The organism is Burkholderia sp. PAMC 28687, assembly GCF_001577465.1.
Classification (GTDB): domain Bacteria; phylum Pseudomonadota; class Gammaproteobacteria; order Burkholderiales; family Burkholderiaceae; genus Caballeronia.
In genome coordinates this window covers 571,110-628,780 of record NZ_CP014507.1, presented here as the reverse complement: position 1 = coordinate 628,780, position 57,671 = coordinate 571,110, and the positions used below count along the sequence as shown (strand labels likewise).

Sequence of the window (57,671 nt, the reverse complement as noted above, 5' to 3'; positions counted from 1 at the left end):
CGCGGCGCGGGCGTGGCTGTGTGGCGCCAGATCGAACAGATCCTTTCGGCGGAAATTACAGCGAAGAGTTTTGGCGAAGAAGGCCGCCTGCCGAGCGAAGCAGAACTTGCGCGGCGTTTCGACGTCAACCGCCATACGGTACGCCGCGCCATGCTGCGTCTTGCGGCGACGGGACTGGTCAGTGTCGAACAGGGACGTGGCACGTTCGTGCAGCCCGGTGCCATCGATTATCAGATTGGACGGCGCACGCGTTTTACCGAGAACCTGCGCCGCCACAATCAGCCGTCGGCGGGCGTGGTGTTGTCGAGCGAGAAGGTCAAGGCCGATCCGGTTGCGGCCAAGGCGCTCGGCATCCGCGCCGGCACGCTGGTCTACGAGATCGAGACGCGCCATGACTCCGAGGACGTACCGCTGACCTACGCGCGAAGCTGGTATCCGGCAATGCGGTTCGCCGATTTTCCGGCGGTGCTCGCGGGCAGGCCCGGCGTCAGCGCGGCGCTGGCCGAATTCGGCGTGACCGATTACACGCGCAAATGGAGCCGCATTGGTTGCATCTTGCCGAGTTCCGAAGTTGCGCGCCGTCTGCAGATCAACCGGCAGCAACCCGTCATGTGGGTCGAAAGCGTCGATGTTGACGAGGCCGGCGTGCCCATCAAATATGGCATCACGCACTTCGCGGCGGACCGCGTGCAATTGCTGGTGGAGGATGGCGTATGAGCGCGTGGACACCCGATGCACGTATCGCGCTTTACTACGCACCGCCAGCCGCATCCGCATGGTGGCATGCCGGCAGCGAATGGCTTGGCCGGGATGCTGAAACCGGCGAGTCCATGGAACCGCCTGTCGTTCCCGCGCTGGGCCAGCCGGTTGCGTCGCTCACCGTCGCACCGCGCCGATACGGCTGGCATGGCACTTTTGTGCCGCCGTTTCATATCGCCGAGGGTTACAACACGGAGCACGTCGTCCTGGCCGCAAAGGAATGGGCAAAGCGAATCGCGCCTTTCGAAGTCCCGCTGCAAGCTGCCGATCTCGGCCGCTTCGTTGCGCTTCGCGCGGCGCAATCGGAGCATGACGGAGCCATCCGCGACATCGCCGCAAGCGCCTTGCATGCCCTTGCCTCGCTGCGCGCACGGCCATCGCCGGAAGACACCGAAAAGCGGCTCGCGCCCCATCTCACTCCCCGGCAGCGCGCGTTGCTGCTCGAATGGGGCTACCCCTATGTGCTCGATGAATTCCGTTTTCACATGACGCTTTCCGATTCCATCGACTCCGAAGCGCAACGCACCGCGATCAGGACGCTCTGGCAAGCACGCAGCGAAGCGCTTGGACCACTTCCCTTCCATGGCGCGGCGCTCTTCGTTCAGGCGCATCGCGATGCGCCCTTCTCCCTTTGGCAGCGTCTGCCTTTCGGCGATGCAGGAGCGCGCGCATGAGCGCCGATCGGGGCAGACTGATCTACGTGATGGGACCATCGGGCGCGGGCAAGGATTCGCTGCTCGGTTTCGTTCGCGAACGGATCGGTTCGCAGGTGATGTTTGCGCACCGATACATCACGCGGCCTGTTTCGGACGGCGAGAATCACGTTGCGCTCACGCACGACGAATTCGCCGCGCGTCTGGCAAGCGGCGTATTCTCGATGCACTGGGAAAGCCTTGGGCTGCACTACGGCATCGGCGTTGAAATCGACGCATGGCTCGCGCGTGGTCTGGTTGTAGTCGTGAACGGTTCGCGTCAGCATGCGCCTGCAGCGCTCGAACGATATCCGCATACGCAATTCGTCCATATTCACGCGAATCCGACGGTTCTCGCCGCGCGTCTGGAACGGCGAGGCCGTGAAGATTCCAGGCAGATGGAAGCACGTCTCGCGCGACGCCCGGCGCTTGCGTTGCCGCAGGAAGCGCGGGTGACGACTATCGACAACTCGGGTCTGCTCGCCGATGCCGGACAACAACTGCTGGCTGCGATCAATCAGCCGCTGAAACTGGCCTGATGATGAAAAAGGCCGGTACGAACTTCGTACCGGCCTTTATTCCCGACGTCCTGAAATTTCAGATCACACGCTCACGCAGCCAGGCCGACCCGAGATCGATCAAGCTCACGATCACAATAACCATCAGCAACACTGCCGCGGTTTGCGCATAGTTGAACGAGCGAATGGCTTCGTACAGCACCACGCCAATCCCGCCTGCACCGACCATGCCCACGACCATCGCCGAACGCACATTCGATTCGAACCGGTACAACGCAAACGATATCCATAGCGGCATGACCTGCGGCAGCACGCCGTAGAGCACTTCGTCGAGACTGCTTGCGCCGGTGGCACGCACACCTTCGGCAGGCCGTGCATCGATCGCCTCGACGGCTTCGGCAAACAGCTTGGCCAGTACGCCCGTGGTATGCACCCAAAGCGCGAGCACGCCCGCGAACGGCCCGAGTCCGACTGCCACTATAAACAGCATCGCGAAGACCATCTCGTTGATCGCGCGGCATGCATCCATCACGCGGCGCACGGGTTGCGCGACCCACACCGGCGCAATGTTATAGGCCGACAACAACCCGCACGGCACCGCGAATATCAGCGACAACGCCGTGCCCCACACCGCGACAGCAAGCGTCACGATCATCTCGTGAACATAGGTGCGCCAGTCGTGAAAGTCCGGCGGGAAAAAGTCGCGGCCGAACTGCACCATGTTGCCCGGGTCAGCGAAGAGATCGAGCGGACGCATGTCGGCGCTACGCCACGACAGCCCGAGGACGGCCACGAACGCAATCCACCCGAACATCGATAACCAGCTCCGCTTGGGTACGTGCAGATCGGGCTTGATGGCTTGCGGGCGTGGCCCGGCGCCGTCGAAGGAATACGCGTCGACGGGATGCTTCACTTCGCGGCCACCGTATCGAGCTGCGCGAGCTTCTCATCCAGCGCGGCGATCTTCGCTTTCTTGTCTTCGTCGGACAGATGCGCGTCGTTCTGGATTTGCTCCTTCTTCTGGAACAGGGCCATCTGACGGATCGGGATCAGTTGGGCATCGGTGGAGTCGGTGAAGCCCGACAAACCCGTGATGCCTTCCATGATCGCCTTCTCGCGCGGATCGGTCTGCGCGTAGTGGTCGAAGAAATTGCGCAGCTTGTCCTTCGTGGCTTGCGGCAGATCGCGGCGCCATACGATCGGGTCCGACGGAATCAGCGGCGACTTCCATAAGATGCGCACGCGCTGCAGCAACTCGGGATGTTGTTGCCGCAAGGTCTCAACCATGTCGGTATTGTTCGTCGCGACATCCACGCGGTTGTTCACCACGGCCAGCATGTTTGCCTCATGGCTTGACGGCAGCACGCTCTTGAAGTCGTTGCGCACCGAGACGCCGTTTTTCGCGAACAGGTAATAAGAGGGCACGAGCGTGCCGGATGTCGAGTTCGGATCACCGAAACCGAGGTTGATGTCGTGGGTATTCTTCAGCACCTGGTCGACGGTCTTCCACTTGCTATTCACATTCGTGATGAGCAACGAGTAGTACCCCGCCTCCCCGCTCTTGTACTTCACCTTGGCGAACACTTCGCCGTTGCCGCGATCCACCGCTTCGATTGCGGACGCGTTGCCGAAATAACCGATCTGCACCTTATTGAAACGCATGCCTTCGATAATGCCGGCATAGTCCGTCGCGAAGAATGGCTTCACTTCGAGGCCGGTCTGCTTGTTGAGATCGTCGATCAGCGGTTGCCAGCGCTGCCTGAGCGCGGATGAATTATCGGTCGAGATGATGCCGAAGTTGATCGTCTCGGCAAGCGCTGCCTGCGAGACGAGACATGCAGCGAGCATCGCGCCGGCCAGAAGGAAACGGGCTGATTTCATCGAATGGGTCCAGGTTTGGAAAAAAACAAAAGTTGTCGGGTCAGGAGCTCGCGGCCGATGCAAATGCCGCGGATCGTGCGGATGCACCTTCTGGACGCGCTGTCGCGCGCTCCGTTTGTCGAACCGGCTCGCGCTGGGCGGCGTCGGTTTCGGTGTCGGCATCGGTCAGTAATTCTTCCGCTGCTGCGCCATACAGTTCGCGCAACAAGGCGGGGGTCAGGCTCGCGGACGGACCGTCGTACACCACGCAGCCGTTGCGCAGCGCGACCGTTCTTGCGCAGTACTTCATTGCGATATCGATCTGATGGAGCGACACGACTACCGTCAGGCCATGGTCTTCGTTGAGCGACTGAAGCAACTCCATCACGCGGCGGGAGGACTCGGGATCGAGCGATGCGATGGGTTCATCGGCAAGGACGATGCGGGCCCGCTGAACCAGCGCGCGTGCGAGCGCAGCGCGTTGCTGCTGGCCACCGGACAAGGTGCTGGCGCGCTCGTTGATGTGGTCTCCAATGCCCATTGCGGAAAGCGATGCCATTGCAAGCTCGTGCTCGTTGCGCGGAAACCGGCCGATCAAACGCCGCCACAGCACCACGCGCGACAACGCCCCAATCAGTACATTGGTGCGCACGGTGAGACGCCCGACGAGATTGAATTGCTGGAACACGAATGCGACGTCGCGACGAATCCTGCGGACTTCGCGCGCCACCTTGCCATTCTCCTGAATCGGGCGCCCGAGCAGCGTCACATGCGACGGTGCGGGGTCGGAAGCCGTGAATCCCGCAATGTGCCGCAGCAACGTGGACTTGCCTGAACCGGATGCGCCGATCAGCGCAACCATTTCGCCCTCGACCACTTTCAGGTCAATGGAGTCGAGTGCCTTGCGGCCATTGTTGAACGTCTTGCACAAACGTTCGATCCGGATTGCATCCATGATGTCCTCACTATGACGCCGGAGAATTGCAGCGTCGTAGGGATTCTAGGAAGGCAACATGACGACGCGGTGACGCTTGCAAGTCGTCTAGATGAATACACAACCGAGGCAGAAGAACACGGTCGGCAGCGCACTGGACTTCAATGTTTATTAAAAAAATCTGAATTCGGTCGCGGAGGGAAATCGGTCACACTGACGCTCGGCAAGCGTTTTGATATCTGGATAGCTCAACATTTATCTTGAGCCGGCCGGCGTGTCGTAAGACAATCACGTTTCGTCTGATGAAATTTTGAACCTGAATTCCCCGATTCGGGGATTCATAAATTCGGCCTGGACACAGCAGCAACAGTAACAACAGAGCCGACAGCCTTCACTTGCGTGAATGAGACTGCCACAAAACGATCCGACGACATGCTTACATCTCTCCTTCCGCCGCCGGTTACGCCTGCGGTACGCCTGAGTTTTCATCGACGTTCGATGGAGCTGCAGAAGCCGCTTTCCACGGTCACCATGGCGTTCACCGTCGTAGCCTTCGTGATCTTCGTGATCGCGCGCGCACACGTGACGGGCCTCGAATTGCCACTCTGGCCACGCCTGATGTGCGCGCTAGCGTTGTCGCTACTCGTAGCCGCCATTCCCCGTGCGACCTCCACTTTCGTGTTCGGCCTGATAGGCGCAGCGTATGTCGTCGTGCTGCAGATCGGCGTGATGATCAACGTGACGGGCGTCGAGCAGCCGCTTTACTGGATGCTGCCCGCCGGCATGGTCGTGCCCATCTGCGCTGCGCCGCTGTGGCTCACGCCGCGGCATTTCGTGCTCGGCACGATCGCGTTCTATATAGCGGGCATCCCGTTCGTGTTTTCCGTACCATTCACGCACGACGACTGGGTGCTGTGCGCGATGTGGGTCGCTATCGGCATTCCAACCGCGACCACGTTCCACTTCGGCTTCTATTGGTTCCGGCTCAATCACTTCCTGCTGGAAGAGAAGCTCATTGCGCTCGCCGCCACCGATCCCCTCACGCAATTGCTCAACCGCCGCGCGTTCCTCGAACAAGCCGGGCAGATGCTGAGCGCGCCACGCAGCGGCGATGAGATCGTCAGCGCGATCTTCCTGGACGTCGACCGTTTCAAGTCACTCAACGATCAATACGGCCACGCACGCGGCGACGATGCCCTGCTGCAGGTCACGCAGGTCATCAAAGGGGCGATACCCCCCGAGGCAATCGCCGGCCGGCTGGGCGGCGAGGAATTCGCGGTACTGGTTCCAACCGCTGGAACGCATCAGGCCACCGAGCTTGCGGACTCCTTACGCATCCGCATCGCAGGAATCCTGCGGCCCGATGGTTTCCTGACGGCGAGTTTTGGCGTGGCCCATCGGCGTGGCCATGAGACCGCTATCGCGCTTCTTGACCGCGCGGATGAAGCGTTGTTGCGTGCAAAACATGCAGGCCGCAATCGTGTGTTCGTGGAGCGGGTGAGCAGCGTTGCGCGCGTGCGGGCGACCGCCATTGACGAAAATATCGATGCACAAGCAGATGCAACTCCCGGCGCCGATTCCGTCAGGCACTGGGGACCGTTCGAACTTTCCACGCACTTCCAGCCGCTCTACAGTCTGTCGCACCAGAAGCAAGTGGGTTTCGAAGTGCTGTTGCGCGGACGCGATCACGAGGGCCAGCCGGTCCAGCCCGAATTGTTGTTCGCACCGCAATCGAACCCCGATGTCATCGAGCTCGATTCGCTCACGCATCATCTGCACTTCAACAATGCCCGCAAGCGCTTGCCGCAGGACACGTGGCTGTTCCTGAACGTCGCGCCATCCACGTTCATTCAACCTGGCTACGAGCAGACGCTTGCGAACATGGCGAGCGCAGCGGGGCTCAATCCGGGCAGCATCGTACTCGAGATACTGGAGTCGGAAGGCGTGAGCGCGGAAGAGCTGGCGCTGGCCGCGTGGCGGTATCGTGGATGCGGATTTTTGATTGCCGTCGATGACTTCGGCACCGGCCATTCGAACCTCGACCGCCTGCTGCGCATCCAGCCCGACTTCGTGAAGCTCGACGGAGAACTGATCCGCGCGAAGAGCCGTGCGTCGGACCAGCCGTTGTTATCGACCATTGTGTCGCTGCTGCATCGCGCGGATATGCTCGTGGTTGTCGAAGGAATCGAGACGACCGAGGAGCTCGTGCTTGCGGTCGAATCCAACGTCGACTTCGCACAGGGATTCTTGCTGGGCAGGCCGAGTGCGAACATACCGGCGGCGGACGCGGTGATGCGGCGCATCGATCATGCGTTCGATGTGATCGCCGAAGGGCGGACCGCGCGCGCGAGCCGGTTTGAAGCGCAACTGTCGCCTTACCTTGCGATGGTGAGAGCCGCGGCGGCGGCGTTATCGGACGGTGCGCAAGTCCATGAAGCCATCGCGCCGATGACCGCCTTCGCGCTCTGCCGGCGCTGCTTCGTGCTCGATCAGACGGGCCGGATCGTGGGACAGGAGTTTGTGGGACAGGCCGGCCCCGGCGGTGATTTCAGGCTCGGCCCGCTGCGCTCGACGCAATCAGCGCGCTGGGATCATCGGCCGTATTACTGGAAGGCGGTAGCGAACATGGGGACGGCAGTGTTCTGCCAGCCGTATCTGTCGCTCACCAGCGGACGCGCTTCGGTCGGCGTGACAATGGCCGTGCAGCGCGACGGCGAGGTGATGGTCGTTGGCAGCGAACTCGACTGGACGTCGCCGCATCTCGCGTGGCCGGCGGGGGAATGATGGCCGCCGGGCTACTTGTGGCACAGCGGCCGCCGCGTTTAGACAATAGCCATACAGTGGTCTGACAAAGGTTATTGCTGCCGTCTGTCCAATTCCTTCGGCCACTTCGAAACGAAGCAAAGAAAAGCGATTTTCACGCCGCGGTGTGCAAATATCCCGGCGCATGCACATCGCCCGTCGACCTGAACAACGCCACCGCATCGTTGAACTGCTGGCTCTGCTCTTCGAGCGGCACGGCCGTTGCCGCGGGGCTGTATTCTCCGTGTATCGTGACGGGAATGAGCTATCGACGGCTTGGATGATGGCCGCCCGCCTTACCGGGATTTACCCGCAGACCACATGGTTACGGCCACCAGCGGCTTCGGCGCGCGTGTTATTTCAGCGCGATCGCTGTTTTTGAATGCATGGATGCAATGACCGACTCGACCGCCAAGCGCTTTTCCGACCCTGAAATTGCAGGGGTTTATCGCGCAATCCACGAACGCCGCGACATGCGGCATTTCACGGATGCCCCCGTCGCGCCCGAACTGATGGCGCGACTGATCGATGCCGCGCATCACGCCCCGAGCGTCGGTTTCATGCAGCCCTGGCGCTTCGTGCGCGTGATCGATCGCGACGTACGCCTCGCGTTGCACGACATCGTGGAGACGGAGCGCCGCGCAACGGCCATGGCGCTCAACGAACGCAGCGATGAATTCATGCGGCTCAAGGTCCAGGGCATTCTGGATTGCGGCGAGGTGCTGGTCGGCGGCTTGATGGAAGACCGCGAGCGGCATATCTTCGGCCGCCGCACCCTTCCCGAAATGGACCTTGCGTCAGTGGCGTGCGCGATCCAGAACATGTGGCTCGCGGCACGCGCGGAGGGGATCGGACTGGGGTGGGTATCGCTGTTCGATGTCGCGGCGGTTCAACGTCTGCTGCATATGCCCGCCGATGCAAAGCCGGTTGCCATTCTCTGCATTGGCCACGTGGAACACTTCTACGATGAACCGATGCTGCAAGCCGAGGGCTGGGCGAAACGCGTGCCGGCAGCACACTGTGTGGAAGAAAACCGCTGGCCTGATGCGGCCTGCGAAGCCCCGGGCCAGCCGGTAATCGACTGAGCACGGGCTGGCAGTTGCCTGTTTAATGCATCTTTTGCAGCGGCAAGTAAGCCATTCAAGGCTTGTCACGGACTCCCCGTGGCAACGGCTGTAAGTCGCACGTCGCTATAAAGCCCTTTTCCTTGCCCGACATCAAGCTCGCGATGTAATATGACGTCTGATAACGTATGAGCATGTTGCATATTAAGGTGTTCAACTCAGGCCGCAATTCGAGCAATTACGCAAGAGGAAGCCCCGTCATGACAGCGCCCGCACAGACCCCGCTCTACACGCCCTATCAGCCGCTCCCCAACACGTTTCGCCAGTCCGTCCTGAAACAGGAAAAACAGATCGGCTGCTGGGCGTCGCTCGGCAGCCCGATCACGACCGAGTTGCTGGGCGTGCTGGGCTTCGACTGGATCCTGCTCGACGCCGAGCACGCGCCCAACGACGTCCTAACGCTCATTCCGCAGCTCATGGCGCTCAAGGACAGCCGCAGCGCGCCGGTCGTGCGACCGCCGGCCAATGAGAGCGTGGTCATCAAACGGCTGCTCGACAGCGGCTTCTTCAACTTCCTGATTCCGTTTGTAGACAGCGCGGCGGACGCCGCCCGCGCCGTCGCCGCGACCCGTTATCCGCCGCAGGGTATTCGCGGGGTATCGGTAGGACACCGCGGCAATAAATACGGCACCGTGCCCGATTACCTCACCACGGCCAACGACAACATCTGCGTCATCGTGCAGATCGAGAGCCGCAAGGCGGTCGAATCGATCGATGAAATCCTTGCAGTCGAAGGTGTGGACGCCGTGTTTCTCGGGCCATCGGATCTGGCGGCATCGTACGGACATCTTGGCGACGCGAATCATCCGGACGTGCAGAAAGCCATTGCGCATGTCTTCGATCGCGCCCGCGCAGCCGGCAAGGCGAGCGGAACGCTTGCACCCGTGCAGGCCGAAGCCGAACGTTATCTCGCGATGGGCTGCCAGGTGATCGCCGTGTGCGCGGACATGGGCTTGCTGCGCAACGCGGCACAAGCCGTGCAGAAACATTTCATGCAGAAGTAAAGTGACAGTGACATCTGCAAACCCGCATTTTTTTGGAGGATGACATGCAAAAAGCTGGTTTTATCGGACTCGGGATCATGGGTAAGCCCATGGCTGAAAATCTCGTCAAGAACGGCGTTGCGCTGGCAGCGTTCACGCGCAGCGGCGTGCCAGCCGAGCTGACGCAAGCTGGTGCTGTCGCCTGCGACAACCCCGCAGCGGTCGCCGCGCAAGCCGATGTGATCTTCGTGATGGTGCCGGATACGCCCGATGTCGAGCGCGTCCTGTTCGGCGAGAACGGCGTGGTCGCGGCCTTGCGCCCGGGCCAGATCGTGGTCGATATGAGTTCCATCTCGCCCATCGCTACACGCGAATTCGCAGCCAAGGTTCGCGAGCGCGGCGCCGAGTATCTGGACGCGCCGGTGTCGGGGGGCGAGGTGGGCGCGAAGGCGGCGTCGCTGACGATCATGGTAGGTGGGTCGCAAGCCACGTTCGATACCGTCAAACCGCTCTTCGACATGATGGGCAAGAACATCTCGTTGATCGGCGAGGTGGGTGCAGGTCAGGTCTGCAAGCTCGCAAACCAGGTGATCGTGGCGGCGACTATCGAAGCGGTGGGTGAAGCCCTGCTGCTGGCATCGAAGGCGGGGGTGGATGCAGAAAAAGTGCGCAAGGCGTTGATGGGGGGATTTGCATCGTCACGCATTCTGGAAGTGCACGGCGAGCGCATGACCAAGCGCACGTTCAATCCGGGCTTTCGCATTGAACTGCATCAGAAGGACTTGAACCTGGCATTGTCGACGGCGCAATCGCTGGGTGTATCGCTGCCGAATACGGCGACCTGCCAGGCGCTTTTCAACGCATGCGCGGCGCATGGCGGGAAGGCCTGGGATCACTCGGGCATGGTTCGCGCGCTCGAGTATCTCGCCGATCACGAGATCGGCCAGGGCACCGCCAACTGAATCTTCAGCGCATGAAAAAGGGCATCGCGAGGTAAAACGCGACGCCCTTTTTGCTTCTTTCCCGCTTAACCCTTCGTCACGCTCGCCGGCAAATCGCGGCCGTGATACTTCTTGTAGATCGTATTGAGGTTGCCGTTCTTCTGGTTCGTGCTGACCCAGTTGTTGACCCAGTCTTTCAGCTTCGGCTCGTCCTTGTTCATCGCAATACCCAGGTCGAAATCCTTTTGCGCGAACTTCAGTTCGAGGTTGCGGCTCGGCGCGCGCTTGACCATCTCGCTCAAGTTAGAAGGCGTGCTGGAGAATATATCGACCTGTCCCGTCACGACCGACGTGATCAGCGTTGCATCGTCTTCATAACGCTGGATCTGTGCGCCCTTCGCTTGTTGCGTGGTGAGCGTATCGTTGACCGTTGCACGCGTCAGGCCGATGGTCTTGCCGTCCAGATCAGCGTAGTTCTTCACGTTCTGGCTCTTGGTGCCACCCACGATGATCGTGATGACCGCGTAAGGAATCGAAAAGTCCACGACCTTTGCGCGCTCGGGCGTGATCGACAAGTCGGCAATCACCAGGTCCGCGCGCTTCGCCTGCAAGGTCGGCACGCGTGCAGCGTTCGTGATCTGCACGAGTTCGAGCTTCACGCCCAGGTCTTTCGCAAGCGCGGCAGCGGTGTCCACGTCGGAGCCGGCGGGCTGCAGGTTGGCATCGGCGAAACTGAACAGCGGCGTGCCCATCGCGATGGCGACGCGAATCTTGCCGGCCTTCTTGATGTCGTCGAGCTGGTCCGCCATGGCGCTGTGCGCTACGCCTGCGAGCAACAAGGCGGCCACGCAGCCACGCAACATGAACTTGGTTGTTTTCAAAGCAGTCTCCATTTTTATGGTCGGTTCAAAAGGTGTTTAATGCTTGAGGCTAAAGGCCGTTGTTCAGGAACGTACGCAACTCGGGCGTCTTGGGTGCATCGAGCATTTCGCCGCCGCCCACCTCCCAGACCTTGCCCTGATGCATATAGATGATGCGATCAGCCACGCGCTTCGCGAACGCCATCTCGTGCGTGACGAGCAGCATGGTCATGCCGCCCTTCGCAAGATCCTCCATCACGCGCAGCACCTCGCCGGTCAGTTGCGGATCGAGCGCGGACGTCACTTCGTCGAACAGCATGACCTTCGGCGACATTGCAAGCGAGCGCGCGATTGCAACACGCTGCTGCTGACCACCCGAAAGCTGTTCCGGATACGCATCGGCTTTCTGACCCAGGCCCACTTGTTCGAGCACGGACATTGCAACGCGGCGCGCTTCGTCGCGGCTCATCTTCTTCACGTGGCGCAGCGCCAGCATGATGTTTTCTTCAACAGTCAGATGCGCGAAGAGGTTGTAGCTCTGGAACACGATACCCACTTCACGGCGCAACTGATGCAGGTCGACCTTGGGGTCATCGACACGAATCCCGCACACTTCAATGGTGCCGCGATCGATCGTTTCCAGCCTGTCGATACACCTGAGCGCCGTGCTCTTTCCCGACCCGCTCGCGCCGATCACGGCGATCATCTCGCCCTTCTCCACTTCCATTGAAACGCCCTTGAGCACCTGGTTCGAGCCGAAGCTCTTATAGACGTCCCCGAGCTTAACGATTGCCGACATTGAGCTTTTTCTCCATCGATTGACTCCAGCGCGAGAGCGGATAACACAGCGCGAAATAGAAGACCCCGACCAGCCCGAATACGAGGAACGGCTGAAAGATCGAGTTATTGATGATCTGGCCGGCACGCGTCAGTTCGACGAAACCGATCACCGATGCAAGCGATGTCATCTTGATGACCTGCACCAGGAAACCGACCGTAGGAGGCAATGCAAGACGCAGCGCCTGCGGAATGATCACGAGGCGCAGGGTCTGCCAGCGCGTGAGCGACAGGCACTCGGCGGCTTCCCATTGCGGTTTTGGCATGGCGTCGATACACCCGCGCCAGATGTCCCCGAGATACGCGCTCGTGTAAACCATCAGCGCAAAGCCGGCCGCGACCAGCGCAGGCACTTCAAAGCCGTACACCGAAAACCCGAAGTAGACGATGAACAGCAGGATCAGCAGCGGAATGCCCTGAATCGCCTCGATATACACCATCGCCGGACGGCTCAGCCAGCGGCGCTTCGAGATGCGCGCGAGCATCACGCCAAAGCCGCCGATGCTGCCCAGCACGAACGCAAGCGCGGACAACGCGAGGGTCCACCAGATCGAATGTACCAAATAGAACAAATGTGCCGAAGTGAAGCCGCCGCTCATGCTGCACCTCCGGGAATCACGGTATCGATGCGGCCTTGATCGGGCGCCGGCTTCCCTGCTCGCTCGGCGGCCTTGCGCATGACCCGCTTGCGCTTGAACGCGACCTCGCCCACGGCCCACGCCGCAAGCTTGATCAAGAGCGACAACGCCAGATAAAGCAGTGCCACCACAATGTACGTCTCGAGCGAACGGAAGGTATCGGACTGGACGGTGTTCGCGGTCGCTGTCAGTTCTTCAGCCGAAATTTGCGACGCGATCGCAGACGCTTGCATCATCAGCAGAAACTGGCTGGTAAGCGCCGGATAAACCTTTTCGATGGACGGCTGTAGCATCACATGCCAGCCGATCCGCCAGCGCGACAACCCGAGGCATTCCGCCGCTTCGAGCTGGCCGCGCGGCACCGATTCAAGCCCTGCGCGAATGATCTCGGCCGCATAAGCGCCGATGTTGATGATCATCGCGAGCGCGGCTGCAGTGAACGTCGGCATGCGCACGCCGAAACTCGCGAGCCCGAAATACAGCAGGAAGACTTGTACGAGAAAGGGCGTGTTGCGCACGGCCTCGATATAAATCGAGCACACATGCGACAGAGGCCGGTTCGTGCCGCGCTTGGCGAACGCGACGAGCGTGCCGACAATCACGCCGAAAAATACCGCTACCGTTGTCATCTTCAGAGTGAGCCAGGCGCCTTTGAGGAACACCGGCCAGTAGGGAAGCAACGGACTGAAATCGAGATGGAAGTTCATCGCAGCAATGTCTTTGGTTAGTACGGACGCGGGCTTTGGCACGCTGCTCGCGCCCGCTTGCACTCTTCGCTTTGTTGCGCCAAGCGTATTTCAAAATCTTCGTACTGCCACAACACCCGGGCCCGCCGTTTTATTCAAACGGTCCGGTAGTGGTGAACGCCCCGCCCTGCAGCATTGCCACGGCGCTCCCGGGTGCGGGAGCTGGCTGCGCTTCGACCTTGGCGCGGAAGGGTTCCGACGAGTCCTGCGGCACGAACCCTAGCTTCTCGGCATAGCGGTTATCCCACCATGTGACCCTGTTGTCGGACATCCCATATACGACGGTGTGACCCACGTCCGGGGTGAGCAGGCTCCGTTGCAGCAGGTCGAGCAAGTCGTCGTAGCTGAGCCAGCTCGCCATCATGCGGCGGTCCTTCGGTTCCGGAAACGCCGATCCAATTCGAATGCTCACCGTCTCGATGCCATAGCGGTCGAAGTAGAACTGCGCCACGTCCTCGCCGAATGACTTCGACAAACCGTAGTAACCATCGGGGCGGCGCAGCGCGTGCGCATCGATCTTCTCGTCCTGCCGATAAAACCCCGTGACATGATTCGAGCTGGCGAAAATGATGCGCTTCACGCCGTGCTTGCGCGCCGCTTCGTAAAGGTTGTAGACGCCCTTGATATTGGCTTCGAGTACTTCCTCGAAGGGTCTTTCCACTGAGACCCCACCGAGGTGAATCACGGCGTCGCAGCCATCGACGAGTGCATCGACGGCTTGCTTGTCCGCCAGATCGCACGCGATGACCTCTTCGTTGGACGCGGCTTCGGACGGCAGCGCGGCCGCGAGATCCGAGACCCTGATGGTTTCTGCGAATGCCGCCACACGCGGGCGAATGACCTTGCCGACACCGCCGGCAGCGCCGGTCAGCAGCAGACGATCAAAAGGACGAATGTTGTCTTGGTTGGCCATGTGAGCCTGTCTCCATTAGCGCGGCTGAGCGGAGCTTGAAGAACTCCTGTTGCAATTGAATCAGCCGCCTCAATCATATTTCATTGTACGTTGTCATATGACTCCAGCGTGCATATAATCACTCGCATCCGTATTTGTCAACGATTCGAGAACATTATCCCAATCGAGGTGGCCGTGCTCAGATCGCCCAATGCACTGTTCGAACCATCGGGGCAGCCAGCCGCGCGACGAAGTCTGACAACTGAACTCGTCGATGCAATCCGTTTGCAGATCGAATCCGCCGAGTTGCGCGTGGGCGACAGGCTTTCGACCGAAGCGGAAATGGTCCAGCGTTTCAACGTGAGCCGAACGGTCGTGCGTGAGGCTTTATCCAAGTTGCAGGCTGCGGGGTTAGTAGAAACCCGACATGGCATTGGCACCTTCGTATGCGAAGCGCAGTCGCGCTCCCTCTTCCGGCTCGATCCCGAGGACTTGGCGGGTTCCATCGACGCCCTCGCCGTTCTTGAACTCCGGATCAGCCTGGAGACCGAAAGCGCGGGACTCGCTGCTGCGCGCCGCGATAAAAGCCAGATCGCCGAGATGCGGCGAGCGTTGGTCGAGTTCGAGCACAACGTGGGCAAAGCGACCGAGACCATTTCGCCCGATATCCGGTTTCATCTCGCGATTGCGAACGCTACGGGCAATCGCTATTTCGTGGAAATCCTGAAGCACCTCGGCATGCACATGATCCCGCGCACGCGGATCACACGAACGCAAATTCCGCCCGTGCAGTACGCCGAATACCTGACGCGCGTGAACCGCGAGCACGAGCAGATTTGCGATGCAATAGAACGTGGCGATGCCGATTCGGCGCGTACCGCGATGCGCCTTCACCTGATCAACAGCCGCGAGCGTTTGCGCCGCGCGAAAGAAAATAGCTGATGACGCTCAGCGTTTGAGCGGCGGCGCGACCGACGCACGATGCGTGACCGTCACAGGAAACTCGCGATAGATCGGGTACTCGGTGCCGTAGCATTCGTTCAGCAGCCACCGGACGGCGTTTTGCGTGAGGTCGGCCGTTGGAATATGTACTGATGTCAAACCCGGCGCAGAAAATGCGGCCGAGTAGTCATCGTCGTAACCCACTACGGACACATCGCGCGGCACCGAAATGCCCGCTTGCTGAAGGCACGACAATGCGCCGATCGCCATGGTGTCGTTGGCGCAGAACAAACCCGTGAAACGCTTCGTTGACGCGATCAGCAACCGCGCCGATTCATATCCGCCTTCAGGCGAGAAGTCGGACTCGATCATCTGCACGTCGCCTCGCTCGATGCCGCTGCGCGCCAGCTCTTCGAAAAATCCGGCTAGACGTGCCTGGTTATCGAAGGCCATGAACGGGCCTGAAATGACCGCTATTTCCTTGTGCCTGGCTTCGACCAGCGTCTTCGCCGCCAGCGTCCCGCCGCGATGATGATCCGGACAAAACGACGCTTCCGGCATCTGCGCAAAGTTGCGATTGAGAAACACCATCTTCGGATGCATGCGATGCAGCTTGACGAGGTCATCGTCATGCAGATCGTGACTCGTCACCACCACGCCGTCGCAATCGCGGCCGATCAGGAACTGCACGGCATCGACTGCCTGGTCGCGCGGGGAATCATCGCCGTAGCCTGTTGCCACGACCACATGCCTGTGGACCTTGCGCAGCTCGGTATCCGTCTGCTTCAGGATCGTGCCGTAGTACGGACCATGGAACGACGGCACGAAAATACCGATCATGCCGAGCGACTGCTGGGACAGCGCGCGCCCGATCGACGAAGGCCGGAAGTTGAGTTCGGCGATCGCGGCCTGCACGCGTGCGAGTGCATCGGCCGATACCGGTCCGCGACCGGAAATTGCCCGCGATGCCGTGGACATGCCCACGCCGGCGAGAACCGCGACGTCCTTCAGGGTTGCCACTATGACTCCATGATTTAAGCGCTATAACCGGTCGCCGCCGGTTTCATCGAAGAGGGAAATGCGTTCCTTCTGAATGGAAAAACCGGTGACTTCGTCGACTGCCGCCGTCGCGGATTCCTGCGCGATGGAAGCGATTTGGGCGCCATGATAATCGAGCCAAATTACCCGGTGGTTGCCCATGGGTTCGACGAGCGACACCGTGCCCCTGTGTTCGAACGCCGGATCGATCAAAACGTCCTCGGGTCGCACGCCGAGCACGCACGACTGATTTTCGCGCGGCGTTTTGACGAAGGGGTACGACGACACGTCCACATCCATGTGATCGTTCTGGAACTGGATGCCGCCGGCGTCGAAGTGAAGGGCGCCCTTGAGCAAGTTCATGCCCGGCGAGCCGAGGAAAGTCGCGACAAACAGGTTGTTCGGGCGCGCGTAGACTTCCGCGGGCGTGCCGATCTGCTGGATCACGCCGCCGCGCATCACGGCCATGCGGGTCGCAAGCGTCATGGCTTCGACCTGATCGTGCGTGACGTAGATCATCGTGGCGCCAAGACGCTTGTGCAGTTGCTTGAGCTCGCGCCTGAGTTCGGTGCGCAATTTGGCGTCGAGATTCGAGAGCGGTTCGTCGAAAAGAAACACATCTGCTTCACGCACGATCGCACGTCCGATCGCGACGCGTTGACGCTGTCCGCCGGACAACTGAGCCGGCCTTCGCTTCAATAACGGACCAAGCTGCAGCATCTCCGAAGCACGCGAGACGCGCCGTTCGATTTCAGCTTTTGGCGTCCCTGCAATCCGCAAACCGAACGACAAGTTGCGCTCCACGTTCATGGTCGGATAAAGCGCATACGACTGGAAAACAAGGGCGATACGACGATCCTTCGGGTCGGCCCAGGTCATATCCTGGCCACCGATTTCAATGCTGCCGCCGCTGACATCGATCAAGCCAGCAATGCTGTGAAGCAAGGTCGACTTGCCGCAACCCGACGGCCCGAGCAGCACCAGGAATTCGCCTGGCTCGACCTCCAGATCCAGTGATTCGATGATCGTATTGGCCCCGAGCTGGATCTCCAGATCGCGGATGGAAACATTCGATTTTCCTGCAGACATGACTGTAGACATAGATCGTCCTGGACTAACCCTTGACCGCACCGGAAGCAATGCCGCGGACGAACCAGCGACCCGAGACGAAGTAGATGGCAAGCGGCACCATGGACGTGAGAATGGTCGCTGCCATGTTGACGTTGTAGAGGCGCTCGCCGGTCGTGGTGTTGATGATGTTGTTGAGCTGCACGGTCATAGGCAGGTTCTTCGTTCCCGCGAACACGAGCCCCAGGATGAAGTCGTTCCAGATGCCCGTGACCTGCATGATGACCGCGACCACGATGATCGGCGTGGACATGGGCACCATCAGTTGCAGGAAGATGCGCCAGAAACCGCCGCCATCCACGCGCGCCGCCTGGAACAATTCGTGAGGCAAGGCCGCGTAGTAATTGCGGAATAGCAGCGTCATGACGGGCATGCCGAAGATCGTATGAATCAGCACGATACCCGGCAACGAGCTGAACAGATGCACGGTTGCCAGCACGCGTACCAGCGGATAAACCATCACTTGCACGGGAATGAACGCGCCCATCAGGAGGATCGCGAACAAGGTGCTTGCGCCGCGCGGCTTCCAGAATGAGAGCGCATAGCCGTTTACCGCGCCCACGAGAATGGACAGGATCGTACTGGGCACAACAATGCGAACCGAGTTCCAGAAGCCGACCTGAATACCCTGGCAATCAAGACCGGTACATGCGGACTGCCATGCTTCGCGCCATGCATCGAGCGTGAAGTGAACCGGGAATGCAAGGATGTTGCCCATGCGAATTTCGGCCATCGGCTTGACCGATGTCACGAGCATCACGTACAAAGGCAGCAGGAAAAACAACGCAGACGTCAGCAGGAACGCGTACACGCCAAGCCGCGCCGGAGAGAAACGCGGCTTGCGTCGAAGAGGCGGACGTAGTGTATTCATCGTGCATCCCTCAGCCGCAACGCGCGGCTGCGAACGTAGAAAACAGGCGCGAGAATCGCGAGCACGGTCACCAGCAAAACGATCGACGCCGCCGACGCAAGGCCCAGGTTCGCCCGTCCGAACAGATAGTCCATGATGAACTTCGCGGGCACTTCGCTCGCGGTGCCAGGACCGCCTTGCGTCATGGCGACGACTGCATCGTAGAGCTTGATCACCATCACGAACAGCAGGATGAACGCGGTCGAAATGGACGCGCCGAGCATCGGGATCACAATGCTCACATAGACGCGCCAACGCGGAATGCCGTCGATACGCGCGGCCTTCCAGATCTCTTCATCTATGCCGCGCAGTCCCGCAAGCAGCAATGCCATCACCAGGCCAGAGGCCTGCCATACGGTCGCGATCACGAGCGTATAGACGACCTTGTCCTGGTCGACGATCCAGTCAAAGCGCGCATGCGTGAAACCGAGCCGGTGCAGCACCTCCTGGATCCCGAGTTGCGGATTCAGTATCCATTGCCAGACAAGACCGGTCGCCACGAACGACATGGCATACGGATACAGGAACACCGTACGCAACGCGCCTTCGCCCACCACCTTCTGATCGATAAACACAGCCAGCAGCAACCCGATCGCAAGACACACGACGATAAACAACACGCCATAGATCACGATGTTCTGCAGCGACAGCATCCACCGGTCGTTGCTGAACAGACGCACATACTGCGAGACGCCCGCGAAGTTCGAGGACGCGAACGTACGCGAGTTCGTGAAGGACGTACGCAAGCTCCACAACATCGTGCCGAGGTACGCAAACACGACGGTCAACGCAAGCGGCACCAGCGCAATGTACGCAGCCAGGGGAAACCGCTTCCTCAGCGGTTTCTTCTTCGCGTGCCTTGCGGCAGGTTGCAGGGCTTTGTCGGCGGGAGTCACGGCCATCAGCTTTTCAGCCCGCTTGCAAAGGCCTTCTGCGCGTCCTCGACCGACTGGTTCTTGTTCCAGAAGTTGGTGATGACGTCCTGCAACGCGCCATTGATATCCGGCGGCGTCAGCATTTCCGGATTCGGCAGTTGCCGCGACTTGTCCTTCATGATCGCAATACCCATCTTTGCGCACATGTCGAGACTCGAATCATCGATGTCGGAACGGATCGGAATCGATCCCTTCTTCGCGCTGAACGCAACCTGCGCAGCCGGCGATGTCATCACGGTCGCAAGCAGCTTTTGCGCCTTGATCGCGTTGGCATCGTCGGTCTTGGGGAACACGAATGCATCGCCTGCAACCAGATACGGCGAATGCGGACCGAAGCCCGGGAAGCAGCCGAAGTCCTTTCCTGCAGATTGTTTCGCCGCGACGAACTCGCCCTTCGCCCAGTCGCCCATGATCTGGACACCGGCCTTGCCCGAGATCACCAGCGCCGTTGCGTCGTTCCAGTTGCGTCCCGGCGAACCCGGGTCGATGTAGTTATGCAGCCGCTTGAACTGCGTCAGCACTTTCTTGAAGGCATCGGATTTGACCGCGTTGACATCGCGATCGCGATAGATCTTCAAATACAGATCAGGGCCGCCGACATCGGCGAAAACGGCATCGAAGGTGATCTTCTCCTGCCAGGCCTGACCACCCAGCGCAAGCGGGATGATGCCGGCTGCTTTCAGCTTGTCGAGGTCCGCGATGAATTCATCGTACGTGGCGGGCTCTTTCGTGATGCCGGCCTTCTGGAACGCGGGCTTCGAATAGAAGAACCATGCCGGCATATGGATGTCGACAGGCGCCGCGTAGTAGTGACCGTTCGACTTGATACTCTCGATGATCGATGGCGGGAAGTTCTTGTCCCAGTTCTCCTTGGCGGCGACATCGTCAACGTTGTTCAGCAGGCCTTGATCGATGATGTCGTGGAATTGCTTTGATGTATTGAACTGGGCGGCCGTTGGCGGATCTCCGCCCATGATGCGGTTCAGCGCGGTCGAGCGCGCCTGGTCGGCGCCGGCCACCGCGTTGTCAACCCAAAGGCCGCCGGCCTTGTTGTAGGCATCGGCGAATTGCTTGATGGCGGCTGATTCGCCACCTGACGTCCACCAGTGGACCACGGTGGCTTTCAACGGATCGGCGTGCGCCGCGCTCGTGGCCGCGACGGCCGCAATGACGCTGACAACCAACTTCTTCATGCGGTTCATTGAGTCTCCTCCGGGCTGTCTCGCCCATGTGGTCCAACGGAATCTGCATCGATGCTGTGCTTAGGATTACTTACGCACGGGCGTTACGCTCCTCGAGGAACTTCGCGATGAGTTCGGCGCTGCGTTTGAACGTGCGCTTCTGCGTCTTGTAGTCCACATGAACCACGCCGAACCGACGCTCGTAACCAAAGGCCCACTCGAAGTTATCCATCAGCGACCAGATGAAATAACCGCGCACGTCCACCCCCGCCTTGATCGCGCTGTCGACTGCGGCGAGGTGGCGTTTCAGGAACGAGATGCGTTGCTCGTCGTTCACCTGGCCATCGATCACCTGGTCATCCGACGCCATGCCGTTCTCCGTGATGTAGATTGGCGGCAACGACGGATAGGTCTTGTGGAATCCGATCAGCAGGTCGCGCAGTCCATCGGGATAGACTTCCCAGCCCATTTGCGTGCGCTCGACACCTTGCAACGGCACTTCGGTGAAGCCATGCGCGCCATCGCTTTTTACGTTGCTGCGGAAGTAGTAGTTGATGCCAAGGAAATCCAGCGGTGCGCCGATGGTCTCCATGTCGCCATCGAGGACCAGCGGTTCAGTACCGGGCCACAGTTCGAAAAGATCTTTCGGATAGGACTTCTTCAAGAGCGGATCGAGCACCCAGGCGTTGTGCTGGGCTTCGAACAGGTGAGCGGCGTGTTTGTCGGCAGCGCTGTCAGTTTCGGCCGAGCTTTTCCCCATGTTCGCAACGATCCCTTTCAGCGAGCCGGGATCGTTTGCGCGCAGCACCTCGACGGCCTTGCCGTGCGCGAGCAGCAAGTGATGCATCGCCTGGCATGCGTATCGGCCGTTGGCCAGGCCCGGCGCATGATGGCCGTTGCCGTAGCCGAGGAACGCGGAGCACCACGGTTCGTTGAGCGTGGCCCATGCATCGACCTGGCCCTTGAGTTCGCGGCTCATCAAGTCCGCGTATTCCGCAAACCGATAAACAATGTCGCGATTCAACCAGCCGCCGCGATCTTCGAGATACTGCGGCAGGTCCCAGTGATACAGCGTGACGAAGACCTTGAGCCCCTTCTCTTTCAGGCGCCCGACCAGCTTCTTGTAGAAATCGATGCCCTTCCGGTTCGGCTGCCCCGCTTCGTCCATCACGCGCGGCCATGCAATCGAGAGCCTGTAGCCGTCGACATTGAGCGCCGACAGCAGATCGAGGTCCGCTTCCCAACGATGATAGTGATCGCATGCCACTGCGCCGGTGTCGCCGGCGAGCACCTTGCCGGGCGTGGCGGAAAACGTGTCCCAGATCGATGGAAGCCGGCCGTCTTCATCAACGGCGCCTTCGATCTGGTACGAGGCAGTCGCGGCGCCGAGGAGGAAATCTCGCCGCCAGAGGGCGGAATCGGCGGGTGGGGAAAACGGATCGCTGGAAATAACGGATGCGTCAGATGCCACGGAAACTCCTGTAGATCGGTGGAGTGGAAGCGCTTCCACAAGCGCTTGCGAACGATAGCAGCGCCGATTAAACAGGGACAATCCGGGTTTGTATGGATGCGAGGGGGAAGTGCGGGGAAGAGTCCGGATGAAGGTGAGCAGCGCAGGTCGTTGGTGATAAGGTGGCCTGCATCAGCCACATTAACATTCACATCACAGCGCGTAGGGCACGCGCACACCAGGTTGATCTGGCGAAAAATCTTTCGTGTTGCGTGAGACTAGCAGCAGCGAATGCGCTTGTGCCGATGCCCAAACGATCGCGTCCGGAAGTTTCACACGATATTTCTGACGGAGCTCGACCGCCCGCGCCGCGATCTTTTCGTCGATGGCAATGACACGAAATGTGTTGAGCCACGCACGAAGCTTTTCCTCGCTGTCAGGCGCAGCACCAACCATGATTTCCATCCACGTGATCAGGCTGATTGCTTTTGACTCGTAACGGGTCATTTCGGTCTTGGCCGCGTCGATCCGGTTCAGATAGTCAATGAGGATGCAAGTGTCGAATAAAGCGTTCACCATTCGGACCGCAGCCTCTCTTGGTACGCCAAACCATCCGCTTTCGTGTTCTCCCATAGGCCGAAAACGTCCGTAGCGAGAGCTGGCTTGCGCCGCGCAATGTACGAATCAAGCGCGTCGCGAATAACAGCAGCGCGCGCTCGTTTGTCCACTTCAGCAATTTGCGTTATATCGCTCAACTGCATGTCGGTTAAGTCAACAAGAATTCGGCTCATGATCATTCCCATATATGATATCTACATCATATATCACCCTGCGCCGAGAAGCAAGTTGCGCGATGCGGCTTCATATCGTCGCCACCGATCCCAAGTCCACCCGATAATTACTGCCGTTCACAAAACTCGCGCGCTCGGAGCACAGGAACACAACAACCGCCGCCACCTCCTCCGCTTTCTCGCGCCGTTTCAACTCCATGAACGGGCGCTCTTCATCGAGGAAACTTTTGACGGCGTCGTCGAAACTCGTACCGTTTTCCATTGCGCGCTTGGCCATCATCGCGTCGGTCATGGGCGTTGCAATGAACGCCGGCGACACCGCGTTCACGAGCACGCCCTCCCTCGCATACGTTTTCGACAACCCTTTCGCGAGGCTCAGTACACCCGCCTTGGCGGCGCAATACGGCAGCTCGTCCACATAGGGCTGCACGGCATCCTCGGAGGCGAGCAACACAATCCGCCCCCACCCGCTCCCCCGCATTTCATCGATAAACGCGCGCACCAGGCGCACCGGCGACATCAGGTCCGTATTCAGCGTACCGATCCAGCCTTGCTCATCGATCTCGTGGAACATCCCGGTCGCCCCCGTCACGCCGGCAGCGTTCACGAGAATCTGCGGCACGCCCACTTCGCCGAGCACGCGCCTTTTTAGCAATGCAACCGCGGCCGGGTCAGTCAGGTCGGCCGCGAACGCGCGCACACCGTGACCGAGCTTTCGCGCGGCTTCGTCGAGTGAGGATTGATTTTTGTCGGTGATGACAACCTGGACGCCTTCGGCCAGCAATTGATCGGCGGTGCTGAAACCGATGCCCGAATCTGCGCCGGTGATCAGCGCAATACGTCCGTTGATACCAAGATCCATGGTGCTCTCCCGTTCCCGCTGAACGCGTTCGCCAGTGGCGACTGTCCGTCAGCGCAGCACGAGGGATTCAGCAAAAACGGTGCCTCTGGAAAACCTTATCCGGCGCACTTCACAGGAATTCGCGCGACAAAACGCGTCCCCGCATCTGTGGACGAACTCACCGAAAGCGTCCCGCCGTGTGCCTTGACGATCTGCGAACAGATGTATAGCCCCAAGCCCAGGCCGCCGCTCGGCTGACTGGTCGAGGACCGCCAGTACGGCTCGAAAACCTTTGCGAGTTCGTCGAGCGCAATGGGATGGCCCCCGTTTGCAACGCTGATGACCAGATCGTCGGTATGAATTGCAGCATCGACGTGCACCGGCTGTTCCGGCGCGCCATGAGTCAGCGCGTTGGCAAGCAGGTTCGACAACAACTGCTGCACGCGGCCCCGGTCGCAATCGATACTGCCATCCACGTCGATATGTTCCAGCACAATGCGCCCGGGGTTCGCCGTGCGCAATTCCGCGACGACATCGGCAAGCGCATCGGACATGTCACTGGCAGGAGACAGCGTCACGCCCAGTCCGCCGCCAAGCCGCCCTCGCGCGAAGTCGAGGACGTCGTCGATCAGCCGCGACATGCGTTTGGTCGTTGCACGCAGGCGCGTCCCCAGCGACACAATAGCCGGGTCGTCACGGCGCGCCAGCAACTCTGCGGTCGCGCCAACAGCCGCCAGCGGGTTGCGCAGATCGTGACCAAGCACTGCGATGAACTGCTCGCGTAACTCTGCGGTCGCGCGTTCGTCGAGAAGCGCGGCTTCGGTCGCCGAACGCTCTTTTTCGCTCTCGAGCTGCAATGCAATCAGCTCGGCGAAGAGCGTGAACATGGTGAGCGTACGGGTGTCCGACACCACCGCCGGACGCGGATCGATCGCACAAAGGTTGCCAAAATATTCACCATTCGGCAGGATGATCGGCACCGAGATATAACTTTCGATGTTATAGATACGCGGCGTATGGTGGTTCTGGTAAAGCGGATCGGTGCTCGCGTGGTCGACCGTGATCGGGGCGCGCAGCGCCCTTGACTCGCTGCAAAGCGTGGTGTGAACGTCGAGCTGGCCGCCCGCCACGAGACCGAATTGAATCGTGTCGTGAACGGCGCACGCGGTCCAGGTTCCTTCGGTGACGCGCGCGACCGCCGCGAATCCGAGACCGGTGTTTTTACAGATTACGCTCAGCATGGATGGCACTGCGCCGATGCGCGCCACCGCAGCTACGTCGCGGGCGATATCTTCGTCGCGATCACTCATGGACGCGCGTTAAGGTAATAAAGAGCTGCATGGGGTTCAAAATTTGGCTTCGGGTTTCCGGAAAAATCGACATTACCATGTGCTGCACGATACAACATGTCGGGCCAATCTGACCGTTTTGCGAGTACCACTAGGGTAAAAATCATTGATGTTTCCGCACTCAATCTCATACAAAGAAGACCAATGACCGGAGCAGTCCTTTCCAAGTCGCCCACGGGCATTTCGGGTTTCGACGACGTGACCCTTGGCGGCTTGCCTCACGGCCGTCCCACCCTGATGTGCGGCGCAGCCGGTTGCGGCAAGACCCTTTTTGCAATGACCTTCCTGGCCGAAGGCGTTCTCAAGTACGGCGAACACGGCGTGCTGGTCAGTTTCGAGGAATCGGCGGAGGATTTGGCGGCCAACGTCGCGTCGCTCGGATACGACGTGAACGCCCTGATCGAGCAAAAAAAACTTGCCATCGATCACGTGAAGATCGACCCGACGGTCATCGAGGAAACCGGCGATTACGACCTCGAAGGCCTGTTCGTGCGCCTCGATTACGCCATCCGGAGCGTGAACGCCAAGCGCGTGGTGCTCGACACGCTCGAAGCGCTGTTCGCGAGTTTCCCGAATCCCGTTCTGCTGCGCGCGGAGTTGCGGCGGTTGTTCGACTGGCTGAAGGAGCGCGATGTCACTGCAATCGTGACGGCCGAACGCGGCGCGGGCGGCCCGGGGCAGCTCACGCGCCATGGCATCGAGGAATATGTTTCCGACTGCGTGATCCTGCTCGATAACCGCGTCGAAAACCAGGTCAGCACGCGACGCCTGAGAATCGTCAAATATCGCGGTTCGGCGCATGGAACGAACGAATACCCCTTCCTCATCGATACCACCGGCATCAGCGTGCTGCCCATCACATCGGCGGGCCTGTCGCACGTCACGTCGAACGAAACCACTTCCACGGGCATCGACGACCTGGACGGCATGCTGGGCGCGGGCGGCTATTTCGTGGGTTCGAGCGTGCTGGTTTCGGGGCTCGCCGGCACCGGCAAGACCACGTTCGCCGCCAAGTTCGTGGAAGCGCGCTGCGCGCTCGGTGAGCGCACACTCTGGTTCGCCTTCGAGGAGTCGCCCGAGCAGATCGTGCGCAACATGCATTCCGTGGGCTTGGATCTTGCGCAGTACCTGGGGAAGTCTCTGCGGATCGAATCGGCGCGCCCGAGTTTCTTCGGGCTGGAAATGCATCTTGCGCGAATGGCGCGGGACATCGAATTGTTCAAGCCGACCGCCGTGGTCGTCGACCCGATTTCCGCGTTGCGCGGCGTCGACGCGGAAGTGCATGCGACGCTGCTGCGGCTCGTCGACCTGCTCAAGGCGCACGGAATCACTGCAATTTTTACTAGTTTGACGAGCACCGATCAGGCGTCGAGCGTCGACGACCGCAGCATTTCGTCGCTGATGGACACATGGATCTCGTTGTCGCACATGGAAACGAATGGCGAGCGCAACCGGCTCGTGTACGTGCTGAAGTCGCGCGGCATGGATCACTCCAACCAGGTTCGCGAATACAAGATCAGCAACGAAGGAATCGCCATGGTGCCGGCTTATGTAGGAGCGCGAGGCGTGCTGACCGGTTCAGCGCGGCTTGCGCAGGAAGTTCAGGAGCGCGATGAAATCGCCGCGCGGGAAGAAGCCGTGCAGCAAAAAGTGCGTGAACTCGCGCGACGCCGCAAAGTGGTGGAACTGCAGGTTGCCGAGCTGCAATCGACGCTGGAAGCCGAAGCGGCGGAACTCGAGGCGCTGATTACGCAGCGCGACGAGCGCGAACGCACCCGCGACGCGGATCGTGTGGACATGGCGCGGGTCAGGCGGTCCAAGCAATGACCGACCATGAACCGTCCCCGGATGCCGAGTCTTACCTGTTGCGCCTGTACGTGGCCGGGGAAACGCCGAAATCGCTCGCCGCAATCCGCAACCTGCGCGCATTTTGCGCAACGCATCTGGCCGGGAAATTTTCCATCGAAGTCATCGATTTGCGCGTGAATCCGCAACTCGCCGCCGCCGATCAGATCCTCGCCATTCCCACCGTCGTGCGACATTTGCCGTCGCCGCTTAAAAAAGTCATCGGCGATCTCTCCGATACCGAACGCGTGCTCGTCGGTCTCGACCTTCGTCCGGGGATAGGCTCATGAACGCAAGTCCTGCCGGCGCGGACAGCGGGCTTTCGTCGACAGGGCCGCCATCGGCCCAGCTTGTGCTGCGCCTTTACGTCACGGGGAACACGCACCGCTCCACGCGCGCCGTGGAGAACGCCCGGCGTTTGCTCGAGGTCTACGCGGCGGGACGTTTCGAGCTTGAAGTCATCGATATCTATGTGCATCCCGAAGCGGCCATCGCCGCGCAGATCATCGCCGCGCCGACGCTGGTGAAGCTCAATCCCGGACCGCTGCGCCGGGTGATCGGCGACTTGTCGGACTCGAACAAGGTGCTCGCTGCGCTCGGCCTGAATGCATTCGACACCGCTGGCGCCGCGCCCCCCGCGCCCGAGAGCGCTTCCATCAAACCTTGACGCGCATGCCCGATCAATTCCGCGACCCACCCGTTGTATCGTCACTGGACACTGCGTCCATAGAAGAACTGCGCGAGCGGCTGCGCGAAGCGGAAGACACGCTCGACGCCATCCGCAGCGGCGCGGTGGATGCGGTGGTCGTCGGCAGCGACGAGGACAGGCGCATCTATACGCTCGAAAGTGCGGACCGGCCGTATCGTGTGCTGGTAGAGCAGATGCAGGAAGGCGCGGTCATGCTTTCCGGCGACGGCACGATCCTCTACGCCAACGAACGCGCCGTGCAGTTGCTCGACCGCGAAGTGGAGCATGTGGTCGGCCATGCCTTCAGCGCGTTTGTGCTTGAAGGACAACACGTACGGCTTGTCGAATTGCTGCAGGAAAGTGCGACCGGTCCCGCTCGCGACGAACTCACGGTGTTGTCAGCGAGCGGCGAAACGCCGGTGTATTGCAGCTTCAAGGCGCTCGATGCCGAACGGGACCGCGACCGCCTGATTTGCGGCGTGATCTCCGACTTGTCCCAGCAGCGGCAGATGGAAGCGCGGTTGCACCAGGCGCAGAAAATGGAAGCGGTCGGACAGTTGACGGGCGGTCTTGCGCACGACTTCAACAACCTGCTGCAAGCCATTCACGGCAATCTCGAACTGGTGAAACGCGTGCCGGCCGATTCCGAGCGCGTGCTTCGCTGGACCGACAATGCCATGCGCGCGGTGAGCCGCGGCGCGAAGCTGACCGCGCAACTGCTGGCGTTTTCGCGCTCGCAGAAGCTCGAACTGAAAGCGGTTGCGCTCGCGCAGCTCGTGCACGGCATGGCGGATCTTTTCGATCGCACGCTGGGTCCATCGGTCGATCTGAGGCTGGAACTCACCGACGAACACACGCTTGTCATCGCGGACGCAACGCAGCTCGAGCTCGCGCTCCTCAACCTCGCGATCAACGCCCGTGACGCCATGCCGTCGGGCGGCTTGCTGCGCATTGGGACGGTTTCGAAGACGATCACGGACGACGCCGATCTGGCCGATGGCGACTACGTGGAACTGAGCGTGGCCGACACCGGCACGGGCATGCCCGCCGATGTCGCCGCGCGCGCCTTCGAACCGTTTTTCACGACCAAGGAAGTCGGCGCGGGTACGGGGCTCGGACTGGCGCAGGTGTACGGGATCTGCCGGCAAGCGGGCGGCCATGCGCGTATTGACAGCAGTCCGCGCGGCACGCGCGTGTCGCTGTTCCTGCGCCGTTCGCCTGAAGCGCAGGCGGCGCCAGACCCATCGGCGGCGCTGATCGTCCAGGCCAGCAACGCCGGCGCGCCGCGCATCCTCGTAGTCGATGACGACCCGGATGTTCGCGCGTTCATGGTCGAGACGCTGGTGTCGCTCGGGTATCGGGTCGAGTCCGCGGCGAGCGGGCGCGCGGCGCTGCACATGATGGCCGAAGCACAGCCCGACTTGCTGGTGCTCGATTTCGCGATGCCGCATCTCGACGGCGCGGCAGTGGCGAAACTCGCGCGTGAGAAAGGCTATGCCATGCCGATTGTGTTTGCCAGCGGCTACGCGGACAGCTCGGCGCTCGATGCCGCGATGGGCACCAACATTTCGCTGTTGCGCAAGCCCTTCTCGATTGCGCGTTTGTCGGCGGCGGTCGCCGCGGCGTTGTCGCTGGAACGCTGATTCAGTTCACCAGCGGCGCGATGCCGATGGTATGGCCACGTTCGCAAGCACAGGGGCAATTGCTTCTTCGATGCCGGTATCGCCCCTTTGCCGCGCGTGCTCGGATTCCTCGGCAAGCCGGTTCACTTCCCATTCGCGCTGCCATTGCTCGACTTCCTGACGCCGTTCGATGGCGAGCCGCGCCTCCTCTTCCTCGTCGATCCACGCAGAGAACGTGGAGAATGCGCGTTCCATCGCTTCGTAATGGGCCGCCGGGCCGAAGACCGTGAACAGCAAACGCTCGCCGTGTCCGGGATGGGTCCAGTAGATCGCGAGTTCCTGATCGGCAACGGCGTCCGCTTTCGTGTATCGCGCGGCATGTCCGCTCGATACTGTTTCTGCCGCCGCTGCCGGCGCGAAATCGTTCCAGCGCATCATCTCTTCTTTCGATGCTACGAACTTTGGCGTCTGCGGTTTTTCATCGCGCGCGACGCGTTCCTTCGCCACGACCTTGACCGGCCAGTCGAAGCTGCCCGAACGCAGGCGCTGGAACTCGCCCGGAGCATCGCTGGAAATGAATTCCTTCGATACCCGGTTCACGTTCAGCGTGCGCGAAGCCAGCCGCAACATCAGATCGACGCCGCCGCCGAGCACGCGGATACGGCGTTCGTCCTCGCGGATTTCGGCGACGCACGGCGACGACGCCGGCGACTCGCGCCGGTCGTCCATATAGCCATGCACCCAAAGCACCGCCAGCACGAGCAACGATACCGCGACCGCAACGTCGGTCTGCGGCGCGAGCGCGAGCCCGGCAAACAGCATGGCGATAGCCACGGCGAATATGCTGATCTTCATGAACCGCCCAAGGGCGGAATCAGCCTGGAAGAAGGCAAGCAACCACATTGGATTTTCCCGGATCTTTTCTTTGTTTTGACTTCATATCCGCAGCCGGCATGCACGAAGGGTCTGGCTTCGCCCGGCCTGCGAAATGCACGATGCCTCGCAGAACACTGGATAACACTTCAAGGAAACGCTGCGGAAACCCCCGTTGCCGCAGCGCCCCTTTCTCTCACACACACGACCCCACCAGTTTCAGCAATGAATGATGCACGCGGCCTACTGCACCGCCCTCTCATTGCGTCCGCCTTTTCCACCCATTCCGTTTGCGACTTTCAGTACATGCCTACAAATGCCTTTGCTTTCGACTTCGCTTCGTTCACGCGCGCAGTTCGCGCACGAGCGCGGCCGTTTCTGCGCCGATGCTGCGAGCGTCTTGCGCGTCGCGCCTGCGTCGCGCATTCGTAGACGTGCGGATGCTCGTGACGCCGCTGGCTAAACACCTTGCGCGCGCTTCCGTCGGCGTACAGCCAAACCGTTCCTTGAAAGCGCGATTGAACGTCGATTCGCTCATGAAGCCGACCGCACAGGCGATGGCACCAATCAGATCGCGGGTGTGCATCGGCGATTCGAGGCGGCGCATGGCTTCGTCGAGCCGGCGCGCGCGCACGTAGTCGGCCACGCCGCCCATCGGTTCGAAGAGCGCGTACAACGCCGTACGCGATACCTTCAATGTGTCCCGCAAGCGCGCCGGACCGAGATCGGGATCGGCGAGATTGCCTTCTATGTAACTGAGCGCCTGCGCCCGGACCATGGGCGTGAGGCGTGGGTCGCCGGACTCCTCGCGGCGCTCGGCGCGGCGCAGCACGCACGCGGCCAGGAAATCGAGCGTGGCTTCGCCGGCGACGCTCGATTCTTCGTCGTCCATCGATGCAGCCACGTTCGCGAGACTGCGCACGTGCGATGCAACCAGCCGTCCGATCGGGTCGGTGGCTTCCCATGACAAACCATGCATCCGCAGCAGTCCGCCGGTGCGCCGGTCGATTGCCTGGCGCGGAATCATCAGCGTCAGCATGGGCGCATCGCGGCTGATGCCGATGTTTTCGACTGCCAGATCGCGCACGACCACGGAGCCGAGCGAGACTTCATGCGTATCGCGGCCGAACGTGGACAACAACCTGCCGTCGAGCAGGCAATGAACCAGGTAGTGGTCGACGCCCGAGGTCGCAATCTTGCGCTTCGTGCGCTGGAACGCGACTTCGCCGTGCGTGATGTGAGACGTGAGCAGCATGCCGCCGAGCGTCCAGCTTTCTTGGCTGGCCCTGAACGGGGTGACCGGCGTCTTCGGGCGCTGGATCTCGAACATGGCGTCGAGTCCCTCGCGCCAGATTTCCTCGGCATCGTTTTCCGCGAAATCGGCGCTGTCGAACTTGAGGATCAGTGGCATCGCTTTACTCTGCCTTTTTTATTAACCTGGCTGACTTTATATACCGGACCGGCAACAGTTTTGAAATAAAGCTGATTACCGGATGTTTCCTTTCGTTCAGGATGATTACCCGGTAACTCCGCACTTATTATCGGCTTTCGGCTGTAAAACTTTAGCGCGCGTTTAAAACGGCGGGATGACGAACGTGGAATTGAAAGTCACGCAAAAGCACGCTGCAGCGCGCGCTGCAGGCTTTAAAAACCGAATCGAATCAAGATCCCGATAAAACCGGCATCCGATCGAAACTGCGCCGCACGAGATGCCATCGAACGCGTTCTTGCGATTCGTGATCGAGTTCTGTCAGAAAGCGCGTTTTCCCGGCAATAACGGCGCCCACCGGCACGCCATCACGATAAAGCACGCGATTACCCGGAATGGCGGGGACTTTCTCGCCCGGCAATAACGTTCCCGCGAGATTCAGCGGATCGACGGCGCTGATGGCGATCAGGCTGCCATCGGCGGGACGGTTGCGCATGTCGCGCAGAAGCGGCACGGCATCGGGCAATGCAAATTGTTCACCCGACAAGCCGGCGACAAAACGGCCGCCGCGAATCTCGCCGCGCGCTTCCAGGCGGTGGAACACCCGCAGCAGGTCGCGCCACGGCGGCAGCCAGTCGGCCTCACGGTCGAGCAGACGCCAGAAGACGACGCCGTATCGGCGCAGCAGGATCATGGCGACGTGTTCCAGTGCATCTCCCGGTGCGCCGTCGCTTTGCGGGCGGCGCAGCAACGCCCAGCGTCCCGCGTCATCCATCCCGCCTATGAAACGCCCTCCCCGCCTTGGCCGGCGGCTGGAGAATGCGTTGCGCCGCGAGGCCGGCGCGAGCAATGCGCGCAAGCCGGCGAAACTATCGGCGTTGACCAGTCCCATCGATACCAGTTCGCCCAGCGCCGTCTCGAGTTCGGTGTCGAGCAGGCGGACATCGGAGCGCAGCTCGTCGAAGAACATGGCGCCGTGTTGTGTGAGCGCGTCGAAGACCATTTGCGCACGCGATGACGGCTCGGGCGACTGGACCGGCTGCATCAACGCATTCCACGCCGGCAGGTTGCGGCGCGGCAGCAGGACGATAGGCGTGGTGCGCACCGGTCCGCCCGAGCTGCGCGAGCGTATGCCCGGACGGCTCCAGACCACCTTGCCGGCGCGGCAGAGGTCGTCGAGCCAGGACATCGAATATTCGCCGAGACGCGCGGGCAGGATCTCGTCCTCCCATGCCACCGCCGGGGCTTCATAACCCTCGAGCTGCTCGATGACCGACATCAGCGCGTCATGGCCGTCGGCATGCGGATCGGCTCTGGAATCCGCGCTCAAATGCTGCCAGTCGAACTGGAAGCGCATGAAATCCTGCAACTCGACCGGTTCGATCTCGCGACGCAGGCGGCGCACGGTGTAACGGTGGATACGAGCGAGCAGATGACGCTCGCACCATTCTTCTTCCGTGGCGCCCGGCGTGAAGCGGCCGCGCATGACATTTCCCTCGGCTTCGAGACGCGTCAGCGCGAGCGCCACCGGCGACGCCGGGACCACGAGCGCGCGTGCGATTACCGCGACGGGCAGCGGACCAAAACCGCTCAGCCGCGCGCGTATGATTTCAACGAGCGCATCGTCTTCTGTCCAGGCGTCGTCGAAGCCCTGCAGCGGTTTCAAAGGCGGTTGCATCGATGCGACCGGATGGATCGCGCGCACGCATGTGAGACGTTCGACCGGCACCCACAACCCCTCCTTCGATGCCACCTGGAAACGCGTCGCACGGCCCGACTGCGCCAACGCGGTCAGCCATGCAGGCCAGCCTTCGTTGGCGTCTGCCTCGGCGTCCGTGATGCACGCAAGCGTTGACAGCGCTTCATGCATTTCATCGGCGTTACGCACCGACGGCCACGCTTCCTCGCGCACGCCCGCGATGGCGTCGGCATCGAGCGCGCCGAGATCGTCGGCGGAATCGGGATCGGTCCAGCGGCGGGCCAGTACGGCTTGCGTGCGGCGTTCCTCGATCGGGGCATCGTCGAGAAAGGCGTACGGACGCGCCGATAAAACCTCCGCCGCCAGCGGCGACGGCGCGGGCAGATCGCGCGTGACTAGCCTGATATCGCCACTTTCGATACGCCGCAGCAACGCCAGCCACGCATCGCAATCCATGGCGTCGTGCAGGCAGTCGTCAATCGTCTGGTCCACCAGCGGGTGATGCGGCACCTCGCGCTCGCCCACCACGTTTTCGATGCACGCCGCCTGGTCCGGAAACACGGCTGCAAGCAGGTCCTCACTTTTCATCCGTTGCAGTTGCGGCGCAACGCGTCTGCCTCCGGCATAACGCGGCAACGCCAGCGCGTTGGTCGCGTTCCAGCGCCAGCGCACGCCGAAAAGCGGCGCGTCGAGCAGCGCCTGGATCAGCACATGTTCCGCCGTGGCCGGACGCAGATAACGCCAGACTTCATCGAGTGGGAAGCTGTGGCCGCCCGTCAGCGACAAGACGATCGCGTCCTCAGTGGCCGCCGCCTGCAACTCGAAGTTGAATGTGCGGCAAAAACGCTTTCGCAGCGCGAGTCCCCACGCACGGTTGACGCGGCTGCCGAACGGCGTGTGAATGACGAGCTGCGTGCCGCCGGAGGCATCGAAGAAACGTTCCATCACGAGCGTATCCTGTGTCGGCAAGACGGATAGCGCAGCACGCGACCGAGCCAGGTATTCGATGATCTGCCGTGCCGCTGCCTCTCCAATGCCCGTGGTTTCATCGAGCTTGGCGATCGTTTCTGCAACCGTAGATGAGCCGAGCCACGTATCCACTTGCTGATGCAAGCGCGCTATCGCAGCCGAGAGCTCATCGCTGCGTCCGGGCGCTTCGCCAAGCCAGAACGGAATGTTCGGCGGCTGACCATGTGCGTCTTCCACGCGGACCCGCCCGCCTTCCACACGCAGGATCTTGTACGACGCGTTGCCGAGCTGGAACACATCGCCGGCAAGACTTTCGACCGCGAAATCTTCGTTGACCGTGCCGATCTGCAAGCCTTGCGGTTCAAGCAGGACCGCGAAGTCCGCGTTGTCGGGAATCGCGCCGCCGGACGTGACAGCGGTCAGGCGCCCGCCGCGCCGGCCGCGCACCGTATGCGTCACCGCATCGCGATGCACATAAGCTCCGCGCACGCCGGTTCGTCCCGTGTAGCCTTCGGCGAGCATCCGCAACACCGCATCGTATTGCGCGCGTTCGAGCGAGGCGTACGGCATTGCGCGGCGCACGAGCGCGAAGAACGCGTCCTCATGCCATTCGCGGCTCGCGACTTCGGCGGCGATCTGCTGCGCGAGGACATCGAGCGGCGCGTTCGGGATATGCAACGCATCGAGTTCGCCACGGGCGACGCAATCGAGCAACGCCGCGCATTCGATCAGGTCGTCGCGCGACTCGGGGAAGAGCCGTCCTTTTGGCGTGCCGCCGACCTGATGCCCCGAACGCCCGACGCGCTGCAAAAAGCCGCCGATCGACCCCGGCGAGCCGAGCTGGCAAACCAGCTCCACATCGCCAATATCGATACCCAGTTCCAGCGATGCCGTCGCGATCAGCACTTGCAACTCGCCGCGCTTCAGGCGCTGCTCGGCATCGAGCCGCTGCTCCTTCGCAAGACTGCCGTGATGCGCGGCGACCGCGGTCTTGCCGAGCCGCTCGGTGAGATGGCGCGCGACGCGCTCGGCCATGCGGCGCGTATTCACGAACACGAGCGTAGTGCTGTGCATGCCGACGAGTTCGGCGAGCCGGTCGTAGACACGCTCGCGCACGTCATTCGACATGATGGCGTCGAGCGGCACGGGCGGCAGTTCCAGCGCGAGGTCGCGTTTGCGGACGTGGCCGACATCGACAATGGAACACGGCCGGTTGCCCGTCAGGAACTTCGCGACGAGTTCGATCGGCTTTTGTGTCGCCGATAACCCGACCCGCACCGGCGTCTCCTGCCGCCGCTCCATGCACAGTGCGTCGAGCCGCTCGAGGCTCAGCGAAAGATGCGCGCCGCGCTTGTTCCCGGCGACCGCATGGATTTCATCGATGATCACCGTGCGGACCGTCGACAACATCGAGCGTCCGGAATCCGAACCCAGTAGCACGTAGAGAGATTCCGGCGTGGTGACGAGGATATGCGGCGGCCGCTTCCTGACAGCGTTGCGTTCCTTTTGCGTGGTGTCGCCGGTGCGCACGGCCGCGCGAATTTCAACCGGCGGCAGGCCGAGCCGTTCCAGTTCCGCCGAGATCCCGGCGAGCGGGTCTTCGAGATTCACGCGGATATCGTTGGAAAGCGCCTTCAGCGGCGAGACGTAGACCACGGAGGTCTCGTCGGCCAACGGTTCCTTCACGCTTTCATGCACGAGCTGATCGATCGCCGCAAGGAACGCCGTCAATGTCTTGCCCGAACCGGTAGGTGCAGCGACAAGCGTCGAGCGCCCGGCTTTCAGCAGCGGCCACGCACGGGCCTGCGCCTCGGTGGGCGCGGGGAAATGCCGGTTGAACCAGTTCGCAACGGCGGGATGAAAGCCGGCGAGCGGTTTTGGAGTCATTTTCCTGGCTGCGGTCATATCACTAGTGTATTAGCGGCGCGCAAAACGCGTCCGGCCCGCTGTGCCTCCGTCCGCCGAAATGATCGATTCAATCAAATAGACGATCGATTTGCGCATTTCATCAATCGAGACTACACCTCATTTTGATCATTCCAATCAAACATATGATCGATTCGAGCACTCGACTCGAGATCACCTCTCAGCAGGCATTACACCGGAGACCCGCATGGCCCAGTTCCCAATCAAGCGTTCAATCGAGCGTGTTCCCGGCGGCATGATGATCGTGCCGTTGCTGATCGGTTCGCTGATCGCGACCTTCCTGCCCGGCATGCCGAAGTTCTTCGGCTCCTTTACCAGCGCGCTGTTCACCGGCGCGTTGCCCATTCTGGCCGTGTTCTACGTGTGCATGGGCGCGAGCATCGATGTCAAGGCCACGCCGTATCTCATCAAGAAAGGCGGCGCGCTGTTCGCGGCGAAGATCGGCTCGGCGATCGTGGTAGGTATCGTGCTGGGGCACTTCCTGGGCGAGCAACCGGTGTCATCGGGCATCTTCGCGGGCATTTCGACGCTGGCCGTCGTCGCCGCGATGAACGATACCAACGGCGGCCTCTATATGGCGCTGATGGGCCAGTACGGCCGCTCGGAGGACGTGGGCGCGTACACGATCATGTCGCTGGAATCGGGACCGTTCCTGACCATGGTCACGCTCGGCGTGGCAGGGTTGTCGGCGTTTCCGTGGCCGACACTCGTAGGCAGCATCCTCCCGCTCGTCGTCGGCATGCTGCTGGGCAACCTGGACCGCGAAATGCGCGACTTCCTCGCGCGTGCGGTGCCGGTGATGATCCCGTTTTTCGCACTGGCGCTGGGCGCGAGTCTCGATCTGCACAAGGTCTGGCAAGCTGGATTGCTCGGCATCGGACTGGGTCTGGCAGTCGTAGTCGTGACCGGCATTCCGCTGTATTTCACCGATCGCATGACGGGCGGCACGGGCGTGGCGGGCGTCGCAGCCGCGAATACCGCAGGTAATGCGGCGGCCGTTCCCGCCTTGATCGCGGCGGCCAATCCGGTCTATAACGAGGCCGCAAAAAGCGCCACACTGCTGGTTGCGGCATGCGTGGTAGTGACGGCGATCGTGTCGCCGATCCTGACCGCCGCTGTTGCCAAACGCGCGAGCGCGCGTGCCGAAGCGCGCCGCGTCCTGAACAAAGAGGCCACGCGATGAACACCCGCAGCATCCTCATCATCGCAGACGATCTGTCGGGCGCGGCCGATTGCGCGATTGCGTTCGCCGGCGCGGGACGGCGCACGATCGTGACGCTGGATGCATCGAGCGCGTTGAACGCAGGCACCGATGCGGATTCCATCGATGTGATCGCCGCCGATACCGACACCCGCCGCCTCGCACCGAACGCTGCCGCGCGCCGGACCGCCGATGCATTCAGTACGCTCGCCGCGCCTGGCCGCCGCTTGTACAAGAAGATCGATTCGACCTTGCGCGGCAACTGGGCCGCCGAGGTCGCGGCGCTGCAACCGCGTGCGGGTCTCGCGATCGTCGCGCCCGCGTTTCCGGCGACCGGGAGGACCACGCACGGCGCGCGCGTGCTGGTGCATGGCGAGCCGCTCGAAAGCACGGATACATGGAAGCTGGAAAACGCAGACCGGCCGGCGAACGTGCAGGCCATGCTGGAAGACGCGGGTCTGCGCTGCGCTTCGATCGATGTGGACACCTTGCACGGCGACGCCGAGGTTCTGCGCAACCGCATCCGCGCGACGACGAAGGAACGCGTCGAGGCACTGATCGTCGATGCCCATACCGGCGACGACCTCAAGCGCCTCGCCGAAATCACTTCGCAGCTCGACCACGAACTCTTCTGGGTAGGATCGGGCGGACTCGCGCGTGAACTGGCGACGCTTCCCGATCTCTTCAGCAATCCGCCGAGCGAGCCGCTCATCCACGAGAAACAGCATGGCCCGATCCTCGTGCTGGTCGGCAGCTTGTCGTCCGTCTCCGAGCGCCAGTGTGCGATGCTCCGGGAGCGTGCGGGCATTGCCGAACTGATCGTGCCGCCAGCCGTATTGCGCCAGGGCGCGGGTGCGGAAAGCGAGCACAGCGAGTGGCGCGAATGGCAATCGAAGATCGCCGATTTTCTCGTGAAGCGAATCGATCTGCTGGTTCGTATCGGCCGCGACGATGCCTTCGATCCCGCCGAAGGCGCGCATCTGTCGAACGCATTGGCCGCGCTGGTCGCACCGCACTTCGAGCACGTCGGCGGGTTGATCGCGACCGGCGGCGAGACCGCCCGCGCAATGTTGAGCGCCACGGGCATCGGCAGTCTCGACCTGCTGGCCGAAGTCGAAGCCGGCGTTGCGGTTGCTCGGCCTTCTGCGCCACTGGCATCGCGCCCCGCCATTGTCACGAAGGCCGGCGCATTCGGCAGCGAACATGCGCTGTTCGGCGCGTGGGAACACCTGCAGCGGCTACCTTTACCGACAACTAACACGCATTGAATCCAGGCGAGCGCGATTTCAATCAAAGCGTAACGAAAGCGCCCCACATACACGGAGTAACACCAAGATCATGAGCAACTATCTTCCCGTAATCGGCATCACGATGGGCGATGCAAGCGGCGTCGGCCCCGAGATCGTCGTCAAGAGCCTCACGCACAAAGTGGTCTACGAGCAATGCCGTCCGCTCGTGATCGGCGACGCGCGCCGCCTCGAACAAGCCAACGAGATCGTCAACGGCACCGCGAAGATCCGCCGCATCAAGGATGCGACCGAGGCGAAGTACGAGCCGGGCACGATCGACTGTATCGACCTCGACCTGATCCCCGATGACCTGCCCTTCGGCAAGCTGTCGTCCGTTGCAGGCGACGCGGCCTACCAGTACATTGCGCGTGCAGTCGAGCTGGCGGAATCGAAGCAGATCGACGCCATCTGCACCGCGCCGCTCAACAAGGAAGCGCTTCACGCCGGTGGCCACAAGTATCCCGGCCACACCGAAATGCTCGCGCATCTCACGGGCGTGAAGGAAGTATCGATGATGCTCGTCGCGCCGCAATTGCGCGTGATCCATGTGACGACGCATATCGGCATCATCGATGCGATCAGGAAGATCGAACCCGGTCTCGTGCAGCGCACGATCGAACGCGGCAACGCCACGCTCATCAAGGCAGGAATTGCGAAGCCGCGCATTGGCGTTTGCGGCATCAATCCGCATGCCGGCGAGAACGGCTTGTTCGGCTATGGCGAGGAAGAGGAAAAGATCATCCCGGCTGTAAAGGTGCTGCAGGAACAGGGACTCGATGTCACCGGTCCCCTCCCCGCCGATACGCTCTTTTTCCGCGCCGGCCGCGGCGACTTCGACCTCGTGGTCGCGATGTACCACGACCAGGGACATGGTCCGGTGAAGGTGCTCGGGCTCGAAGCGGGCGTGAACGTGACGGTCGGTTTGGAAGTGATCCGGACGTCGGTGGATCACGGCACGGCGTTCGACATCGCAGGCAAAGGGATCGCCGACGAACGCAGCCTGCTCGAAGCCCTGCGCCAGGGCGCGGAACTCGCGACGCGGCGCGGCTGATCGTGATGGCGGCGGCGTCCGGTCGTGTAACATCGGCGGCCTTGTTCTTCGCTTGAGCCCATTGCCATGAAAGCCGCCGACCGCCACCGCGCCATCCTCGATCTCGTCCTTACGCGCGACGCCAATGTCGAGCAGTTGAGCGAGGCGCTGGGGGTGTCGGAAGCGACCGTGCGGCGCGATCTGACCATGCTCGCGAAGGAGCGCCGGCTGGTGCGCACCTACGGCGGCGCGACGGCGCTGGTCGGAGCGCATGAGCCGGAGGCGTCGCTGGAAGAGCGCAAGTCGGCGCAGCGCGAGCAGAAGGAAGCAATCGCGCAAGCCGCTGCGCTGCACGTCCGGGACGGCGACACCGTTCTGCTCGATGGCGGCACGACCTGCGCCGCGCTCGCCCGGCAGTTGAGTGCGCATCACGATTTGCATGTGGTGACGAACAACCTGCTTGCGGTGATGACGCTGGCCAATGCGCCCGGCGTGAGGATCACGCTGATAGGCGGTGATTTGAGGGCTTCGAGCATGAGTACGCTCGGGCCGCTGGCTGAACTTGTGCTGAGCCGTTTGAGCGTGGACGTGGCGTTCCTCGGTGCGGATGGCGTAGCCGCGGATTTCGGGCTATGCGAGGCGACGGCGGAGCAGGCTTATCTGAAGGATTGCATCATTCGCCGCGCGGCGAAGGTGATCGTTCTCGCCGATGCCGACAAACTCGGCCGCGCAAGGCAACAGCACTGGACGCCGCTTGAACGGGACTGGACCTTGATCACCACCGATCTGGCCGGGGCTGAACGGCTTGCGCCGTTCAAGGCATTGAAGGGGGTCGGGGTCCAGGTCGTCGCGATGGACGCTTAATGGACGCTTAATGGACCATTAAGCGCTGGTCGAGCCCCTGGCCGACTTGTCCGCATCCGCCGCACGCTCCAGCAACAATTCCTTCTCCCTCGCGTTCCTCGTCATCGACGCGGCACGCTCGAACGCCTTGCGCGCTTCTTCATGCCGACCGAGCCTCGCCAGCAGATCGCCCCTGACGCTCGGCAACCAGTGGTAATTCCTAAGCACTGCATCTTCAGCCAGCCCGTCAACGATCTCCAGACCCGCCGCCGCGCCGAACGCCATCCCCACTGCCACTGCGCGGTTCAGCTCGACCACAGGCGAAGGCGCCACCACGGACAACGCATCGTACAAAGCCACGATTTGTTCCCAGTCCGTCTCCTCCGCGCGCCGCGCCCGCGCATGACACGCCGCCAGTGCGCCCTGCAGCGCGTATGGTCCACGCCGCGCGTTCAATGCCTCGGCGCGCGCCAGCGCAGCCAACCCGCGCCGGATCAGCAACGGGTCCCAGCGGCTGCGATCCTGATCCATCAGCAAGATCGCGCGGCCGTTCGGGTCGGTGCGCGCGTGAATCCGCGATGCCTGGATCTCCATCAGCGCAACCAGTCCGTGGACCTCGCTTTCATCGGGCGCGAGGCCGGCCAGGATCCGCCCCAGGCGCAAGGCGTCATCGCACAAGGATGGCCGCATCCAGTCGTCGCCGGCCGTGGCCGAATAGCCTTCGTTGAAGATCAGGTAGATCACTTCGAGCACCGACGCGAGCCGCGCCGCGCGTGTATCGGCCGTCGGTACTTCGAACGGCACGCGCGCCGCCGATAACGTCCGCTTCGCCCGCACGATCCGCTGCGCGATGGTCGGCTCGGGCTGCAGGAAGGCGCGCGCGATTTCATCGGTGGTGAGGCCGCCGAGCAGGCGCAAGGTCAGCGCAACCCGCGCATCGAGCGACAACACCGGATGACACGCGGTGAACACGAGCCGCAGCAGGTCGTCGCCTATGTCGTCTTCGCGCGCGGCGCCGAGGGCATCGACAAAATCCGGCGTGACATGCTCTTCGCGCGCATCCATGTCGAGCCCCAGTTCCTCGTGTTTGCGGGCGTGCAATGCCTCCTGGCGCAAGCGGTCGAGCGCGCGATGCTTCGCCGTTGTCACGAGCCACGCGCCCGGATTGTCAGGCACGCCATCCACCCGCCAATGTTCGAGCGCCGCAACCAGCGCGTCCTGCGCGAACTCCTCGGCAAGCGATACGTCACGCACCAGCCGCGTGACCACCGCGATGACCTTCGCCGATTCCAGCCGCCATACGGCTTCTATCGCGCGATGCGTGGCCTGATCCTGCTCGCCCGGCGTTTCGCTCACGATGCGGCCGCCGCTGTTGCTGTGGCGACCATCTGCATGGGCTCGTGGAATCGCTTGTGCATTCAAAGTCCTCGTCATTCTCAGTCGAGCATCGGCATCTAACGCCGCGCGGGCAGGAGCTCACGAAAGCGATCGAAGGCCTCGCCCGAGCCCAACTCATCGAGTTCGTACAGTCGCCGCACTTCTATCTCGCCGCTTTCGTGCTCGCCCATCGGCGCTGGAAAACGGCGCACCCATTCCACGGCTTCCTCGCGCGAACGGACCTGGATCAGCGTGTATCCGGCAATCAACTCTTTCGTCGCGGCAAAAGGTCCATCTGTGACCGTGCGCCGGCCGTTCTCGTAACGCACTCGCCAGCCCGTGGCGCTCGGGTGGAAGCCGCTTGCGTCGAGCAACACACCGGCTTTGGAGAGTTCCTCGTGATACGCGCCCATTGCGCTTAACAGCGCTTCGTCCGGAAGAACGCCTGCTTCGGTATTTTCGTTGGCCTTGACCATGATGATGAATCGCATCGCCGTCTCCTCGAGGTTGGAAGCAAGAACGCGCGCTGCGCTCTCATCCCCACGACGATTCACGATTCACCGAATCGACATCGTTTTAATGACTTTCGACGATCCTGAGCAAACGCTCACACCCAGCACGGCGCGATCTTGCGAACTTCGACTTCGCACCACTCCGCGGCCGGACACGCCGATGCAATCTCGATCGCCTCTTCCTGCGTCTCACACGTGAGCATGAAAAATCCGCCGATCATTTCCTTGGCTTCGGCGAAAGGCCCGTCGGTCAGGCTCGCCTTGCCGTCGCGCTTCTTGACCCGCAATCCGTCCGATGCCAGCGATTCACTCGCAACCAGCAGTCCACGCTCTTTCAGCCCCGCGCCGAACTCGACCATGCGGTCGTAAAGCAACCGCCCTTCGGCTTCCGTGCGTTCAGCGCGCTGACCAACGGGTTCGGCAATGAGCAGCATGTAAGGCATGACGTCTCCTGAATGATGTGTGTGCCCGGGTTTGCGACACAGGCTCAAGGTAACAAGCGTCCCGCGAGCTTTCAATCCGTTCATTTACTTGGCCAAGCACCCTTCGCAGTAATGCGAAACCCGTTAAGCTGTCGGCCTTCCAACCGCCGCGTGGGCCGCTCTCTATTAGATTATGGTCGATTTATCCGTCTACGCCGGCCTCTTTGCGGTCGCCCTGATCGCGGCGACGCTCTTTCCCCTTCAATCCGAAGCACTACTCGCCGGATTATTGATTGCCCATAAGCAACCAGTCTGGATGCTCGTCGCGGTCGCGAGCGTGGGAAACGTGGCGGGATCGACGATCAACTGGGCGCTTGGACGCTCAATTGAAAAGCTGCGCGACAAACGCTGGTTCCCGATCAAGGGACGCGCACTCGATCGCGCCGAGAACTGGTACAAGCGCTTCGGCCGATGGACCTTGCTGCTTAGCTGGACGCCGGTGATAGGCGACCCGCTCACGATGATTGCCGGCGTCCTGCGCGAGCCGTTGTGGTCGTTTCTCGTGATCGTGACGATTGCCAAGACAGCGCGCTACGTGGTGATTGCCGCATTGATCGCGATGTGACGGCACCGCGGCTGTCCAGAAAATCAAGGTCAGAACAAACGCAATGGGGCCGGACCGAAGTGGCAGGTATTTTCTGACTGATGAATCATCCCCGCTGGTAAACGCTGACATCCGAATCGTTCGTTCAAACGTAATACATCGATTGCGCATTGAAGCGCGATTAAACTGACGAAAGAAACTGGCGCTTTAACGTTTGCGCCATCTGACGCTTCCTGCACAAGCTGTACAAAACGGTCTTTTTGCCTTCTATTTGCGGCTTAAACCACAAAAGTTTTTGCTAAGGTGCGTTAAGTGGCAAAAACAAATCACCTTGAAGTAGACTCCCCGCTTAACGGGTAAGGCGTACTGGATTCATTGCTCAATACCCCACGGTAACGTGTAATTAATACTGATTCACCGCGGCTCTCGAGAACACCACATTTCTACTGACCACCTGGCTGCTTTCTTCCGACACCATGGCTATGACTCTGGACTATCTGCTGGACCGGCAAATTTCTTCGCAATGGCGTGGCGTTCTCGTCGCGCTTGCCGAAGAGTTCGACACGCAGATCGGCCGCGATGAACTCCGTCAGTTGATGCAACGCGTCGGTCACCGCTTCGCAGCCGCGCATCCGCTTCCCGAGTGCAGCAATACGCCCGAACTGGGCGCTGCCTTGAATGCGGTCTGGAATGACGTCGACTGGGGTTTTGTGGAAGTGACGGACGAGCCGGAGTATCTGCGCATCGTGCATTGCTGCCCGCCACTGCTCGCATTCGGCACGAACGCATTGCCGTGGACGCCGGCGTTTCTCGAAGGCGCCTATCAGGAATGGCTGAGTGCGCTCGGCGCTGACGGGCTCGCCGTGGTGCAGGCAGGAGAATTCGACGAAACCGCTGCAGTCGAGTTCCGGCTCGGCCGATATACAAACTAAGGCGTCAAGTCATTCAGCGCGGTATTGAAGCAAGACAGCACGACCACGAATAAACAGTCGATCAGGCATCAACCCAGATAAAGCGCCATGAGCGCACAGGTCACTGGCCAGTGATCGCAGGGGTTACGCCCAAAGTAAAACCGAGAGTACGAGGATGCAGCACATGAACCCTTCGCGCGATATTGAAAAGCTCTTCGATCAGTTTGGCGGCGATGCCAGCGACTATCAGGAGATCGGCCGGGAAAACGAGGCAAGTCACGCGCGTACGCGCTGGCCGCTGCTCGCGACGCTCGACCTGTCGCAGCCGTCGATTCCCAATGTCTCGCAGCATCGGGATTCGCTGCTTTCTCCGGTGCACAACCGCTCTGCGGAGCCACGCAAGAAAGCGTGGGGCGCACCGGCTGAGATCGAAGCGGCCGAGGACGAAGCAGCTCAGGGTGCGTCCGCAAACGCGACGACCAAACCGGCCTTCACGCGTGACACACGCCCGCGCCTTTTCTCGCGCCCGAACCGCAAGACCATTCCTCCTGTTGCGAATATCGCGCTGCCGGGGTCGCCGGTCGGTGCGGAACGCTTTTCGGCGCTCGTGGATGCGGTCGAGGGTGCATCGAATGTCGAGGAGACGCCTGTCTTGGCTGCAGCGGTTACACCGGACCTGATCGCACGGCTTCAGCCGCAGGCTCCGGCGCCGCAACAACAACAGCCACCGCATCGGCCGACGTTGCCGCGCTCGCAGCCACTGTCCACGCCCGAGAAGCTGCCGGGTTTTGCGAGCGCGTTCCAGGTGCAACGTCCGCAGCCTGCGACAAAGCCCTCGCTGCCACGCATTCAGCCGACGCAGCCCGTCTCCGAGCCGGGCGCGCAATCGATTCTCGCAAAGGCGTTCCGTCCGCAAGCCGCAAGCCCCACGCAAGCCGCGCAGCAAGGCGGCGCGCCGCGCTCCGACTCACTCCAGTCGATGTTCGAGCGTCTGCGCGGACCGGCTGCAGCGGCATCATCGAATGAAGCACCCGTCGCGGGCTCCTGGCTCGCAAAGCGCGCGTCACGGTCATGAAGGTCATTACCGTGGTATCCGCCAAAGGCGGCGTAGGTAAAACCACGCTCGCCGCCAACCTCGCCTCGGTGCTGGCCGCCCGCGGGCGCCGCGTGATTGCGCTCGACCTCGATCCGCAAAACGCATTGCGCCTGCACTTCGGCATTCCGCTCGACAGCATCGATGGCCTGTCCCGTGCCACGCTCGCCAACGAAGCGTGGCAAACCGTGATGTTCGATGGAGTAGATGGTGTCACCGTCGTGCCCTACGGCGCGGTCCTGGAAGACGATCGCCGGCACTTCGAGGCGTATATCGACCGGGAGCCGCAGTGGCTCGCGCAGTCGCTGGAGATGCTCAAGCTCGACACCAACGACATCGTCATCGTCGATACCCCGCCGGGTTCCTCCGTCTATACACGCACCGCGCTGACCGCCGCGAACTTCGCGCTGAACGTGGTGCTGGCGGACGCTGCATCGTATGCAGCCATCCCGCAGATGGAACGCATGATCGAGGCCTACGCCACGCCGCGAGCGAACTTCGCGGGCACGGGTTACGTGGTGAACCAGGTGGACCAGACGCGCCAACTGACCAAGGACGTGCTGAAGGTCTTGCGCAACATGCTGGGCGGCAAGATGTTCTCGGGTGTCATTCATCTCGATGAAGGCGTAAGCGAATCGCTCGCCTGCGACACCACCCTGATCCATTACGACCCGCTGAGCCAGGCGACCGCCGATCTTCGCGCATGCGGCGAATGGCTCCTGAATTCAGTCGATGCCATGCCGGTTTCTCCGAGGAACGTCGCATGAACCAGCCCCGCGCACGACGCCTTTCCGAAGCGGACGAAATTCCGTCGCGTCTCGAACGCCTGGTCGATTCGGGCATCTGGAACAGCCGGATCTTCAGCGGCCTGCTGACCGTGTTCGCCGTCGTCACGATGTACTTCGTGTGGACGGTGCCGATGGTCGCGACCCAGCAGTTGATCTTCGCGTGCTGCTGCTTCGGGTTCGCAATGGCGCTGCGGCGTCTGCGCGGCCAGTACGCCACGCTCGTCATGATCATGTTGTCGGTGACCGTGACCGGGCGCTACATGTACTGGCGCCTGACCGAGACGACCTACTGGGAACGTCCGCTCGACGCCGCGTGGGGTTTGCTGCTGGTCACCGCCGAAGTGTATTCCGCGATCGTGCTGATGCTCGGGTATTTCCAGACCGCGTGGCCGCTGCAAAGAAGGCCCATGCCGTTGCCGCAGAACCGCGACGAGTGGCCGACCGTCGACGTTTTCATTCCGACCTATAACGAGCCGCTCGGCGTGGTGAAGCCGACCATCTACGCGGCGCTCGCAATGGACTATCCGAAGGACAAGATTTCGATCCATGTCCTCGACGACGGCCGCCGTCCCGACTTCAAGGCCTTCTGTGAAGAAGTGGGTGTGACGTGGACCATCCGCACGCACAACCGGCATGCGAAGGCCGGCAACATCAATGAAGCGCTGAAGACCACGAGCGGCGAATATCTCGCGATCTTCGATTGCGATCACATCCCTACGCGCTCGTTCCTGCAGATCGGCCTCGGCTGGTTCCTGAAAGACAAGCTGCTTTCGATGCTGCAGACGCCGCACCACTTTTTCTCGCCCGATCCGTTCGAACGCAATCTCGGTACGTTTCGCAAGGTGCCCAACGAAGGCGAGTTGTTCTACGGCCTCGTGCAGGACGGCAACGACCTCTGGAACGCGACCTTCTTCTGCGGCTCGTGCGCCCTCTTGCGCCGTACGATGGTCGAGGAGATCGGCGGTATTGCGGTGGAGACGGTGACCGAAGATGCGCATACGGCGTTGAAGCTGCATCGGCTGGGTTATACGACCGCGTATCTCGCGATTCCGCAAGCCGCGGGGCTCGCGACGGAAAGCCTGTCGGGGCACATCGGCCAGCGCATTCGATGGGCGCGTGGCATGACGCAGATTTTCCGTATCGATAACCCGCTCACTGGCAAGGGTCTCAAGCTCGGCCAGCGGCTCTGTTATCTCAACGGCATGATGCACTTCTTCTACGGCATTCCGCGCCTCGTGTTCCTGACGGCACCGCTGTCGTACCTGTTCTTCGGCGCGCACGTGATCCAGGCGGCGGCGGGCACCATCGCGATCTACGCGTTGCCGCACATGATGCACGCGAGCATCACGAACTCGCGCATGCAGCGCCAGTTCCGCCATTCGTTCTGGGCCGAAGTGTACGAGTCCGTGCTCGCGTCCTACATCACCGCGCCGACCCTCCTCGCGATGATCAACCCGAAGCTCGGCAAGTTCAACGTGACGGCCAAGGGCGGCCAGATCGCCAAGGATTACTTCGACTACAGCATCTCGAGGCCGTACCTGATCTTGCTGGTGCTGAACCTGCTCGGGTTTATCGCGGGGATCGTGAACATCTACATTCACTGGGACGTGAAAAGCGAAGTGAACACGGTCTTGCTGAACCTCGCGTGGACCACATACAACATGCTGATCCTCGGCGCAAGCGTGGCCGCTGCGAGCGAACGCAAGCAGGTGCGCACGACGCATCGGGTCGAAATGAAGATGCCCGTGATGCTGAAGTTCTCGACCGGCCGCACGCTTGCCTGCGAGACCATGGACTACTCGGAAGGCGGCGTGGGCGTGAAGCTGCCGGGCGACCTGCAAGTGCCGTTGCACGAGAAGGTCACCGTATCGCTTTTCCGCGGCGATGAAGAATATGCGTTCCCCGCGACCGTCGGCTTCAGCGCCGTTGGACGCGTGGGATTGCGTTTCTCGGCGCTGACGCGCGAGCAGGAATTCGAATTCGTGAAGACCACGTTTGCCCGCGCCGATGCCTGGACCAACTGGTCCGAAGGCCGTACGCCGGATGCGCCGCTGCGCGGCCTGCGCCATGTGCTGACGGTGGGCGTGGGCGGTATCGGCGCGTTGTTCGAGCATCTTTTCAACGACGCGCGGACGTGGGTAGTGACGCGTACTCCAAGCGCCAAAAAACTCAAGACCAAAGACTGACATGGGTAAGGGAATCACGATGCTCCGCCTTGACACCGGCCGAGGCGAACAAGATCGGGCTGCGCCTGTGCCGCTGCGCTCCCGCCCCATCGCCCGTGCGCTGATGCGCTCGCTTGCCGGCTGGATGGCGTTGCAAACGGCGCTTGCCGTGCCGCTGGCATCGCTTGCCGGTGCTGCCAATGCCGCAAGCGCAAAAGAGGCGTCGGCTGCGAGCGTGCAGATCGCGCCAACCGCCCCAAGCGGCGTGCCGCTTCCCGGTCCCGCCGCGCCGTACAACAAGCTGACCATCGAACAACCGCCGCTTGCCGTTGCCGTTCCTGCCTTCGGGCAAGCCGCATCGGGCGCGGTGGGTGCATCGGCGGCGCCGGCCGTCAAGACGCTGGCATCTAAGACGCCGACGACCGCCGAACCCGGCACGCTGGTTCCCGGCGGCCGCCGCCAGACGCTGACCTTCGCCGATCTCGGTGCGCTCGATCCGCTGCAACTTCGCGGCACCGACGGCCAGAACGGCGTGCCGTTCTCGGTACGCGGCGACGAAGTCGTGACCGGCGCCGTGCTGCATCTGATCTACAGCTATTCGCCGTCGCTCCTGCCCGCCATCTCGCAGCTCAAGGTGCTCGTGAACGGCGAAGTCGCCGCAACCTTGCCGGTGCCGCGCGATCAGGCAGGCATCCTGGTTGCGCGCGACGTGTCCATCGACCCGCGCTTCATCACCGAATTCAACCACCTGAACGTGCAGTTGATCGGACACTACACGCAGCAGTGCGAGGACCCGTCGAACTCGACGTTATGGGCGACCGTCAGCAATGCGAGTTCGCTCGACCTGACGTATGCAACGCTTGAAAGCAAGCCGGATCTCGCCTCGTTGCCCGCGCCTTTCTTCGACCGGCGCGATGTCCGCCGTCTCGAACTGCCCTTTGTCTTCGCGCAGAAACCGACACCCGCGACGCTCGAAGCGGCGGGCACTGTCGCGTCGTGGCTTGGCTCGCTCGCGGGTTATCGCGGTGCAGTGTTTCCGGCGCAGGTCGACAACGTGCCGCTGTCCGGCAACGCGGTCGTGTTCGCGACGCCGGACCAGCATCCGGCCGGCGTGCAGATCCCCGAAATCTCCGGTCCGACCATCGCCGTGCGCGATCGTGAAGGCGGCGCACGCGGGCGCTTGCTGCTCGTGATGGGACGCAACGACGCCGAGCTGAAGACCGCGGCCAAGGCGCTAGGTATCGGACAGAATTCTTTCTCCGGCCAGAGCGTGACGATCACGCAGCTCAACGACTTCGCGCCGCGCAAGCCTTACGACGCTCCTAACTGGCTGCCGACCGATCGCCCGGTGCGCTTTGGCGAACTGGCTGAAGCACGCGACCTGACGGTGAATGGTTATAACGCCGACGCCGTGCGCGTGAACCTGCGCGTGCCGCCCGACTTGTTCATGTGGCAGACGAAGGGCGTGCCGATCGACCTGGGTTATCGATACACCGTGCGCCCGGCGCTCGACCGCTCCACGCTGAACATCAACGTGAACGACGGCTTCGTGCAGTCGCTGCGCATCCCGGCAGTGGCCACATCCACGTTCGATCTGGGCCGCTATTTCAATCGCGTCCTCCCCGACAAAACCGCTGCCGCGCGTCATCAAATCTATGTGCCGCCGTTGCTGCTGACGCCGCGTTCGCAATTGCGCCTGCATTTCTATTACGACTATCCGAAGACCGGCGAATGCCAGGGCCGCATCCTGGACAACGTGGTCGGCGCGATCGATCCGAATTCGACCATCGACTTGTCGGGTTTCCCGCACTACATGGCGCTGCCCGATCTCGCAGCGTTCGCCAACGGCGGTTTCCCGTTCACGCGCATGGCGGATCTCTCGCAGACGGCCGTGATCATGCCCGACGATCCCAGCTCGGCGGACTACAGCCTGTTCCTGCTGGAGATGGGCCGCATGGGTGCATCGACGGGATATCCCACGACCGGCGTCACGGTCGCACAAGCCAATCAGGTCGATAACCTCGCCGACAAGGACCTGCTGATCCTGGGTTCCCCTGGTCGCCAGCCGCTCTTGCAACGCTGGTCGAAGAACATGCCGTTCTCGGGCGATGCCGACTCGCGCAACTTCGAGCTCTCCGATGTCGCGTTCAAGGTCGTCGACTGGTGGCACGGCGAACGCGGCGTGGAGCGTTTGCCGGCACGCGCGGACCTCACGCTCGTGAGCTCCAACGGCGATGCGCTCATTACCGGCTTCAAATCTCCGCTGCACAGCGAGCGCAGCGCGGTCGCACTGATCAGCGCGGCGGGACAGTCGGATGCGGACTTGTCGGCGGCCTTGCTCGACAACGACATCCTCCCCGAGATCCAGGGCGCCATGGCCGTGATCCACGGACGCGACGTGACGGTGACATCGAACGGACAGGCGTATTACGTCGGCCGCCTGTCGCCATTCGAATACATGCGATGGGCGTTGTCGTCGCATCCGCTCCTGCTCGTCTTGAGCGGCTTGCTTGCGGCCATTATCATCGCGGCACTGTTCTACCGTGCACTGCGCGCGGTCGCAGCGCGCCGTTTGAGGGATTGATATGCAGGCTGGTTTCAAGCGTGGATCGAAGGCAGCAGTTTTGACGCTGGCATTGTTCAGCATGGGCTTCACTCCTGGCGCCGGGGCTTTTGCGCCGGTGACGAAGGAATGCGCGGACTGGAACGCATACCGGACGTTCGCGTCGCGCTTCATCCAAGCTGATGGCCGCGTGGTCGACTTCTCCACGCCGGCGCAGCAGACTACGTCCGAAGGCCAGTCGTATGCCATGTTTTTTGCGCTGGTCGCAAACGATCGCGCCATGTTCGACCGCTTGCTGAACTGGACTCGCGCGAACCTGGCGGCCAATCAGTTCGATGCAAACACCGTGCGGCTGCCATCGTGGCAATGGGGCCGTAAAGCGGACGGCTCGTTCGGCGTGCTCGATCCGAATTCCGCATCCGACTCCGATGTATGGATTGCCTACGATCTGCTGCAAGCCGGCCGTCTCTGGAACGAACCCCGCTATACGCGTCTGGGCGAAGCGCTCGCGGCGCAGATCGTGAAGCATGAAGTGGCGAGCCTTGATGGTATTGGACCGATGCTGCTGCCCGGTCCACAAGGTTTCCAGATTGGCGATGTGACGCGTCTCAACCCGAGTTATTCGCCGCTGCCGGTGTTGCGCGGTCTTGCCAGCGCCATGCCGAAGGGTCCCTGGAACGCGCTCGCGGAGAACGGTTACAAGCTGGTGTCGGTGACGTCGCCGCGAGGCTTCGCGCCCGACTGGGCGGCGTATAAGAACGGCCAGTTTGTGGTCGATCCGCAGAACGCCGATACCGGCAGCTACGACGCCATCCGCGTTTATTTGTGGGCAGGCATGGCGTCGAGCGCCGATCCGCTCAGCAAGCCTTGGCTCGCGGCGCTCGGCGGCATGCGCCAGGCCGTGGCGCAAACGGGGATTCCGCCGGAACGCGTGGCGGTATCGACGGGAGTGGGAAGCGGTGAAGGACCGTTGAGTTACTGGGCATCGCTTGGACCCTACTTCAAGGCGCTCGGCGATGACCGGGGTCTCGGGCTCGCACGCACGCATCTGGCCGTGCTCGATGCGCCCATCGGCTCGCCGGTCATCAACAACCGTGAGCCGGTGTATTACGACCGGGTGCTGGGTTTGTTCGGCGCCGGATTCATAGAAGGCCGATACCGCTTCGACGAAGCCGGCCGACTCGTCCCGAGTTGGAGAAGCGCATGTTGAAACGGTCTCTCTTTCCCTTGACGACACACGCCCGTGCGCGCGCGATTGCGCTGAGCGTGGCAGCGGGATGCGTCGCGAATGTGCCGTTGACGGCATTCGCGCAAGCCGCGAGCAGCGCCGCCGATGCAGGCACCGGTGCGGGCACCAATGCAAGCGCCAATGCAAGCGCCAATGCCCCGCTCGCCGTATTGATCGACCAGGGCCGCTACTGGCAATCGCACCGGCGTGGCGACCTTGCAGAGCAGGCATGGCAGAAGGTGTTGCGTATCGACCCGAAGCAGCCTGACGCGCTCTACGGCATGGGCATCATCCTCGCGGATCGCAAGGACGGCAGCGGCGCCCAGCAATATCTTTCGCGCTTGCGGCAGGCGGCGCCGCAGTATCCGAATATCGATGAACTCGGCCGCCGGCTTGGCGAAACCAGTCCGCGCGACCAGACGGTGAACGACGCTCGGCGTCTCGCGCAAAGCGGCCAGAGCGCCTCTGCCGTGCAGGAATACCAGCGCGCGTTGAGCGGCAAACCCGCCACGCCCGAACTCACGCTCGAGTATTACCAGGCGCTCGCCGCTACACCACAAGGCTGGGACCAGGCGCGCCAGGGCCTCACGCAGCTCGCGAAGCAGAACCCGAATGATCCGCGTTACACGCTCGCCCTGGCCCAGCATCTGACCTATCGCGATACGACCCGCCGCGAAGGCATCGCACGTCTTGCGCAGTTGAGCACCGACAGCACCGTTGGCGACGAGGCGAAGAAAAGCTGGCGCCAGGCGTTGTTGTGGCTGGGCGCGCGGGCATCGGATGCGCCCTTGTATCAGGCGTATTTGCAGGCATCGCCGGATGACCCCGCCGTCAAGGCCCGCTTCGATTCGATGGTCCAGCAGGACAAACAGGTGCAGGAACGCTCGCAGGCGAGTGCCGCAACCGATGCACGCGGGCGCACCGTCGCCGAAGGGTTTGCGGCGCTGGATCGTGGCGATATCGTCACGGGACGCGCCCGTTTTTCGGCCGTGCTGGCGCAAAGCCCGAATGACGCCGATGCACTCGGCGGCATGGGCGTCGCCGCGTTGAAGCAGGAAAAGTTCGATGAGGCACGCACCTATCTCGAACGTGCATCGCGCGCCGGAAACGCCGCGCGCTGGAAAGACGCGCTGACCAGCGCCACTTACTGGAACTACACGAGCGCGGGTATCGGCGCACGCAGCAACGGCGAAACTGCCAAAGCCAAGTCGATGTTCGAGCGCGCGATTGCGTTGAATCCATCGGACACGACCGCGCAGACTTTGCTCGGCGAGACCTTGCTTGGCAGCGGCGATCCGCGCGGCGCGGAACAGGCGTACCGGATGGCACTGCGCCGTCAGGCCGATAACCCCGATGCTATCCGCGGCCTCGTCGGCGCACTCGCCGCGCAAGGCCGCGGTGAAGAAGCGCTGGTGTTTGCGAACCAGTTGAACGCCGAGCAGCAGGCGAAGGCCGGCGGCATCAACAAGCTGCGTGGCGAAGCGCAAGCGGCGCAAGCCCGCGCGGCGGAAGCGCGCGGCGATCTGGGCGCGGCCCGCAGTCTCTTCGAAGATGCGCTCCTGAACAATCCCGACGATGTCTGGATGCGCCTCGACCTCGCACGCATCTATGTGCGCCAGGGCGCGGTCGGCAATGCGCGCAGCATGATGGACGGGCTGCTCGCGGCGCACCCCGACATGACGGATGCGCTGTACGCAAGCGCGTTGTTGTCCGCCGAGACGCAGGACTGGGCGACGGGTTTGTCGCAGCTCGACCGCATTCCCGCGGCTCAACGCACGCCGGCGATGACGGCGTTGCAGCATCGTTTATGGGTCCACGTTCAAGCCGATACCGCAAGCCGCATGGCGCGCGCCGGCCAGACGCAACAGGCCATTGCCATTCTTCAGGCCGCTACGCCTGTCGCGCAGAACAGCCCTGAGCTGATCGGCGTGCTGGCGACGGCCTATCTCCAGGCCGGCGATACCGGCCGCGCGCTGTCGCTCGTCCGCGGCGCGATGGCAAGCGCCCCCTCGGACACCGGTCTGCTGCTGCAATATGCAGGCATCCTGACGGCCGTCCCCGTGCCTCAAGGCCAGACCAATCCGCAGCAGGACGCCGAGTTGAGTTCGGTGATGCGCAGGCTCGCGGCGTCGCCGCTCACGCCTGCCCAGCGTATCGATTTCAACAACCTGAACATCGGTATCGTGGTGAAGCAGGCCGATACCGTGCGTCAACGCGGCGATCTCGCGGGCGCATACGATGTGATCGCGCCGTGGCTTGCTGCAACGCCCGATAACGCGGACCTGCAAGCTGCGCTTGCACGTCTTTACACATCGGCCGGCGACGACAAGAGCGCGCTCGGGAGTTATCGCGTGGCATTGGGCCGCCGTCCCGACGACGTCAATCTGCAGGTCGCGACGATTGCCGCGGCATCAGGCGCGAAGGACTTTTCGTTCGCCGAAACGACCGCCAAGCAAGCGCTGCTTGCCAACCCCGACGATCCGCGCGTGCTCGCCGCGGCCGGCCGCATGTATCACGCAGAAGGCGACTTGTCGCTGGCATCGCGGTATCTGAAGCAAGCGCTGATCGCAGCGAACACGCCGGTCAGCCAGACGCCGCGCGGGCGTCAGAACGGTCAGCCGGCCGTGCCGCGCGGATGGGAATCGGCCATGCAGCGCATTGGTTCCGCGCCACTGCCGGGCACGAATCCGTTCGAAGGCAAGACCGCCGTCGATACCACCACCAACGCCGCCAATCCCGCAGGCACACCGACGGGTCCGCTTGCCGGATTGTTTTCGCGTTCGTCGGATCCGGCGCCGGGATTGCCTGGGTATCCGCAGCAGCAGCCCTATTCGCAACCTCGCACGCAGCAGTACTCCCAGCCCTATTCACCGACGCAGAACGTGCCGAACTATTTGCCTCCTCCGCAGCCTGCGCCGTATTCGACGCCTTACGTTGCGCCCTACCGGGCGCCGGCCAATAGCGCACGTCCCGTAACAGGCAATGGCGGGTACGGTCCCGATACCTATGGCTCGAGCCAGTCAGGCGCGCCATCGGCGGCGCCGCTGCAGCCGTATCCGGGACAAGGACCGGCTCAGGACGCAGGGCAATACCAGGCGCAATATCAGCAACCCTATCAACAGCCATATCAGCAACAGCAAGCTTATCCGGCACAGCAGCAATATCAGCCGCAGCAAAACCAGCAGCAGTACCAGCAGCCCTATCAGCAGCAAGATCCGGCGATGAGCGCGCCATGGCCAATGTCGCCTGCAGCGCAGGAAGCGCAAAACAACGCACAGGCGGCTCAGCCGCGTATATATTCGAGCACCCCGGCGGCCAGGCCGAAACGCACGACCACGACTAAAGCGACCCAACCCGCGTCGCGTCAGGCAACGCGTCGCTACGCCCCTGCCGCCGACGAAACCAACTACACGCAACAGCAGCCTTACGCGTATCCGCCGCAGCAACAGCAGCAGCCGTACTACTCGAACCAGCCCTACATCCCGCAGCCTCCTGCGGGCTACGCGCAGGCATACGTGCCGTCGCAGACGGCGCAGGTTACCCAGCCCGGCCAACAGTCGTATCAGGGCAACATCGCAAACGCACAGACGCTTGGTGTCGCCGATGAACTCGCGCAAATCAATCGCGCGCAGTCAAGCACCGTGTCGGGCGGCGTGGTGTTTCGCAGCCGCACGGGCGAGGACGGGTTGTCGAACCTGACGGATATCGAGGCGCCTATCCAAGGACGGATACGTGCGGGCAATGGTCACGTGGTGGTCACGGCGACACCCGTTACGCTCGATGCCGGCACCGCGCAGGAAACCGCCGATACCCTCAAGCGTTTCGGCTCGGGACTCGGCTCAGGACTCAGCGCGGGAGGAAGCGGGCGCCCTGTCTCCAATCAGTACGGCAACCAGACCGCGAGCGGCGTAGGGTTGTCGGTGGGATACGAAACGAATAGCGTGCAACTCGATGTCGGCACTACGCCACTCGGCTTTCGCGAAGAAAACGTCGTGGGCGGCGCCCAGTACAAAGGCGCGATCACCGACAAGGTCTCGTACTCGGTCGCCGTGGCTCGCCGCGCGGTCACGGACAGTTTGCTGTCGTATGCCGGCGCGCACGATGCGCAAGCAGGTATCACGTGGGGCGGCATCACGTCGAATGGCGGACGCTTCGACCTCGGCTGGGACGACGGCACGAACGGCGTGTACCTGAATGGTTCGTTCCAGTATTACGACGGCAAGAACGTCGCGAGCAACACGGCGGAAAAAGGCGGCGGCGGTTTCTACACGCGCCTCTATTCCGATGCCAACCAGACGTTGACCGCCGGCGTGAACACCACGCTGATGCACTACGACAAGAACCTCTCCTTTTTCACCTACGGCCAGGGCGGCTATTTCAGCCCGCAACAGTACGTGATCCTGAACTTGCCGGTGGAATACATGGGCCGCAGCGGCGCGTTCACGTATGACGTGAAAGGCTCGATCGGCGTGCAGCATTACCGCCAGGATGCGTCGGATTATTTCCCGACCAACGGCAACGTGCAGCCGGTCGGCGGCACCGGAATCACGGCCTCGCAGGGTGGCGTCTACGGCAGCCAGACGAAGACGGGGATCTCGTATTCGTTCAGCGCAACGGGCGAGTTTCAGCTTGCACCGCAATTGACGGTGGGCGCCACGGCTTCGCTTGGCAACGCGTATCAGTATCGTGAGTATCTGGCGGCGGTTTATATTCGCTACAGCTTCACGAAGCAGAACATGGTGCAGCCATCGTTCCCGCCTTCGCCTGTCAGCTCGCCTTACGTATCGATGTCGAACTGAAAATCGTGAAGCCCCGTTGCGTTGTCGGCCCGGGGCTTCATGTTTCAAACCAGCACCCCTCCGCCGTCCACCACGTAGGTCTGGCCCGTCGCAAAGCCGCATTCCATCAGGAACAAATACGCGGCGGCGACGTCACGTGCTTCGCCTACGCGTCCTGCGGGCAGGTGTTTGCCAGCCTGCTCGTACATGGCTGCGCGATCTGCCTCGGACATGTTTTGCCACAGGTTGGTCGCGACCAGGCCCGGCGAAACCGCATTCACCCGCAGCGGTGCGAGCTCGACGGCCAGCGCACGCGTCAGTGCTTCCATCGCACCGCAGACGCTTGCGCCGAACGCCCAGCCGCTATGCGGACGCAACGCCGCAATGCCCGTAGTCAGGACGATCGATCCACCCTTCGTCATATGCGGCGCGCCATGTTTGACGGCGGTAAGCGCCCCCCAGTAGCGGATATCGAATGCGCGCCGCGCCTCGCTTAGATCCGTCTTCGCAAGCTCTCCGAGCCGCAACGAATCGCCGGCGGTGAAGACAAGGTGATCGAGGTTTCCGGTTGCATCGAAGAACGACTGGATGGCGCGCTCGTCGGTGAGATCGAGCGCGTAGCCTTCCACCTTCGGTCCAAGCGATTCCGCCGCAGCCGCCACCCG

At 62.0% G+C, this 57,671-nt stretch carries 48 protein-coding genes (2 of these 48 cut by a window edge); 24 read left to right on the top strand and 24 right to left on the bottom strand.

From position 1 onward, the window contains the following. The 3 genes in view from phnF to phnN are tightly spaced (each overlapping or abutting the next) and all read left to right on the top strand, a layout consistent with a single transcriptional unit that may run on beyond the window. Positions 1–717: the 3' portion of a phosphonate metabolism transcriptional regulator PhnF gene (gene phnF / locus AX768_RS25690; protein WP_062002914.1), read on the top strand. The gene continues 42 nt to the left of window position 1, outside the view; only the last 717 of its 759 coding nucleotides appear in the window; its start codon lies off the left edge, out of view; it ends in the stop codon at positions 715–717. Continuing rightward, entirely contained in the window at positions 714–1,433 is a 720-nt protein-coding gene (locus AX768_RS25685) for a DUF1045 domain-containing protein (protein WP_062002913.1), read from the top strand. The genes phnF and AX768_RS25685 overlap by 4 nt, the downstream gene beginning before the upstream one ends. Further along, entirely contained in the window at positions 1,430–1,990 is a 561-nt protein-coding gene (gene phnN, locus AX768_RS25680) for a phosphonate metabolism protein/1,5-bisphosphokinase (PRPP-forming) PhnN (RefSeq protein WP_062002912.1), read from the top strand. Before AX768_RS25685 ends, phnN begins: the two co-directional genes overlap by 4 nt. Before the next feature lie 58 nt (positions 1,991–2,048). Here the strand turns inward: phnN and phnE are convergent, their stop codons facing one another. From phnE to phnC, 3 genes are all read right to left on the bottom strand, one after another. Next, complete coding sequence (phnE, locus tag AX768_RS25675) at positions 2,049–2,783, bottom strand: phosphonate ABC transporter, permease protein PhnE (protein ID WP_086386447.1); 735 nt, start codon at positions 2,781–2,783, stop codon at positions 2,049–2,051. Between the two features lie 95 nt (positions 2,784–2,878). Then, positions 2,879–3,850 carry a phosphonate ABC transporter substrate-binding protein gene (gene phnD / locus AX768_RS25670; RefSeq protein ID WP_062002911.1) on the bottom strand — a complete coding sequence of 324 codons (972 nt, stop codon included), beginning with the start codon at positions 3,848–3,850 and terminating at the stop codon, positions 2,879–2,881. 40 nt (positions 3,851–3,890) lie between these two features. Next, on the bottom strand, positions 3,891–4,784 hold the full coding sequence (gene phnC, locus AX768_RS25665) for a phosphonate ABC transporter ATP-binding protein (RefSeq protein ID WP_062002910.1): 894 nt from the start codon (positions 4,782–4,784) through the stop codon (positions 3,891–3,893). Positions 4,785–5,195: 411 nt separating this feature from the next. On the opposite strand from phnC, the gene AX768_RS25660 reads away from it, so the two are divergent. The 4 genes from AX768_RS25660 (at position 5,196) to AX768_RS25645 (ending at position 10,634) form a co-directional block, all read left to right on the top strand. Further along, on the top strand, positions 5,196–7,547 hold the full coding sequence (locus AX768_RS25660) for a bifunctional diguanylate cyclase/phosphodiesterase (RefSeq protein ID WP_062002909.1): 2,352 nt from the start codon (positions 5,196–5,198) through the stop codon (positions 7,545–7,547). Between the two features lie 413 nt (positions 7,548–7,960). Then, complete coding sequence (bluB, locus tag AX768_RS25655; RefSeq protein WP_062003674.1) at positions 7,961–8,650, top strand: 5,6-dimethylbenzimidazole synthase; 690 nt, start codon at positions 7,961–7,963, stop codon at positions 8,648–8,650. 239 nt (positions 8,651–8,889) lie between these two features. After that, positions 8,890–9,693, top strand: coding sequence for a 2-dehydro-3-deoxyglucarate aldolase (garL, locus tag AX768_RS25650; RefSeq protein ID WP_062002908.1), 804 nt, complete (start codon positions 8,890–8,892; stop codon positions 9,691–9,693). 44 nt (positions 9,694–9,737) lie between these two features. Then, positions 9,738–10,634: a 2-hydroxy-3-oxopropionate reductase gene (locus AX768_RS25645; protein WP_062002907.1), complete on the top strand. Its 897-nt coding sequence runs from the start codon at positions 9,738–9,740 to the stop codon at positions 10,632–10,634. Between the two features lie 65 nt (positions 10,635–10,699). Here AX768_RS25645 and AX768_RS25640 read toward each other — a convergent pair whose 3' ends face one another. The 5 genes from AX768_RS25640 to AX768_RS25620 all read right to left on the bottom strand — a co-directional run bounded on the left by AX768_RS25640 (position 10,700) and on the right by AX768_RS25620 (position 14,607). Continuing rightward, on the bottom strand, positions 10,700–11,476 hold the full coding sequence (locus tag AX768_RS25640; RefSeq protein ID WP_062003673.1) for a transporter substrate-binding domain-containing protein: 777 nt from the start codon (positions 11,474–11,476) through the stop codon (positions 10,700–10,702). Positions 11,477–11,543: 67 nt separating this feature from the next. Next, positions 11,544–12,272, bottom strand: a complete 729-nt coding sequence (locus tag AX768_RS25635; RefSeq protein ID WP_062002906.1) for an amino acid ABC transporter ATP-binding protein — start codon at positions 12,270–12,272, stop codon at positions 11,544–11,546. After that, a complete protein-coding gene (locus tag AX768_RS25630) occupies positions 12,256–12,909 on the bottom strand; it encodes an amino acid ABC transporter permease (protein ID WP_062002905.1) in 654 nt (217 codons plus the stop codon). The genes AX768_RS25635 and AX768_RS25630 overlap by 17 nt, the downstream gene beginning before the upstream one ends. Beyond that, entirely contained in the window at positions 12,906–13,655 is a 750-nt protein-coding gene (locus tag AX768_RS25625) for an amino acid ABC transporter permease (protein ID WP_062003672.1), read from the bottom strand. Before AX768_RS25625 ends, AX768_RS25630 begins: the two co-directional genes overlap by 4 nt. Before the next feature lie 130 nt (positions 13,656–13,785). Then, positions 13,786–14,607 carry an NAD-dependent epimerase/dehydratase family protein gene (locus tag AX768_RS25620; RefSeq protein WP_062002904.1) on the bottom strand — a complete coding sequence of 274 codons (822 nt, stop codon included), beginning with the start codon at positions 14,605–14,607 and terminating at the stop codon, positions 13,786–13,788. A gap of 168 nt (positions 14,608–14,775) precedes the next feature. On the opposite strand from AX768_RS25620, the gene AX768_RS25615 reads away from it, so the two are divergent. Beyond that, complete coding sequence (locus AX768_RS25615) at positions 14,776–15,528, top strand: FadR/GntR family transcriptional regulator (RefSeq protein WP_062002903.1); 753 nt, start codon at positions 14,776–14,778, stop codon at positions 15,526–15,528. A gap of 6 nt (positions 15,529–15,534) precedes the next feature. On the opposite strand, the gene AX768_RS25610 is transcribed toward AX768_RS25615, so the two are convergent. From AX768_RS25610 to AX768_RS25565, 9 genes are all read right to left on the bottom strand, one after another. Then, positions 15,535–16,548 (bottom strand): LacI family DNA-binding transcriptional regulator, encoded by a 1,014-nt coding sequence (locus tag AX768_RS25610; RefSeq protein ID WP_082779083.1) that lies wholly within the window; start codon positions 16,546–16,548, stop codon positions 15,535–15,537. 21 nt (positions 16,549–16,569) lie between these two features. Further along, complete coding sequence (locus AX768_RS25605; protein ID WP_082771478.1) at positions 16,570–17,667, bottom strand: ABC transporter ATP-binding protein; 1,098 nt, start codon at positions 17,665–17,667, stop codon at positions 16,570–16,572. 13 nt (positions 17,668–17,680) lie between these two features. Beyond that, positions 17,681–18,565, bottom strand: coding sequence for a carbohydrate ABC transporter permease (locus AX768_RS25600; RefSeq protein WP_062002902.1), 885 nt, complete (start codon positions 18,563–18,565; stop codon positions 17,681–17,683). After that, positions 18,562–19,506 (bottom strand): carbohydrate ABC transporter permease, encoded by a 945-nt coding sequence (locus AX768_RS25595; protein WP_062002901.1) that lies wholly within the window; start codon positions 19,504–19,506, stop codon positions 18,562–18,564. The genes AX768_RS25600 and AX768_RS25595 overlap by 4 nt, the downstream gene beginning before the upstream one ends. Then, positions 19,506–20,741 carry an ABC transporter substrate-binding protein gene (locus AX768_RS25590; protein ID WP_062002900.1) on the bottom strand — a complete coding sequence of 412 codons (1,236 nt, stop codon included), beginning with the start codon at positions 20,739–20,741 and terminating at the stop codon, positions 19,506–19,508. The genes AX768_RS25595 and AX768_RS25590 overlap by 1 nt, the downstream gene beginning before the upstream one ends. Positions 20,742–20,811: 70 nt before the next feature. Continuing rightward, complete coding sequence (locus AX768_RS25585) at positions 20,812–22,191, bottom strand: GH1 family beta-glucosidase (RefSeq protein WP_062002899.1); 1,380 nt, start codon at positions 22,189–22,191, stop codon at positions 20,812–20,814. A gap of 192 nt (positions 22,192–22,383) precedes the next feature. Beyond that, a complete protein-coding gene (locus AX768_RS25580; protein ID WP_062002898.1) occupies positions 22,384–22,749 on the bottom strand; it encodes a type II toxin-antitoxin system VapC family toxin in 366 nt (121 codons plus the stop codon). Between the two features lie 282 nt (positions 22,750–23,031). Further along, complete coding sequence (locus AX768_RS25570) at positions 23,032–23,823, bottom strand: SDR family NAD(P)-dependent oxidoreductase (RefSeq protein WP_062002897.1); 792 nt, start codon at positions 23,821–23,823, stop codon at positions 23,032–23,034. Between the two features lie 95 nt (positions 23,824–23,918). After that, entirely contained in the window at positions 23,919–25,112 is a 1,194-nt protein-coding gene (locus AX768_RS25565; protein ID WP_062002896.1) for a GAF domain-containing sensor histidine kinase, read from the bottom strand. 183 nt (positions 25,113–25,295) lie between these two features. Here AX768_RS25565 and kaiC point away from each other — a divergent pair, with 183 nt between their 5' ends. The 4 genes from kaiC to AX768_RS25545 are packed head-to-tail and all read left to right on the top strand — an operon-like array spanning position 25,296 to position 29,327. Then, entirely contained in the window at positions 25,296–26,978 is a 1,683-nt protein-coding gene (kaiC, locus tag AX768_RS25560) for a circadian clock protein KaiC (protein ID WP_062002895.1), read from the top strand. Beyond that, the gene (locus tag AX768_RS25555; protein ID WP_062002894.1) at positions 26,975–27,286 is read left to right on the top strand and encodes a circadian clock KaiB family protein; all 312 of its coding nucleotides are present in this window, start codon (positions 26,975–26,977) and stop codon (positions 27,284–27,286) included. The genes kaiC and AX768_RS25555 overlap by 4 nt, the downstream gene beginning before the upstream one ends. Next, a complete protein-coding gene (locus AX768_RS25550; RefSeq protein ID WP_062002893.1) occupies positions 27,283–27,663 on the top strand; it encodes a circadian clock KaiB family protein in 381 nt (126 codons plus the stop codon). The genes AX768_RS25555 and AX768_RS25550 overlap by 4 nt, the downstream gene beginning before the upstream one ends. Positions 27,664–27,668: 5 nt before the next feature. Then, a complete protein-coding gene (locus AX768_RS25545; RefSeq protein ID WP_062002892.1) occupies positions 27,669–29,327 on the top strand; it encodes a PAS domain-containing sensor histidine kinase in 1,659 nt (552 codons plus the stop codon). Positions 29,328–29,333: 6 nt separating this feature from the next. Here the strand turns inward: AX768_RS25545 and AX768_RS25540 are convergent, their stop codons facing one another. The 3 genes from AX768_RS25540 to AX768_RS25530 all read right to left on the bottom strand — a co-directional run bounded on the left by AX768_RS25540 (position 29,334) and on the right by AX768_RS25530 (position 36,181). Continuing rightward, positions 29,334–30,209, bottom strand: coding sequence for a hypothetical protein (locus AX768_RS25540; protein WP_062002891.1), 876 nt, complete (start codon positions 30,207–30,209; stop codon positions 29,334–29,336). Positions 30,210–30,522: 313 nt separating this feature from the next. Then, positions 30,523–31,590 (bottom strand): helix-turn-helix domain-containing protein, encoded by a 1,068-nt coding sequence (locus tag AX768_RS25535; protein ID WP_062002890.1) that lies wholly within the window; start codon positions 31,588–31,590, stop codon positions 30,523–30,525. A 250-nt stretch (positions 31,591–31,840) separates the two neighbouring features. Further along, on the bottom strand, positions 31,841–36,181 hold the full coding sequence (locus AX768_RS25530) for a DEAD/DEAH box helicase (protein WP_062002889.1): 4,341 nt from the start codon (positions 36,179–36,181) through the stop codon (positions 31,841–31,843). A 208-nt stretch (positions 36,182–36,389) separates the two neighbouring features. Between AX768_RS25530 and AX768_RS25525 the strand changes: the two genes are divergently transcribed. The 4 genes from AX768_RS25525 (at position 36,390) to AX768_RS25510 (ending at position 40,586) form a co-directional block, all read left to right on the top strand. Then, positions 36,390–37,385 carry a 2-keto-3-deoxygluconate permease gene (locus tag AX768_RS25525; protein ID WP_062002888.1) on the top strand — a complete coding sequence of 332 codons (996 nt, stop codon included), beginning with the start codon at positions 36,390–36,392 and terminating at the stop codon, positions 37,383–37,385. After that, the gene (locus tag AX768_RS25520) at positions 37,382–38,671 is read left to right on the top strand and encodes a four-carbon acid sugar kinase family protein (protein ID WP_062002887.1); all 1,290 of its coding nucleotides are present in this window, start codon (positions 37,382–37,384) and stop codon (positions 38,669–38,671) included. The genes AX768_RS25525 and AX768_RS25520 overlap by 4 nt, the downstream gene beginning before the upstream one ends. Before the next feature lie 70 nt (positions 38,672–38,741). After that, positions 38,742–39,743: a 4-hydroxythreonine-4-phosphate dehydrogenase PdxA gene (gene pdxA / locus AX768_RS25515; RefSeq protein ID WP_062002886.1), complete on the top strand. Its 1,002-nt coding sequence runs from the start codon at positions 38,742–38,744 to the stop codon at positions 39,741–39,743. Between the two features lie 66 nt (positions 39,744–39,809). Next, the gene (locus tag AX768_RS25510) at positions 39,810–40,586 is read left to right on the top strand and encodes a DeoR/GlpR family DNA-binding transcription regulator (protein ID WP_062002885.1); all 777 of its coding nucleotides are present in this window, start codon (positions 39,810–39,812) and stop codon (positions 40,584–40,586) included. Positions 40,587–40,604: 18 nt separating this feature from the next. Here AX768_RS25510 and AX768_RS25505 read toward each other — a convergent pair whose 3' ends face one another. The 3 genes from AX768_RS25505 to AX768_RS25495 form a co-directional block, all read right to left on the bottom strand. After that, on the bottom strand, positions 40,605–41,999 hold the full coding sequence (locus tag AX768_RS25505) for an RNA polymerase sigma factor (protein ID WP_082779082.1): 1,395 nt from the start codon (positions 41,997–41,999) through the stop codon (positions 40,605–40,607). Positions 42,000–42,019: 20 nt separating this feature from the next. Continuing rightward, positions 42,020–42,433 (bottom strand): YciI family protein, encoded by a 414-nt coding sequence (locus AX768_RS25500; protein WP_062003667.1) that lies wholly within the window; start codon positions 42,431–42,433, stop codon positions 42,020–42,022. Between the two features lie 116 nt (positions 42,434–42,549). Beyond that, positions 42,550–42,897, bottom strand: coding sequence for a YciI family protein (locus AX768_RS25495; protein WP_062002884.1), 348 nt, complete (start codon positions 42,895–42,897; stop codon positions 42,550–42,552). A gap of 172 nt (positions 42,898–43,069) precedes the next feature. Between AX768_RS25495 and AX768_RS25490 the strand changes: the two genes are divergently transcribed. The 8 genes from AX768_RS25490 to AX768_RS25455 all read left to right on the top strand — a co-directional run bounded on the left by AX768_RS25490 (position 43,070) and on the right by AX768_RS25455 (position 57,027). After that, positions 43,070–43,501 carry a YqaA family protein gene (locus AX768_RS25490; RefSeq protein WP_062002883.1) on the top strand — a complete coding sequence of 144 codons (432 nt, stop codon included), beginning with the start codon at positions 43,070–43,072 and terminating at the stop codon, positions 43,499–43,501. 455 nt (positions 43,502–43,956) lie between these two features. Further along, the gene (gene bcsD, locus AX768_RS25485) at positions 43,957–44,412 is read left to right on the top strand and encodes a cellulose biosynthesis protein BcsD (RefSeq protein ID WP_062002882.1); all 456 of its coding nucleotides are present in this window, start codon (positions 43,957–43,959) and stop codon (positions 44,410–44,412) included. A 163-nt stretch (positions 44,413–44,575) separates the two neighbouring features. Next, complete coding sequence (gene bcsP, locus AX768_RS25480) at positions 44,576–45,466, top strand: cellulose biosynthesis protein BcsP (RefSeq protein WP_082779141.1); 891 nt, start codon at positions 44,576–44,578, stop codon at positions 45,464–45,466. Then, positions 45,463–46,251 carry a cellulose biosynthesis protein BcsQ gene (gene bcsQ / locus AX768_RS25475; RefSeq protein WP_062002880.1) on the top strand — a complete coding sequence of 263 codons (789 nt, stop codon included), beginning with the start codon at positions 45,463–45,465 and terminating at the stop codon, positions 46,249–46,251. Before bcsP ends, bcsQ begins: the two co-directional genes overlap by 4 nt. Then, positions 46,248–48,458 carry a UDP-forming cellulose synthase catalytic subunit gene (bcsA, locus tag AX768_RS25470; protein WP_062002879.1) on the top strand — a complete coding sequence of 737 codons (2,211 nt, stop codon included), beginning with the start codon at positions 46,248–46,250 and terminating at the stop codon, positions 48,456–48,458. Before bcsQ ends, bcsA begins: the two co-directional genes overlap by 4 nt. A gap of 19 nt (positions 48,459–48,477) precedes the next feature. After that, positions 48,478–51,021 (top strand): cellulose biosynthesis cyclic di-GMP-binding regulatory protein BcsB, encoded by a 2,544-nt coding sequence (gene bcsB, locus AX768_RS25465; protein WP_231941604.1) that lies wholly within the window; start codon positions 48,478–48,480, stop codon positions 51,019–51,021. Between the two features lie 61 nt (positions 51,022–51,082). Next, positions 51,083–52,210: a cellulose synthase complex periplasmic endoglucanase BcsZ gene (gene bcsZ, locus AX768_RS25460; protein ID WP_062003666.1), complete on the top strand. Its 1,128-nt coding sequence runs from the start codon at positions 51,083–51,085 to the stop codon at positions 52,208–52,210. Continuing rightward, positions 52,204–57,027 (top strand): cellulose biosynthesis protein BcsC, encoded by a 4,824-nt coding sequence (locus AX768_RS25455; protein ID WP_062003665.1) that lies wholly within the window; start codon positions 52,204–52,206, stop codon positions 57,025–57,027. Before bcsZ ends, AX768_RS25455 begins: the two co-directional genes overlap by 7 nt. Positions 57,028–57,071: 44 nt before the next feature. Here AX768_RS25455 and AX768_RS25450 read toward each other — a convergent pair whose 3' ends face one another. After that, positions 57,072–57,671: the 3' portion of an SDR family oxidoreductase gene (locus tag AX768_RS25450; RefSeq protein ID WP_062002877.1), read on the bottom strand. Its footprint extends 141 nt past the window's final position; the window shows 600 of its 741 coding nt (coding positions 142–741); its start codon lies beyond the right edge, outside the window — the gene reads right to left on this strand; it ends in the stop codon at positions 57,072–57,074.

Excerpts from the sequence above, each read along its gene's own strand:
- AX768_RS25600 (WP_062002902.1), bottom strand. The coding sequence starts at position 18,565 with ATGAATACACTACGTCCGCCTCTTCGACGCAAGCCGCGTTTCTCTCCG.
- AX768_RS25645 (WP_062002907.1), top strand. The coding sequence starts at position 9,738 with ATGCAAAAAGCTGGTTTTATCGGACTCGGGATCATGGGTAAGCCCATG.
- AX768_RS25455 (WP_062003665.1), top strand. The coding sequence starts at position 52,204 with ATGTTGAAACGGTCTCTCTTTCCCTTGACGACACACGCCCGTGCGCGC.
- AX768_RS25625 (WP_062003672.1), bottom strand. The coding sequence starts at position 13,655 with ATGAACTTCCATCTCGATTTCAGTCCGTTGCTTCCCTACTGGCCGGTG.
- AX768_RS25605 (WP_082771478.1), bottom strand. The coding sequence starts at position 17,667 with ATGTCTACAGTCATGTCTGCAGGAAAATCGAATGTTTCCATCCGCGAT.
- AX768_RS25570 (WP_062002897.1), bottom strand. The coding sequence starts at position 23,823 with ATGGATCTTGGTATCAACGGACGTATTGCGCTGATCACCGGCGCAGAT.
- bcsA (WP_062002879.1), top strand. The coding sequence starts at position 46,248 with ATGAACCAGCCCCGCGCACGACGCCTTTCCGAAGCGGACGAAATTCCG.
- AX768_RS25510 (WP_062002885.1), top strand. The coding sequence starts at position 39,810 with ATGAAAGCCGCCGACCGCCACCGCGCCATCCTCGATCTCGTCCTTACG.
- AX768_RS25495 (WP_062002884.1), bottom strand. The coding sequence starts at position 42,897 with ATGCCTTACATGCTGCTCATTGCCGAACCCGTTGGTCAGCGCGCTGAA.
- AX768_RS25660 (WP_062002909.1), top strand. The coding sequence starts at position 5,196 with ATGCTTACATCTCTCCTTCCGCCGCCGGTTACGCCTGCGGTACGCCTG.
- bcsQ (WP_062002880.1), top strand. The coding sequence starts at position 45,463 with ATGAAGGTCATTACCGTGGTATCCGCCAAAGGCGGCGTAGGTAAAACC.
- AX768_RS25550 (WP_062002893.1), top strand. The coding sequence starts at position 27,283 with ATGAACGCAAGTCCTGCCGGCGCGGACAGCGGGCTTTCGTCGACAGGG.
- AX768_RS25505 (WP_082779082.1), bottom strand. The coding sequence starts at position 41,999 with ATGACGAGGACTTTGAATGCACAAGCGATTCCACGAGCCCATGCAGAT.
- pdxA (WP_062002886.1), top strand. The coding sequence starts at position 38,742 with ATGAGCAACTATCTTCCCGTAATCGGCATCACGATGGGCGATGCAAGC.
- bcsD (WP_062002882.1), top strand. The coding sequence starts at position 43,957 with ATGGCTATGACTCTGGACTATCTGCTGGACCGGCAAATTTCTTCGCAA.
- AX768_RS25565 (WP_062002896.1), bottom strand. The coding sequence starts at position 25,112 with ATGAGTGATCGCGACGAAGATATCGCCCGCGACGTAGCTGCGGTGGCG.
- AX768_RS25530 (WP_062002889.1), bottom strand. The coding sequence starts at position 36,181 with ATGACCGCAGCCAGGAAAATGACTCCAAAACCGCTCGCCGGCTTTCAT.
- AX768_RS25620 (WP_062002904.1), bottom strand. The coding sequence starts at position 14,607 with ATGGCCAACCAAGACAACATTCGTCCTTTTGATCGTCTGCTGCTGACC.
- AX768_RS25635 (WP_062002906.1), bottom strand. The coding sequence starts at position 12,272 with ATGTCGGCAATCGTTAAGCTCGGGGACGTCTATAAGAGCTTCGGCTCG.
- bcsB (WP_231941604.1), top strand. The coding sequence starts at position 48,478 with ATGCTCCGCCTTGACACCGGCCGAGGCGAACAAGATCGGGCTGCGCCT.
- AX768_RS25640 (WP_062003673.1), bottom strand. The coding sequence starts at position 11,476 with ATGTTGCGTGGCTGCGTGGCCGCCTTGTTGCTCGCAGGCGTAGCGCAC.
- AX768_RS25555 (WP_062002894.1), top strand. The coding sequence starts at position 26,975 with ATGACCGACCATGAACCGTCCCCGGATGCCGAGTCTTACCTGTTGCGC.
- kaiC (WP_062002895.1), top strand. The coding sequence starts at position 25,296 with ATGACCGGAGCAGTCCTTTCCAAGTCGCCCACGGGCATTTCGGGTTTC.
- AX768_RS25545 (WP_062002892.1), top strand. The coding sequence starts at position 27,669 with ATGCCCGATCAATTCCGCGACCCACCCGTTGTATCGTCACTGGACACT.
- AX768_RS25595 (WP_062002901.1), bottom strand. The coding sequence starts at position 19,506 with ATGGCCGTGACTCCCGCCGACAAAGCCCTGCAACCTGCCGCAAGGCAC.
- bluB (WP_062003674.1), top strand. The coding sequence starts at position 7,961 with ATGACCGACTCGACCGCCAAGCGCTTTTCCGACCCTGAAATTGCAGGG.
- phnE (WP_086386447.1), bottom strand. The coding sequence starts at position 2,783 with ATGTTCGGGTGGATTGCGTTCGTGGCCGTCCTCGGGCTGTCGTGGCGT.
- phnC (WP_062002910.1), bottom strand. The coding sequence starts at position 4,784 with ATGGATGCAATCCGGATCGAACGTTTGTGCAAGACGTTCAACAATGGC.
- phnD (WP_062002911.1), bottom strand. The coding sequence starts at position 3,850 with ATGAAATCAGCCCGTTTCCTTCTGGCCGGCGCGATGCTCGCTGCATGT.
- AX768_RS25520 (WP_062002887.1), top strand. The coding sequence starts at position 37,382 with ATGAACACCCGCAGCATCCTCATCATCGCAGACGATCTGTCGGGCGCG.
- AX768_RS25535 (WP_062002890.1), bottom strand. The coding sequence starts at position 31,590 with ATGCCACTGATCCTCAAGTTCGACAGCGCCGATTTCGCGGAAAACGAT.
- AX768_RS25490 (WP_062002883.1), top strand. The coding sequence starts at position 43,070 with ATGGTCGATTTATCCGTCTACGCCGGCCTCTTTGCGGTCGCCCTGATC.
- AX768_RS25525 (WP_062002888.1), top strand. The coding sequence starts at position 36,390 with ATGGCCCAGTTCCCAATCAAGCGTTCAATCGAGCGTGTTCCCGGCGGC.
- bcsP (WP_082779141.1), top strand. The coding sequence starts at position 44,576 with ATGAACCCTTCGCGCGATATTGAAAAGCTCTTCGATCAGTTTGGCGGC.
- AX768_RS25580 (WP_062002898.1), bottom strand. The coding sequence starts at position 22,749 with ATGGTGAACGCTTTATTCGACACTTGCATCCTCATTGACTATCTGAAC.
- AX768_RS25540 (WP_062002891.1), bottom strand. The coding sequence starts at position 30,209 with ATGTGGTTGCTTGCCTTCTTCCAGGCTGATTCCGCCCTTGGGCGGTTC.
- AX768_RS25630 (WP_062002905.1), bottom strand. The coding sequence starts at position 12,909 with ATGAGCGGCGGCTTCACTTCGGCACATTTGTTCTATTTGGTACATTCG.
- AX768_RS25590 (WP_062002900.1), bottom strand. The coding sequence starts at position 20,741 with ATGAACCGCATGAAGAAGTTGGTTGTCAGCGTCATTGCGGCCGTCGCG.
- AX768_RS25500 (WP_062003667.1), bottom strand. The coding sequence starts at position 42,433 with ATGCGATTCATCATCATGGTCAAGGCCAACGAAAATACCGAAGCAGGC.
- AX768_RS25685 (WP_062002913.1), top strand. The coding sequence starts at position 714 with ATGAGCGCGTGGACACCCGATGCACGTATCGCGCTTTACTACGCACCG.
- bcsZ (WP_062003666.1), top strand. The coding sequence starts at position 51,083 with ATGGGCTTCACTCCTGGCGCCGGGGCTTTTGCGCCGGTGACGAAGGAA.
- phnN (WP_062002912.1), top strand. The coding sequence starts at position 1,430 with ATGAGCGCCGATCGGGGCAGACTGATCTACGTGATGGGACCATCGGGC.
- garL (WP_062002908.1), top strand. The coding sequence starts at position 8,890 with ATGACAGCGCCCGCACAGACCCCGCTCTACACGCCCTATCAGCCGCTC.